Below are 42368 nucleotides of genomic sequence, written 5' to 3' on the forward strand. Positions count from 1 at the left end.
TATCAGACTCTTTCGTGTCCGATTCCCCGTCGGAGCGGGGTTCGCTTTCCAGTTCTTCGCTTTCGCGCTTTCCCTTTCCAGCGATTCCGACTCTATCAGAAGTTCTCCGAGTCGGATTCCCACCCTCCGGGCTGGGCTCCAGGCAGATGAATAACCCGGGCTTCCCGTTCAGGTGGAGCCGTAAACGTACTGGAGCGGGGTGCCTCGAAGCAAATCGAGGCCCCCCGCTCCATGTACCGCGTCGAACCGTCAGACCTCGACCACCACGGGGAGGATCATCGGGCGCCGGCGGTAGGTGTCGGAGACCCACTTGCCGACCGTGCGGCGGACGAGCTGCTGGATCTGGTGCGGCTCCGCCACGCCGTCCGAGCCCGATCTGGCGATGACCTCTTCCACCTTGGGCAGCACGGCCGAGAACGCGGCGTCCTCGATGCCCGAGCCGCGGGCGTGGAAGTGCGGACCGCCGACGACCTTGCCGGTGGTCGAGTCGACCACCACGAAGACCGAGATGATGCCCTCGTCACCCAGGATGCGGCGGTCCTTGAGGGAAGTCTCCGTCACGTCGCCGACCGAGAGGCCGTCGACATAGACGTAACCGGCCTGGACCTTGCCCACGATTCTGGCCTTGCCGTCGACCAGGTCGACGACGACACCGTCCTCCGCGATGACGATGTGGTCCTTGGGCACCCCCGTCAGCGCGCCCAGTTCGGCGTTGGCCCGCAGATGGCGCCATTCGCCGTGGACCGGCATCAGGTTCTTGGGCTTGCAGATGTTGTAGAAGTACAACAGCTCGCCGGCCGAGGCGTGGCCCGAGACATGGACCTTGGCGTTGCCCTTGTGGATGACGTTCGCGCCCCACCGGGTCAGGCCGTTGATCACGCGGTAGACCGCGTTCTCGTTGCCCGGGATCAGGGACGACGCCAGGATCACCGTGTCGCCCTGGACGATCCGGATCTGGTGGTCGCGGTTGGCCATCCGGGAGAGCGCGGCCATCGGCTCGCCCTGGGAGCCCGTACAGACCAGGACCACCTCGTGGTCGGGAAGGTCGTCGAGGGTCTTGACGTCGACGACCAGCCCCGGCGGCACCCTCAGATAGCCCAGGTCACGGGCGATGCCCATGTTGCGGACCATCGAGCGTCCGACGAATGCGACCCTCCGGCCGTATTCGTGCGCGGCGTCGAGGATCTGCTGGATGCGGTGGACGTGGCTGGCGAAGCTCGCCACGATGATCCGCTTCTGGGCGCTCCCGAAGACCTGGCGCAGGACGTTGGAGATGTCCCGCTCCGGCGGGACGAACCCCGGCACCTCGGCGTTGGTGGAGTCCGAGAGCAGCAGGTCGATGCCCTCCTCGCCGAGCTTGGCGAAGGTGGGCAGGTCGGTGAGCCTGCGGTCCAGCGGGAGCTGGTCCATCTTGAAGTCACCGGTGTGGACGACCATGCCCGCGGGGGTGCGGATGGCGACCGCCAGCGCGTCCGGGATGGAGTGGTTGACCGCGACGAACTCGCAGTCGAACGGGCCGATGCGCTCGCGGTGCCCCTCGGTGACCTCAAGGGTGTACGGGCGGATGCGGTGCTCCTGGAGCTTCGCCTCGATCAGCGCGAGGGTCAGCTTGGAACCGATCAACGGGATGTCGGGCTTCAGCCGGAGCAGGTACGGGACGCCACCGATGTGGTCCTCGTGGCCGTGCGTGAGCACGATCCCGTCGATGTCGCCGAGACGGTCCCTGATGGTGCTGAAGTCCGGCAGGATCAGGTCGATGCCGGGCTGCTCCTCCTCCGGGAAGAGGACGCCGCAGTCGACGATGAGCAGACGGCCGTTGTACTCGAAGACCGTCATGTTCCGGCCGATTTCGCCGAGCCCGCCGAGCGGGGTTACGCGCAGGCCGTTCTTGGGCAGCTTCGGCGGGGCGCCGAGCTCAGGATGCGGATGACTCAAAAGACTCTCCTCACCACACGCGCCACGTACCGCTGAGGCACGTGGCGCGCATGACATTCGTGCACTTGCAGTTGTCTGTGTGTACCAACGTGTCGGTCATGGCCAGGACCATCGGTCACTGGTCCCTGCTCACGATCTTGATCTGCTGTCTTCGTGTATTCAGTTGTGAAGTCTGTGGTTAGAGCTGTACCCCGCCCGCGGCCAGATCGATCTTGAGCTGGGCCGTTTCATGGGCCGACAGCTCTACGAGCGGGAGGCGCAGCGGTCCGGCCGGCAGCTTCTGCAGGGTGAGGGCGACCTTGGTGGTGATCACGCCCTGGGTGCGGAACATGCCGGTGAAGACCGGGAGCAGCTTCTGGTGGATCTCCGTGGCCTTCTGGACGTCACCGGTGACGTGCGCGTCGAGGAGGGCGCACAGCTCCGGGGTGACCACGTGGCCGACAACGGAGACGAATCCGACCGCGCCGACGGAGAGCAGCGGCAGGTTGAGCATGTCGTCGCCGGAGTACCAGGCGAGGCCGGACTGGGCGATGGCCCAGCTCGCGCGGCCGAGATCGCCCTTGGCGTCCTTGTTGGCGACGATCCGCGGGTGCTGCGCCAGTCGGACGATGGTCTCGGTGTCGATGGGCACACCGCTGCGGCCGGGGATGTCGTAGAGCATGACCGGCAGGCCGGTGGCGTCGGCGATGGCGGTGAAGTGCCGCAGGAGTCCTTCCTGCGGCGGCTTGTTGTAGTACGGGGTCACGGCGAGGAGGCCGTGCGCTCCGGCGCGTTCGGCCGCGCGGGCCAGCTCCAGGCTGTGCCGGGTGTCGTTGGTTCCGACGCCGGCGACGATGTGGGCCCGGTCTCCTACGGCCTCCAGTACGGCCCGTACGAGCTGGTCTTTCTCCGCATCACTGGTGGTCGGCGACTCACCGGTGGTGCCGTTCAGGACCAGGCCGTCGTTGCCTGCGTCCACCAGATGGACGGCGAGCCGCTGGGCACCGTCGAGGTCGAGTGCGCCGTCAGCCGTGAAGGGCGTGACCATGGCGGTGAGGACCCGCCCGAAGGGGGTCTGCGGAGTGGAGATCGGAGCCATGGGTAACACGCTACTCGCTGCTCAGCTCGCCGTGTCCCCTTGGGGGACGGGACAAGAGGAGCCCGGCACTGCCTGCTCGGGGGTTCAGGCAGTGCCGGGTCCGTTCGATCAGCGTAGATGAACTCCCCGAAACGCCGCAATACGGACACTTCACTCCGTCGACCGTACATCTGTGCCCCGGACGGGCCGCGGACGGGCTCCCGGCGGCTCTCCGGCGGCCGGGGAAAAGCCCCCAGAGCCCGGTCCGCCCCGGGGCTGTACTCGGTTACGGAGCGACGCGGCCGTTCAGGTTGAAAGCCGCGTGGGTGAGCGGCATGAGCGTCGCCCAGTGCTCCTCCATCCGCTCACCGACCATCTCGATCTCCCGCTGCGGGAAGGACGGCACCTTCGCCTGCTCGTGCTGGGTGCGCAGCCCGAGGAAATGCATCAGCGAGCGCGCGTTGCATGTGGCGTACATCGAGGAGAAGAGGCCGACCGGCAGCGCCGCGCGGGCCACCTCGCGGGCCACGCCCGCCGCCAGCATCTCCTGGTAGGCCTCGTACGCCTGGATGTACGAGTTCTCCAGCGTCCGCTGCGTGAGGGCCTGCTGGGCCTCGGTCCCCGCGACGAACTCGTACTTGCCGGGGCGGCCCTGCTGGACGAGCTTGCGGTCCTGTCCCGGGATGTAGAAGACCGGCTGGAGCTCGCGGTAGCGGCCGGATTCCTCGTTGTAGGACCAGCCGACGCGATGGCGCATGAACTCGCGGAAGACGAAGATCGGGGCACAGATGAAGAAGGTCATGGAGTTGTGCTCGAACGGGCTGCCGTGGCGGTCCCGCATGAGGAAGTTGATGAGGCCCTTCGAACGCTCGGGGTCCTTCGTCAGCTCTTCGAGGGAGTGCTCACCTGCGGTGGAGACGCGCGCGGCCCACAGCACGTCGGAGTCGCCTGCGGCGTGCTTCACCAGCTCCACGGTGACATCGCTGCGGAAGCTCGGTTTGGTCTCGGCGGGGGTGTCGCTCACCGGCGGGGTCCTTCCATTCGCATCGCTCGGGCAGCGCCCACTCTACGGCCCGACACTGACAGTGACGGACAGCGCCGGCCGCTCCCGGTGTTCCTCGGCCAATCCGGGGAATTCGGGCACCGAATGGCGCTGTTGTTCGTCCTAAGAAGTAGCAATCGACACAGCAGCGGCGTTACGCAACACGACCGCACAAGACGCAAGGAGGAGTCCCTCCATGTTCCGCCGGCGAGAGGCCGTCCCGTTCCAATTCGTCGCCGAGGCCGACCGCTTCCGCAGTAATGTCACTCCCCCACCCCGGCAGCGCGCCAGTGCCTCGCAGCTCGTGGGCCGTACGCTGATCGGGCTCACCATCGCGGCCGGTTTCACCGGTGCGCTTCTCTTCGGAATGCCGGCGCTGGGCACGGAGCAGTCGTCCGGCCACAGTCAGCAGTCGGAAGCATCACAGGGCCGCTGACACATCCGGCCCCCCTGGGGTGGTCCGGGCGGGGGCGTGATCGATAACCTCACCGGGCACAGCAATCGAGCGTGCTTGTGAGTGAGGATCAGTCGTGCCCCTGCCCTTCCTGACGGCCGACCGGGCGTTTGACGCGACCACCGACGATGTCGCACTGCCCTTCGACGATCATGATCATTGGCGGCGTCCGTACCGCCCGGGCCCTTGGCGGGTGGTGGCCTCGGCGCTGCTCCTGCTGCTGGCCTCGTTCGTTCTGCTCGCCGCGATGATCACCGCCTTCGCCGGCGAGATGCCGGGGGCGATGTTCTGCCTGGGCGTCGCGGCCGTGGCTATCGCCATCGCGCTGCGTATGCTCCGGATCGGGGCGTGGGTGAGCCGCCACGGGGTACGGCGCGTGAGCCTGCTCCGTACGACGACCCTGCCGTGGCGCCAGGCGACGGCCGTCCGTACGGTCCAGCAGCCCGTGCGCTGGCTGGGGCTGCCCCGCACGGTGCAGGGGCAGGCGCTGGTCGTCGTACGCCGTCAGGGTGAACCTCTGGCGCTGCTCACCGACCACAACGCGGACTTCCTGTCCCGTACGGAGGCGTTCGACCGGGCGGCCGACACGGTCGAGGTGTGGGGCGACGAGTACCGCGGCGCCTGAACGAGGACGACGGAGGCGGGGCCCGGCCACCATGGCCGGGCCCCGCCTCCGTCGTGTCGGGCCTGCCGCCCCGTACGGGGCGGCTGACCTGCGCGTACGGGGATCCTGTACGAAGCCGTACGGCGCGGCGTCAGACCTGGACGGGGCGGCCGTCGTGGAGTGCGATGGCCCGCTGCATCGCCTTGCGGGCGCGCGGGGTGTCCCGGGCGTCGTGGTAGGCGATCGCGAGCCGGAACCAGCAGCGCCAGTCGTCCGGGGAGTCCTCCGTCTCGGCGCGGCGCGCCGCGAAGACGGCGTCGGCGGAGTCGCGGTCGATCCGGCCGCCCGGAGTGCGGACCAGTTCGTCGACCGGCAGCCCTCCCTCGGCCTCCAGCTCCGTGGCGAGGAGGTTCGCGCGGTGGACGAACCGCGTGTTCATCCAGAGGAACCAGACACCGATGGCGGGCAGGATCAGCACCGCGACGCCGAAGGTGACGGTGAGCGCCGTGCCGTGCTCGATCAAGAGCACGCCGCGGCTGCCGACCAGGACGAAGTAGACGACCAGGACGGCGGCCGTGACACAGTAGGTGATCTTCGCGCGCACGGGGTCAGCTCAGGTCGAGGAAGTGTTCGAGACCGACCGTGAGCCCCGGGGTGGTGACCACGCGCCGTACGCCGAGCAGGATGCCCGGCATGAAGCTGCTGTGGTGCAGCGAGTCGTGACGGACGGTGAGCGTCTCGCCTTCGCCGCCCAAAATGACCTCCTGGTGCGCGAGAAGGCCGCGCAGCCGTACGGAGTGCACCGGTACGCCGTCGACATCGGCTCCGCGCGCCCCGTCCAGCGCCGTGACCGTCGCGTCGGGCTGCGGAGCGCTGCCGGCCTGGGCCCGGGCGGCGGCAATGAGCTGGGCGGTGCGGGTGGCCGTCCCGGACGGCGCGTCGGCCTTGTTCGGGTGGTGCAGCTCGATGACCTCGACCGACTCGAAGTAGCGGGCGGCCGTCTCGGAGAACTTCATGGTGAGGACCGCGCCGATGGAGAAGTTCGCCGCGATCAGCACGCCCGTGCGCGGGGAGGCGTCGAGCGAGGTGTGGAGCTGCGCGAGCCGTTCGTCGGTCCAGCCGGTGGTGCCGACGACCGCGTGGATGCCGTGGCGGACGCAGAAGTCGAGGTTGCCCATCACCGAGGCCGGGGTGGTCAGCTCGACCACGACCTCGGCGCCGGCCTCCACCAGGTTCTCCAGCCGGTCGCCCCGGCCGAGGGCGGCGACCAGTTCGAGGTCGTCGGCGGCCTCGACGGCCCGTACGGCCTCGGTGCCGATACGGCCCTTGGCGCCCAGAACGGCCACGCGCAGCTTGCTCATTGCTCTGTTTCCTTCACCTTCGGGGGTACGGCCCGGCCGGTGGGCCCGGTCAGGAGACCGCTTCGTCGAGGCGGGCGGCCTGCTTGTCCTTGAGCGGTCCTATGACGGACAGCGAGGGACGCTGTCCCAGTACATCGCGGGCGACCGCGCGTACGTCGTCAGGGGTGACCGCCGCTATCCGTCCCAGCATGTCGTCGACGGACATCTGGGCGCCCCAGCACAGCTCGCTCTTGCCGATGCGGTTCATCAGCGCGCCGGTGTCCTCCAGGCCGAGGACGGTGGCGCCGGAGAGCTGGCCGACGGCGCGTTCGATCTCGTCGTCGGCGAGTCCGTCGGCCGCGACCCGGTCCAGCTCGTCGCGGCAGATCTTCAGGACGTCGTGGACCTGGTTCGGGCGGCAGCCCGCGTAGACCCCGAAGAGCCCGCAGTCCGCGAAGCCCGAGGTGTACGAGTAGACGCTGTAGGCGAGGCCGCGTTTCTCCCGTACCTCCTGGAAGAGCCGGGAACTCATACCGCCGCCGAGCGCCGTGTTCAGTACGCCGAGGGCCCAGCGGCGTTCGTCGGTACGGGACAGGCCCGGCATCCCGAGCACGACATGGGCCTGCTCGGTCCTGCGGTTCAGCAGGTCGACGCGGCCCGCGGCCCGTACGGCGCGGCTGCCGTCACGGGGCGCGACGGGGGCCGCGTCCGTACGGGAGAGGGCACCGGCCCGGTCGAACGCCTTGCGGACCTGGCGTACCACCGTGGCGTGGTCGACGTTGCCGGCGGCGGCGACGACCAGTCGCGTCGGGTCGTAGTGCTTGCTATAGAAGCGGCTGATCCGGTCGCGGTCCAGGGCGTTGACGGTGTCCACGGTGCCGAGGACGGGGCGTCCGAGGGGGCTGTCGCCGAACATGGTCTGCGCGAACAGGTCGTGGACGCAGTCGCCCGGGTCGTCCTCGGTCATCGCGATCTCTTCGAGGATGACCCCGCGCTCGGCGTCGACGTCCGCCGCCTCGATGAGCGAGCCGGTGAGCATGTCGCACACGACATCGATGGCGAGCGGCAGATCCGCGTCGAGCACCCGCGCGTAGTAGCAGGTGAACTCCTTGGCGGTGAACGCGTTCATCTCGCCGCCGACCGCGTCTATCGCGGAGGAGATGTCGAGGGCGCTGCGCCGCTTCGTGCCCTTGAAGAGCAGGTGCTCCAGATAGTGCGTGGCGCCGTTGAGGGCGGGCGTCTCGTCGCGGGAGCCGACCTGTACCCAGATGCCGAAGGTCGCGGAGCGCACCGACGGCAGGGTTTCGGTGACCACGCGCAGGCCGCCAGGGAGGGTCGTACGGCGGACCGTGCCGATCCCGTTCTCGCCCTTGAGCAGGGTTTGGGTACGGGCGACGGCCCGCGCCTCCGAAGAGGTGCGGGCCGTCGTCCTGGAGCTGGATGTCACTTGGAAGCGTCGTCCTTCGCGTCCTCGGACTCGGCGGACTCCTCGCCCTCGATCACGGGGATGAGGGAGAGCTTGCCGCGCTGGTCGATCTCGGCGATCTCGACCTGGACCTTCTGGCCCACCCCGAGGACGTCCTCGACGTTCTCGACGCGCTTGCCGCCCGCGAGCTTGCGGATCTGCGAGATGTGCAGCAGTCCGTCCTTGCCCGGGAGCAGCGACACGAACGCCCCGAAGGTGGTCGTCTTGACGACCGTGCCCAGGTAGCGCTCGCCGACCTCCGGCATGGTCGGGTTGGCGATGCCGTTGATCGTGGCGCGGGCGGCCTCGGCGGCCGGTCCGTCGGCGGCACCGATGTAGATCGTGCCGTCGTCCTCGATCGTGATGTCGGCGCCGGTGTCCTCCTGGATCTGGTTGATCATCTTGCCCTTGGGGCCGATGACCTCGCCGATCTTGTCCACGGGGATCTTGACGGTGATGATCCGCGGGGCGTTCGGGGACATCTCGTCCGGGACGTCGATGGCCTCGTTCATCACGTCGAGGATGTGGAGGCGGGCGTCGCGGGCCTGCTTCAGCGCGGCGGCCAGGACCGAGGCGGGGATGCCGTCGAGCTTGGTGTCGAGCTGGAGCGCGGTGACGAACGTCTTCGTACCGGCGACCTTGAAGTCCATGTCGCCGTAGGCGTCCTCCGCACCGAGGATGTCGGTGAGGGCGACGTAGTGGGTCTTGCCGTCGATCTCCTGGGAGATCAGGCCCATGGCGATACCGGCGACGGGGGCCTTGAGCGGCACACCGGCGTTCAGCAGCGACATGGTGGAGGCGCAGACCGAGCCCATGGACGTCGAGCCGTTGGAGCCCAGCGCCTCGGAGACCTGGCGGATCGCGTACGGGAACTCCTCGCGCGTCGGCAGCACCGGCACGATGGCGCGCTCGGCGAGCGCGCCGTGGCCGATCTCGCGGCGCTTCGGCGAACCGACGCGACCGGTCTCACCGACGGAGTACGGCGGGAAGTTGTAGTTGTGCATGTAGCGCTTGCGCGTCACCGGGGAGAGGGTGTCGAGCTGCTGCTCCATGCGGAGCATGTTGAGGGTGGTGACGCCCAGGATCTGGGTCTCGCCACGCTCGAACAGCGCGGAGCCGTGCACGCGCGGGATGGCCTCGACCTCGGCGGCGAGCGTACGGATGTCCGTGACGCCGCGGCCGTCGATACGGACCTTGTCCTTGATGACGCGCTCGCGGACCAGGGACTTCGTCAGCGCGCGGTAGGCGCCGGAGATCTCCTTCTCGCGGCCCTCGAACTGCGGGAGCAGCTTCTCGGCGGCGAGCTCCTTGACGCGGTCCAGCTCGGCCTCGCGGTCCTGCTTGCCCGCGATGGTGAGCGCCTGGGCCAGCTCGGACCGTACGGCCGCGGTGAGGGCCTCCAGGACGTCGTCCTGGTAGTCGAGGAAGACCGGGAAATCGCCGGTGGGCTTGGCGGCCTTGGCGGCGAGGTCGGCCTGGGCCTTGCAAAGCGCCTTGATGAAGGGCTTCGCGGCTTCCAGACCGGCGGCGACGACCTCTTCGGTGGGCGCGTCGGCGCCGTCCTTGACGAGTTGGATGGTCTTCGTGGTGGCCTCGGCCTCGACCATCATGATCGCGACGTCACCGTCCTCCAGGACCCGGCCGGCGACGACCATGTCGAAGACGGCGTCCTCCAGCTCGGTGTGGGTCGGGAAGGCGACCCACTGGCCCTTGATCAGGGCGACACGGGTGCCGCCGATCGGGCCGGAGAAGGGCAGGCCCGCGAGCTGCGTGGAGCAGGAGGCGGCGTTGATCGCGACCACGTCGTACAGGTGGTCGGGGTTGAGCGCCATGATCGTCTCGACGATCTGGATCTCGTTGCGCAGGCCCTTCTTGAAGGAGGGGCGCAGCGGGCGGTCGATGAGGCGGCAGGTGAGGATCGCGTCCTCGGAGGGCCGGCCCTCACGGCGGAAGAAGGAGCCGGGGATCTTGCCGGCCGCGTACTGCCGCTCCTCGACGTCCACCGTGAGGGGGAAGAAGTCGAGCTGGTCCTTGGGCTTCTTGGAGGCGGTGGTGGCCGACAGCACCATGGTGTCGTCGTCCAGGTACGCCACGGCGGAACCGGCGGCCTGCTTGGCCAGCCGGCCCGTCTCGAAGCGGATGGTGCGGGTGCCGAAGGTTCCGTTGTCGATAACGGCCTCGGCGTAGTGGGTCTCGTTCTCCACTAGTGATTTCTCCTCGTCTTCGTCCGGTGCCCGTGTGGCAGGGGACGTGGCGGCGGAGCGCTCCTTGGTGCGGGCCGGTCTTCGATCGAAGCACCCGGGGCGGCGGCATGGGCCGCGCCTTTCCGGGCGCCACTACCGAGGACCGGCGGCGGTGGAGGTCGCTCCCCCTCTTCAGTTGTGCTCGTGCGTCCAGGTTACTGAGCTTGGCCTCGGGATGGCATTCCGGCCGTCCCGGGCGAGGCGCCCGGCCCTCCCCCGTACGGGGCGCACGGGGGCCGCGGAAGATCACGTACCCGTGAGAGGCCCCGTACATACGGCGAAGGGAGCGGTTCCCTGGACGTGGGAACCGCTCCCTTCACGGCGTCTTACTTGGCGCCGCCGGCCGCACCGCGGCGGATGCCCAGGCGGTCGACCAGCGCACGGAAGCGCTGGATGTCCTTCTTGGCCAGGTACTGGAGCAGGCGGCGGCGCTGCCCGACCAGGATGAGCAGACCACGACGCGAGTGGTGGTCGTGCTTGTGGAGCTTGAGGTGCTCGGTCAGGTCCGAGATCCGGCGCGACAGCATGGCGACCTGGACCTCGGGGGAGCCGGTGTCACCTTCCTTGGTGCCGAACTCGGTCATGATCTGCTTCTTCGTAGCGGCGTCGAGCGACACGCGTACTCCTCGTGAGTCTTCGTGGCCACCGAGTGCCCCAGGTCGAATACTCTGGGGAGCTTCCGTTACTCGGGAGGCGGGAATCCGTTGCGCGCCTACCGCCGAGCCAGGGGCTTCGGCGGTCACGTACACAAACGGCCATCGCCCAGGGTACCAGCCCCCGGGCGAGCTCTTCGCAGGGGTCAGCCGGTGAGCGCGCGGGCCGCGCTGAAGACGTCGAGCACGGCGAGACAGAGCGGTACCAGCGAGAGCAGCACCGCGCCCTCGGCGAGGTCGAGGAGGCGCCCCCAGAACGGGGAGAGGCCCTTGCGCGGGATGATCAGGCCGATCGCGGTGATCAGGGCGGCGCCGGCGGCGACGCTCGCGGTGAGCCAGATCGTACGGATGTCGAGGGGACCGCGGTCGCCGTACACCAGCAGTTCCCTGACGTGGTCGAGGGGCGGGTTCAGCGAGAGCCCCAGGATGAGCAGGGCGATCGCGGAAAGGCCCGCGGTGAGCGCGCAGACGACCTGGGAGGTGTAGCGGAAGAGGCGGGCGCGCAGCAGCGTCGCGAGGCCCGCCGTGAGGGCGAGGAGCTGCGCCCAGACGGTGTCGGAGAAGCCGAGGACGGCCGCTGAGCCGACGACGACCGCCGCGCAGCCGCCGACCAGGCCGAGGAGCATCTCGTGGCCGCGGCGGGCCTGTGCGGCGATCCGCACGGCGTCGACGGGCTCGGCGTCGGGGGCGGCGTTCGGGTCGGGGAGCGCGCCGAACCCGTCGTACGTGCCGTCGGACGCGTCGTTCGCCGCGGCGCGCGGCGAGGCATAGCCGATGGGGAGGCGGGCGAAGCGCGCGGAGAGGCCGGGCAGGAAGGCGACGAGGCCGACGGCGACGGGGACGCACACGGCCGCGGTGTCGGTGGCCGACGCCTCGGTGAGGATCATGACGAAGGTCGCGAGGGTGCCGACGGTCGCCAGGAACGTGGCGGCCACGAAGGGCGCGTCGCCGCTCGGGGTGAGCGCGACCAGGACGACGGACGCGACGAGGACGGTGACGCAGCCGAGCAGGAACTGGAGCCGTCCCGGACCCTGGCCCGGGTCGGGGGCGAGGATGCCGGAGCCGGCGATCAGCAGCAGGGGCAGCGCGCCGAGGCCGAGGGCGACGGCGGTGGCGCGGTCCGCGTACACCCGGGCCCGTACGCCCGCGAAGGCGGTCAGGAGCGCGCCGGCGACGCCCGCGATGATGCCGGGCAGGCCGTGCATGTCGTGGCGTACGGGGTCGGCGAACCACAGGACGAAGCCCATGAGGACGAGGAGCAGTACGCCGCCTATGAGGCCCGCGCCGCGCAGCAGGTCGTCGCTCCACAGGTGGCGGTCGCGGCGTACGGCGGAGGCGACGGCGTCCGAGACGTCGTCGAACACCGCGGGCGGCAGGGATTCGGCGAAGGGGCGGAGGCTGAGGATCTCCCCGTCGAGCACCTGCTGCCCGGCGAGGGTGCGGGCACCGTCGAGGACGGTCCCGTCGCGCCGTACGAGGTGGTAGCCGGTGGGGGTGCCCGCTGTCTGGGTCTGGCCGGTGAGCCGCAGGATCTCCGGATGGACGTCGGCGACGGCGATGTCCTCCGGGAGGGCGACATCGATCCTGCTGTCCGGCGCCACGACAGTGACGCGGCAGAAGCCGGTCGCTGCGGTCGTACTCACGTGTCTGGACCCCCTGATTCGCGGTTGCGCACGGTGCGCGCGCCACCCTACCGGGAGGGGTGCGGTGCGGCTGCACGTAGGATCACCGTCGCGCGGAGCGAAGCCGTCGCCACGGGGGCGCCGGTACGGAATCGCCCGTCCGTCTTGAGGGATTGATACGCCGGTGAGCCAGATCATTGTCAAACGCCCGCCACGGTCCCTTCCGCCGGAAGTGCCCTCGGATGCGCTGGCCTTGGAAGCGCCGCCCGAACTGCCGCGCGGTCAGCAGGAGGGCATGCTGATGCAGGTCCTGCCGGTGCTCGGCATGGGCTCGTCGGTGGTCTTCTTCTTCTCGCCCCAAGCTCCGCCGTTCATGCGGATCATGGGAGTTCTGATGCTGTTCTCGACGGTCGCGATGATCGCCGCGCAGATCGTCAGGTACCGCCGCGGTACGCAGGGGCAAATTGCCGATGTACGGCGCGACTACCTCAAGTACCTGGCGCAGACGCGGCGTACGGTGCGCAGGACGGCGCGGGCGCAGCGTGACGCGCAGCTCTATCTGCACCCCGCTCCCGAGCAGCTCTGGTCGGTGGTGGCCGAGGGGTCGCGGGTGTGGGAACGGCGGGTCGGCGACAAGGACTTCGGCCAGGTGCGGATCGGTCTGGGGGCGCAGCAGCTCGCCACGCCGCTGGTGGCGCCCGACACGGCGCCGGTGGACGAGCTGGAGCCGCTGTGCGCCGGTGCGATGCAGCGGTTCCTGGCGGTGCACGGCTCGTTGGACGGTCTGCCGATGGCGGTGTCGATGCGCGCCTTCTACCACGTGACGGTCTCCGGGGAGCAGGAGTCGGCGCAGGCCACGACGCGTGCGCTGGTCGCCCAGTTGGTGACGCTGCACTCCTGCGAGGACCTGATGGTCGCGGTGGTGGTGTCGCCGGGCGCGGCGGGGCGCTGGGAGTGGACGAAGTGGCTGCCGCACACGCAGGTGCCCGGGCAGATCGACGGGGCCGGTACGAAGCGGCTGTTCGGCGATGACCTCGGGGAGCTGGAGGGGCTGCTGCAGAGCCGGCTGGAGGGGCGTCCGCGGTTCGGCAGGGACGGTTCGCCGGTACTGGACCAGCCGCATGTGCTCGTGGTGCTGGACGGCGGGATGGTGCCGCCCGACTCTCTGTTCGCGGCGGCCGAGGGGCTGCAGGGCGTGACGATCGTCGAGGTGGTGCCCGGGGAGCTGGACGAGCCGCGGGGCGGCCTGTCGGTGGTCGTACGGCCGGGGCGGCTGCGCCTGGAGTCCGGCGGGGGCCTGGCGTACGAGGGGGTGCCCGACGGGATCTCGCTGCCCGCGGCGGAGGCGCTGGCGCGCCAGCTCGCGCCGTTGCGTACGGGCGGGGGCGACGACGACGAACCGCTGCTGGCCAACCTGGACTTCACGGATCTGCTGGGCCTGGGCGACGCGGGGGCCGTGGACGTGGCCCGTACGTGGCGGCCCCGGTCGACGGCGGAGCGGCTGCGGGTGCCGATCGGGGTCGGTGAGGACGGCGGTCCGGTGATGCTGGACCTGAAGGAGGCCGCGCAGGAGGGCATGGGGCCGCACGGGCTCTGTGTCGGCGCGACGGGGTCCGGCAAGTCCGAGCTGCTGCGCACCCTGGTGCTGGGGCTGGCGGTCACGCACTCTTCGGAGACGCTGAACTTCGTTCTCGCTGACTTCAAAGGAGGTGCCACGTTCGCGGGGATGTCGCAGATGCCGCACGTGGCGGCGGTCATCACCAACCTGGCGGACGACTTGACGCTGGTGGACCGCATGGGGGACGCGATCCGCGGTGAGCTGCAGCGCCGTCAGGAGCTGCTGCGGTCGGCCGGCAACTACGCCAACATCCATGACTACGAGAAGGCGCGCGCGGCCGGCGCCGCGCTGGAACCGCTCGCCTCGCTGGTCCTGGTCATCGACGAGTTCTCCGAGCTGTTGACGGCCAAGCCCGACTTCATCGACATGTTCATCCAGATCGGCCGGATCGGCCGTTCGCTCGGTGTCCATCTGCTGCTGGCCTCGCAGCGCCTGGAGGAGGGCAAGCTGCGCGGCCTCGACACGTACCTCTCGTACCGCATCGGTCTGCGCACTTTCTCGGCGGCGGAGTCGCGTACGGCGCTGGGGGTGCCGGACGCGTACCACCTGCCGTCGGTGCCGGGCTCCGGGTATCTGAAGTTCGGTACGGACGAGATGACGCGGTTCAAGGCGGCGTACGTCTCGGGCACGTACCGCGCGGGCGGGCCGGATCTGTCGGTGGGGCAGCTCCCCGTCGAGCGGCGGCCCGTGCTGTTCACCGCGGCGCCGGTGCCGGTGGTGTACGCGGCGCCGGACCCGGCGGCGGCGTTCGTGCCGGCGGCGGAGGACGAGGCGCTGGCGGACACGGTGCTGGACGTCATCGTGCGGCGGCTGGACGGGCAGGGGGTGCCGGCGCATCAGGTGTGGCTGCCGCCGCTGGACGAGGCGCCGACGCTGGACCAGTTGCTGCCGGGTATCGCGGTGACGGAGGCGCGCGGGCTGAACGCGACGGAGTACTCGCGGCCCGGCGGGCTGACCGTGCCGCTCGGACTGATCGACAAGCCCTTCGAGCAGCGCCGTGAGGTGCTCTACCGGGACTTCTCCGGAGCGGCGGGGCACATGCTGATCGTGGGCGGTCCGCAGTCCGGGAAGTCGACACTGATGCGGACGCTGATCTCGTCGTTCGCCCTCACCCACACCCCGCGGGAGGTGCAGTTCTACGCGCTGGACTTCGGCGGGGGCGGGCTCTCCTCGCTGGCGGAGCTGCCGCATGTCGGCGGGGTCGCCTCACGGCTGGACCCCGAGCGGGTGCGGCGCACCGTCGCGGAGGTTCTGGGCGTGCTCAACCGGCGCGAGGAGTTCTTCCGCTCCAACGGCATCGACTCGATCACCACGTACCGGCGCAAGCGCGCCGCGGGCGAGCTGCCAGGTGAGGCATGGGGCGATGTCTTCCTGGTCATCGACGGCTGGGGCGGTTTCCGCAACGACTACGACATGCTGGAGCCGGTCATCTCCGACATCGCCGCGCGCGGTCTCGGTTACGGCGTCCATGTGGTGGTCACGGCCGCGCGCTACATGGAGGTGCGTGCGGCGCTCAAGGACCAGATGCTCGGCCGGCTGGAGCTGCGGCTGGGTGACGTCATGGACTCCGAGTTCGACCGCAAGGTCGCGGCGAACGTCCCGGCTGGGGTGCCGGGCCGCGGCCAGGTGCCGCAGAAGCTGCACTTCATGGGCGGGCTGCCGCGCGTCGACGGGGTGAGCGGCGCCGCGGACCTCTCGGAGGGTACGGCGGCGTTCGTACGGGCGGCGCGGACGCACTGGGCGGGGCAGGCGGCCCCGACGGTGCGGCTGCTGCCGCGCAAGCTGCCCGCCGACCAGTTGCCCAAGGGATTCGAGTTCCCGCGGTCCGGGGTCGCGGTCGCGATCGACGAGACCAATCTGGAGCCGGTGTTCGTCGACTTCGAGACCGACCCGTTCTTCCTGGTCTTCGGCGAGAGCGAGTCCGGCAAGACCAATCTGCTGCGGCTGATCGCGAAGCAGCTCGCCGAGCGGTACACCCCCGACCAGGCGAAGTTCGTGGTCGGCGACTACCGGCGGACGCTGCTGGGGTCGCTGTCGGAGCCGCACCTGCTGGAGTACGCGCCGATGGCCTCGTCCCTGCAGATGCACATGGAGGCGCTGGGCGGCGTCTTCGCCCGCCGCCAGCCCCCGACGGACGTGACGCCGCAGCAGCTCAGGGACCGGAGCTGGTGGAGCGGGCCGCAGATCTTCATCATCGTCGACGACTACGACCTGGTGGCGACCAACTCGGGCAACCCGCTGGCGCCGCTCGCGGAGTACCTGCCCTTCGCCCGGGACACAGGGGTCCGCTTCATCATCGCGCGGAACGCGGCGGGCGCCTCACGGGCCCTGTACGAGCCGTTCATGCAGCGTGTGCTGGAACTGGGCGCCCAGGGCGTGGTCCTGTCGGGAGACCCCTCCGAGGGCGACCTGATCGGCCGCGTACGGGCGACCCCGATGCCGCCGGGCCGCGGCTACTTCGCCTCGCGGCGGCGCGGCAATCCGCTGGTGCAGACGGGGCAACTGCCGGGCATGTGAGGTGCGTGCGCCGGGCGTGTGCGATGCGCGCCCGGCGTGAGCGTGCACGTGAACAGATTTCACAACGGGGAGAGAGATCATGGGATTTGACGAGGAGTGGGGCCGACTGCGGTCGGACGCCGCCGAGAGCCGGTCGACGGGGATGCGGCTGAACAGCGCCGACGCGGGTGGAGCGGCGTCGGGCGACGGAGACGTCGCCTCGACACCCGCGCAGAAGAAGGCCGCGGCGAACGACATCGAGACGGACCTGGAGCCGAGCACCAGGAAGGCCGGCAACTGGGCCGACGACGCCTCGGGCGACGCGGTCAAGGGCTTCGACGGCTGGGACACGGCGAAGGGCCTGAAGACCGTGCAGGAGACGTGGGAGAGCCAGGTGAAGACGCTGATGGGGCGGCTGTCCGCGGAGAAGGGCGCGCTACGGGGCGCGGGCGGGCTCTTCGCCCGTAACGACCTCGACACGCACGGCACCTTCCTGCAGTCCCGGTCGAAGCTGAACGGACTGTAGGACCGCCGACTCGCACCACAACACGTACACGGACACGGGCCGGAACCTGGATCGGCACCGGTTTTCTCACGGGGGAGCAAGAGAGAGCATGCTGACGTACGAAGACGTCATGACGACCGACTTCGAGCTGCTGACCACGGCGGCGGGCAAGTTCGACGGCATGGCGGGTGAATTCAAGAAGGTCGAGGACCGCTACAAGGACAGCGTCCAGTCCGTCACCATGGGCCCGAACTGGCTGGGCGCCAGCGCGACGGCGGCCTACACCAACTTCGCGGCGACCCGCTACGAGTACGCGGCGGCCCAGAAACAGGCCAAGGCGATAGCCGGCCTGCTGCGAGACGCCCACGAGCAGTTCGTTGACCTCAAGAAGCGGGTCGCGTCGGCCCGGGACGACGCCGTCAAGGCCGGCATGAAGGTCTCCGAGTACGGCACGGTCTCGTACGACTACTCGAAGCTCACCGACTCCGAGCGCCGCGCCGTCCAGCACGACCCCGACCTCCGCAGCGTCGAGCAGTCCTGGGCGAAGCACATCGACGACTGCGTCAAGGCGGTCGACGACGCGGACAAGGGCGTCAAGCTGGCTCTCGAAGCGGTGGTCGTGGACTCCGTCGGCGACAAGAACGACGAGACACTCGGCACCGGATTCAACGCCCACGCCAAGGGCGACATCGAGCTGTACGAGGCCGAGAACCAGAAGGAGATCGCCACCCGGATCAACAACGGCGAGAAGGTCTCCCCGGCGGAGTGGACGGAATTCCAGAGGTCGTTCCGCGACAACTCCGACAACAAGGCCTTCAGCCAGACGTTCCTCAACGGTCTGGGCCCCGCGGGCACACTCCAGCTCAGCAACAAGCTCAACGATCTGTCCCACTCCGGCGACCGCGGTCAGCGGTCCGACTTCAAGAACATCACGCAGGGCCTTTCCCGGACGCTGGCCGGCGCGACGCGCGTACCGGAGTTCAAGGGCACGGACAGCAACGGAAAGCCGACCGTCCTCCCGTACGGGACGAAGGAGTACCAGAAAGCCTTCAGCGAGTGGTCGAAGACGTCCGACGCGAAGTTCTACAACGAGTTCCGCGACGGGCTGACCAAGGCCGGAGTCGAGAAGTACGACCTCGACGCGGCCGGGAACAAGATCGCTATCGGAACGGGTCACGGCCAGCAGGTCCGCGGCTACCAGAGCCTGGTCACTCTCATGCAACAGGGCGGCGGCTATTCGCCTCAGTTCCTGGGCGATGTCACGGACGACATGATCGCCGCGGAGAAGAAGGACAAGGACATCTGGGATCTGTACGGAAAGTTCGAGGGCAAGGAGGACGGCTGGTTCGCCAACGACCCCGTCGACGGAGCCCTCAAGGTCATGAGCCGTGATCCGGAGGCTTCCACCGGGTACCTCGACCCGGCCGCGGACGGGAACAAGGACCGACTGGAATACCTGCTGCGTGAGCGGGACTGGGACACGGTCGACACCACGACCTGGAGCGGCAACATCGAGCGGACCGGCAGCGACACCTTCGACGGAGACGTCCGGGCCGGACTGGGACTCGCGCTGGAGTCCGCCACTACGGGGCGTGAGCCCGGCGCGCCGGGTACGGAGTTCGGCCGGCATTCCGAGGCCGAGGCCCGCATCATGCACGACACGATCAACCTCATCGACTACGGCGACGCCGAAGGGAAGGAGGGGAACAACGAGCGGGTCGGCAAGGGGGACGAACTCCTCAAGGGGGAGGAGTACGCCGCTCTCCGTGATCCGCTCGCCCGGGCACTCGCCTCGTACTCCCCCGACATGGTCGACATCATCACCGGTGACGCCCCCGGCGGCAGGACCGGCAAGGGGGACGAACTGGCCGCGGGCGACGCGTCTCAGATCCAGAACAGCCGGAGCAGTCTGCTCCGGCTCATGCGCGGTGTCTCCGAGGTTCCGGACGGCTCCGAGGAGTCCACGAACTTCACCCTTCTCTATCAGGCACAGCAGGGTTACGTGTCCGAGCAGCTCGCGGGGGAGAATCTGTCGGACGACAAGACGCTGGAGAACCGGGCCGGCAAGGCGGGAGAGGTCTTCGGCGCTCTCACGGCGGTCGGCGGCGACCTGGATCTCGGCGAGCGGGACACCGCGAACAGCGAGGCCACCGACAAACGGTTCTACGGCTACCACGTAGGTGGCGGACTCATCACGGGAATCCCGGTCATCGGCGACATGGCGCAGCGGACGGTCGACATCGGACTCAACGAATGGCAGTCCGCCGTTCTCGCCGAACAGGGGCTCCTCGCCCGGGAAAACCTCAGCAACAAGAACGATGTGGCCCAGGACGCCCTCGACGGTTACTTCTCGGCATGGGGCGAGGAGAAGAATCTCGACAGTGCCTCCGTCGGAGCCGCGCAGAGGGAAGCACAGCAGAGCTACAACAGCGGACGGCAGGTTGCCTTCGAAGCTCTGCGGGAACGAAAGTGACCGACGTGACACCCACCCGGAGATGTGCACGATGAAGAAGAAATTCCTCAAACCTCTCGTGATGGCCTGTTCCCTGAGCCTGCTGGCGTTCGGTGGAATGTTCACCTGGTGGAACACCGATCTCTTCGGGGAACAGAACTTCTGTGGAGGAAAAATAGAGTCCTCCGACATCGCCTCCGTACTGGACACCAGGGGAAGGATCTCCCAGACGGCCTCCCAGGGCGGCAGCGCCGACGCTCCGGAATTCCACTGCACGATTCAGCGCACCAGTTTCCTCCTCGGCACTGACGACATGAAGGTCACGTTGAGCACCCGTACGAAGAAGGCGGACTTCCAGTTCCAGACGCGCGCCTGGCCGGACCCCGCCGGCATGTCGTTCTTCACCGGCGGAGCCACCGGTGCGGTCTCGGACACCCGAGGCTGGATCATGCTGCCGGAATCCTGCTGGGACCGGGTGGGGATGCTCTACCGGGGAAACCCTTCGCCCGGAAACGCGCAGAGCGTGACCACCGTGGAAGCTGTTCTGGACCAAGGCGAGGCGGGTCGCGAAGAGTTGGCCGGCATGCTCGCGCGTACGGCTCAGCGCGTGGCCGACGTCGCGGGGTGCTCCGGTGGCGGGAAGGCCATGGCTCCCGGCCTGCGGGACGCGGGGACATGGACGGAGACGGATCCGGGGCACGCCTGTGGTCTGGCCGGGTTCGCGCTCCCCGGTTCCGCTTTCGTCAGCGGGAAGGCGGAGAAGGGCGAGGAGCGCACGGCCGGAGATTCCGCGGAGACCTGGGCGTGCGATGTCCGGTTCAGCGGATCCAGCGAGTCGCAGGCCTCCTTCTCGGTGACTTCCGACGCGGACATCACGAAGGCAACCCTTCGGCAGAAGGATTTTCGTGATCTGCCGAACGGCACAGGCAGGATCAATCCGGACAGCGCGGTACTGAAGTGCGGCGACACCAGCGTCTATTTCGGAATGAACTGGAACGATGAGTACCGGGATCTGAACCTGGACCAAGGGAAAGATCACTACACTGAAAACAATCGGAAGCTTTTCCAGTCGTTCGTCGATGCCGCAGGGAAGAAACACCACTGCCCCGACATCAGCGTCCCCAGGCGTTAGCCGCGTGTCGGACATTCCTGTCGTTACGGTGCACGGGTGTTCCTCGTGTTTTCGACCGAGCTTTGGACAGCCCGCTTCGTGAAAGCACCAAGCTCGTGAACCGTAAGGAAGGTCATGCCCGAACAGCCCCCTCGCTGTATGCGCCGACTCCGCACCACCGGTCTGGTGATCGCTGTCGCCCTGGCCGCGGTCGGCGGGCTCGGCGCATGGCAGCTCCTCGGGAGCGGCGAGAGCCCGACGGCCTGCGACGGCCTCCTCGCGGACCAGCGGGTCCAGGAGGTGCTCGGCGAGGAGAGCCGGTCCGGGATGAGTTGTGCGGGCCTCGGCGAGGCCATCCGGAAGACAACCGTCGCCGATGCGTCGGGCCGGCACACCTCCGGGCAGGCCCTCGCTATGAGAACGGTGCTGTCGGCGCTCGCCAAGGACGTCGAGCGACGCGGGGACCACACGATCGATCCCGCTCTCCGTGGTCCCGTGGCTGACGCGCTGGCGGACTACGCGGGCGACGTCCGTGCCCTTCTCGGCACCGGAGACGCCGTGTACGTGAAGAACGGCGCCCCGTCCGCGGGTGCCTGGCAGGAGAAGGACGGCTATCACATGGCCGTGCCCCGGGACAGTCTGCTCCGGATCGCCCGAGCGGTGTCGGAGGACCCGCTCGCGTACGTCGCCGTGCGCGACGCTCAGACCTTGCGCGCCTCCGAGGCACTGTCGGACGTGGCCGAGGACGCCCGTGGCGTCGACCTGTCCGCTCCCGCGTCGATCAGCGCGCGGGTGCTGGCGACTCTGGACGCCGTGGCAGCGGACGTGCTGCGGGGCCGCGACGGCGAAGACGCGGAGGACTGGCGGAGCACGGTGGTGGCGAAGCTGGAGGACGGACCGGTCCAGCCGCCCTCGTACACGGACGATCCCGTCCGCCACCTCGTGGGGACATGGAGATCCACGGTGCGCTCGGCCAAGACCGAGGAAGCCTTCCCCGCCCTGCGGGACCAAGGTATCCGGCTCGTGGAGATCTGGTCGGTGGCCAGGAAGACGGACGACGGGACGCTGGACGGTCTGGTGCGGACCTGCCGCGCTTCCGCCGACGCTGCCTACAACGCCGCGTTTCGCTCGCTGGGTGAGTGAACTGCCCGTACGCGAAGTCCCCTTTCAGATGCCCCTTCAGATATCCCTTCAGATGCCACTCGAAGAAATACGTGACCGCCGGAGAGGCTGAGCGGTCCTGTTCCAGCTCTTCGCGGCGATGTCGCGATCAACCTCGGATGGGATTGACGTTCCATGCCCGTACGTATGCCGCGCTCCCGACGCGCACAAGGGTCGGCCGCTGTCGTGCTGACTGTTCTCGCGCTCGCCGGCGGGCTGTTCCTCATCTTCAACAGCAACACCTTCGGCCCGGAGAAAGTCTGTCACGGCAGGCTGTCGGCCGACGACGTCCAACGGGCCTTCCCCGGTACGGGGCGGCTGACCAGCGAGGACGCCGGCCAGGATCAAGGGTGCACGGTCGAACGGACGGCCGTCGGACCGGGCGCCGGCGACGTGCGGTTCTCGCTGGAGGTCTCTTCGGAGAACGCCGCCTTCCCCTTCGAACGGGGAACCTGGGCGATGTCCGCAGGCGATGACATCGTCGCCGGGGCCCTGCCCGGTTCGGCGAACGAGCGGGGCGGCTGGCTCCTGCTGCCCTCGTCCTGCACAGCACTCGCCGACTCGGCGGCTCCGGGTGACAGGACGGTGGTCCGGGCTCGCATGTGGAGCGGCACGGCGGAGCCGGCGGCCCTGGCCCGGCTCCTCGCGACGGCCGCCGCCTCGTGGACCGCCGAGTCGGACTGCGACGCGAGGGCCGCGGGCGCGCCGGGCGACGTACGGGCCGCGTCCGCCGCCTCCACGACGGACTCCGACGAGGTCTGCTCACTGCCCGGTTTCCGGCTCGGCAAGGTCACAGGGCCGAAAGGGCAGTCCGTACAGGAGCGGACGTCCGGCGACCTCGACAGCGCGTGGTTCTGCGACCTTTCCTTCACGGAGGACGAGCGGAACGGCCCGTTCACCAGGCTGGCCGTCGTGAAGGACCCGGTTCTGGCCGTGTCGCTGAAAGACCGGCACGTCGAGAAGGCCGTGTGCGGGGGCGAGGAGACGTATTTCCTGCTCGACAACGTCGACTACCCCTGGGATCCGAAGGAGCGCGCGGCGACGGGGTTTCCGTCCGAGAAGGGTCTGAGTGATCTCTTCGTCAAGGCCGCTCACGGGGCTCTCGACTGCGCGTGACGGAACTCCGGCCGCCCCGGGGCTCCCCTCACTCCGTATTGGAAGGTCCACGAGAACAACGGACAGCACCTCGTTCACACTTGAAGCATGGGAGACCCGGCAGGGCCATCGCAGTACGCAGCAGTTCGGGTGGCGCGGCACCTCGGAGGTTTACGAACGAATCGAGGTGACCTGTCCCATTGCCCGGGGGAACACCTGGGCCCGGGTCGGCGTGGACGGTGAGCACATCCCCGCATCGTCGTTCGAGGGCTTCCCGGACGGCAGCCGCCCGTCCCTGTCGTTCATGGAATTCCGGGTGGGCAGCACGCCCGTCGTCCTGAGCAGAAGACGGTGGGCCCTGACGAGGAAGGGCCGTTCGCTGCGTCTGGCCACGGCGGGCATACGTACGACTGCACGGCCGCGCGACGCGGAAAGGGCCCATGTCCTGGCCCGTGAAGGCGTACGTGTAGGTGTCGCCCGGAAGGGGGGCGGGAGCAGGAGGCGGCAGATCGTCGAGGTGACCGGTCCGGCCGAGCCGGTCGATCTCTCCATTGCGATTGTCTTCACCGGCGCCAACTTGGCCAATCTCACGCTGTCAGGAGCCGCCAGATCCACTCCGGCCAGGTTTCTGGACCTCACCTCCTGACGCCCTGGAGCGCAGAGGAGGGGGATGCGCCGTATCCGGCGTGAAGGACGCCGCCGACTACGGATACCTTGGTCTGCAACTCCGTACCGTGACGAAGAAGGGGAGGCCCCTGATGGGTACTCAGCAGGAGAAGGACGAACTGTACGCGCTGGACATCAGTGGCGTGGAGTGGCAGGGCGCTCCCGGCACCAGCCCGGACGAGGAGCGGGTGGAGATCGCCTATCTCCCGGACGGGGCCGTCGCGATGCGGTCGTCGATGGACCATGACACCGTGCTGCGGTACACCGAGGCCGAGTGGCGGGCGTTCGTCCTCGGCGCGCGGGACGGGGAGTTCGACCTGAAGTGAGCCGGGCGGCCTTGTGAGGGCCCGGCAGGGCCCCGTGGGGGCCGCGCAGGGCTTGCGCGGGGCCGGCAGGGGCCGTGAGGTCGGCAGGGGCCCGGTGGACGTCGGCAGGGGCCCCGTGGGGCCGTGGGCGTCGGCAGGAGCCCCGTGGGGCCGGCAAGGGCTCGCGGGGCCGGCAGGGCACCGGTGAGCCGTACGGTGACTGGAGGACGGCCGAGGGGCACGCCCGGTACGGTGCGTGCCCCTCCCCGTGCTTTCGGCCCGTCCGTCCCGGCCTGGGCCGGTCAGTACGCCTCGGTGAAGAACCGCGACGCCTTCACGTCCGTGGCGCGGTACCCGTCCTTGCCGCCCTCGATCAGCTTGGCGACCTTCTCCAACTGATCCCGCATGTGCGTGGCGTTGCCCTTGTACTTGCGCTGGATTCCCTCATACTCACGGTGCGCCTCACCGTCCCACGTGTCGGTGACCACCTTGAGCGCCTGGTCCATTTCCTCCAGGTCCTGGACGATGTTCTTCGAGACCGTCCGGATGCGGTTGGCCATCTCCTGGACGCTCTCGTACCGTACCCGGGTGCCCGGATCTGTGCCGGCCATGTTGTTCTCCTCGATGTGTGGTCGATCGGCCGTATGGCCGCGAGCGGATCGGTCGGGTCAGATGTTGTTGAGACCCGACGTGTTCTGGGAGGCCTCGGTCCTGGCGGCGGCGAACTGGGCCCGGACCTCGTCGTCCTGCTCATTGCTCAGGTTCTTCGTCTGGCCGACGGCGTTCTCCAGAACGGTGAGCAGACGGAGGATCGCGTCGTGATCCTCGTTGATCATCACCTGGGCGGAGACGAAGCCGGAGGCGCCGACACCCGTCCATCCGGCGTTGACCGTCGCGATGATGTCGGCCAGTTCCCTGGCCTGCTTGGAGACCTGCTGCTTGGTCTCCGTGATCTTGTTCTTCGCCTGGACGATCGGGTCGTCTGAAAGTCCGAACCCACCTGCGGGGCTGCTCATCCGGAGTCCTATCTATCGGTTCCCGGCCCGGCACACGCGATCGCCGCCGGGCTTCTTCTCTTCGCGCGCGCCGCCGGAACCGGCCGTGGTGTGTTCCCCGGACGTTGCCGTACGTACGTCGCGCTTGCCCCCGTGTCTCAGAAGAGGGGGAAGCAATGGGTGAGGATGGATTTCCCGTCGGAGGGGGCGGTACGCGTCGCTGCCCGGACGGCGGGAATCTCCTCCGCCGTCCAGCATGTCCCCCGCCATGTCAGGTCCCCCATGACCCCCGTCGACCCCATGGGCCTCATCGCACTCGTGAAGCCACGGTCACTTTAGCCATATCCCCCCTCGGCCCCAACACCGGTTTCGGGAGAGAGATCGACTTCACTCCCCGGAACTCATCACCCATCGCAAAGTGGGGCGCCCTCGTACTGCGGCGCCTCAGGCCCGCTGTCGCGGCCGACGGCGCCGTGCGCCGCGCCGTCGCAGGTCGCGCAGGACCGTGGCCGAGCCGGCGACGACCGCGACGAGCACTCCGCCGATCCCCAGGGCGTACGTGGCGTACCGTTCCGACCGTTCCTGGGCCGTCTCGGAGAGCGCGAGGTGCGCGGGCTCCGGCGCGGGCGCCTTGGGCGGGCCCGGGTCGGGGCGCGGGGACTCGGGCGCGCGGTCGTCCTCGGTCAGCGCACGGAGCGGGTCGACGACGCCCCAGCCGATGAAGTCGTCATGGCCGTTGACGCTGCGTTCGGCGGTCTGCTCGATCTGCGCGACGATCTGGTGCGCCTTCCACCCCGGGTGCTTGGCGCGCAGCAGCGCGGCGACGCCCGCGACGTACGGGGCGGAGAAACTCGTCCCGTTGTCGACGCACTGGCCGTTGCCGGGGACCGTGGAGACGATGTCCACGCCCGGCGCCGCGACCCCGACGAACGCGCCGGACTGGGAGAACGCGGCGCGCTCGTTGTTGCGGTCGGAGGCGGCGACCGCGAGGACGCCCTCGAAGGCGGCCGGGTAGGTGTTCTTGCGCCGCCCGTCGACACCGTCGTTGCCGGCCGAGGCGACGACCACGATCTCCTGGTCGAGCGCGCGGCGTACGGCGCGGCCCAGGGCGGAGTCCTCCGTCAACGGCTTCGTCGTGTCCTGGGAGATGTTGATGATGTCGGCCTTCTCGGTGATCGCGTGGTCGATCGCCTTGGCCATGGTGGTGTCCTGGCCGCTGTTCTTCTCGTCGTTCTGGCGGATCGGGATGATGGTGGCCTCAGGGGCCAGTCCGACGAACCCGGTGCCCTTACGGGGGCGCGCCGCGATGATCCCGGCGACCTTGGTGCCGTGGCCGACCTTGTCGTCCGTACCGTCGCCGTCGGCGCCCTTCTCCATCTTCTTGGCGAGGAACTCGGCTCCCGCGGAGGTGTCGACGGCCTTCCTGAGCTGCCGGTTGGTGTTGTCGACCCCTGTGTCGATGACCGCGACGCGCACGCCCTTGCCCTTGGTGTCCGCCCACAGTTCGTCGAGGATCACGCGCTGGAGCGGCCAGGGGGTGCCCTCGATCTGCTTCTTCATCGGAAACGAGCACTCGCCGCTGCCGTCGATCCCGAGGCCCCAGGACGCCACTGCCGGCCCCTCTCCGGGCGGCTCGGCCGCGTGGGCCGGAGAGAGGGCCGCCAGCCCCGTCAGGGCCGTCACAGCGGCCACCAGGGCGGTTTTCGCGCGCACGTGAGCCGCGCGCGTGTCCGGCACGCGTACGTCGGGCACGCGTACGTGAGGCATGCGTACGTGAGGCATGCGTACGTGAGGCATGCGTACGTCAGGCATCAGGTCCCGGTCCTCCCTCACGAGCCCTGCGGCTGGCGTGCGCTGTTGGTGTCGAGGCGCGGCCCCTTCGACAGGAACTCCGACCAGGCGATCGGGACCAGCGCCGGGGTGACCTTCTCGTAGCCGAGCCGTATCTGTGCGGCGCTGGGCTCGGGGCGGCCGTCCTGCTGCTCCTGCCCCTCCCCCGTGCCGATCTCCGAACGCGCGGCGTCGCTGTCCCCGTTCGCCTGGACCGCGTACCGCAGTCCGGTGTCCGTCACCAGGAAGAGCGAACCGTCGGGGTGGGTCTGCCGCCCCCGCACCTGCGTGTAGAGCAGCCCGCTGCCCGGGGTGACGTAGGTGCTCGTGCCCGCCGCGGTGACATCCGCGGGGTACTCCGTGCCGGCCCAGGTGGAGAGCGTTGCGCGGCCCTTGTCGTCGACGGAGCGGAGCACGCTGCACACGGTGTCGCGGGCGGCCTCACCGCTCTCCGTGTTGACCTGGGTGGTGCGCCGTTCGGGCCAGCGGTTCTCCGCGCCGAAGGGCTCCGTCTCCGGTGTGAGCGACTGCGCGTCCACGGTGTCGGCTTTGCCGCCCATGTCCAGGTCGCCGGTCTGCGGGGAGTTGATCAGCAGCCAGGCGGTGAACTCCGACACCGGCTGAACCTTCCCCTGAAGGACGACGTAGTGCTGCGGCCCCGCGCCGGTCTGCGCGAGCAGCACCTTCCCCACCCGGTCCTGCTCCTCGGTGAGCCCGCCGCCGACCCCCGCGTCCGCGGCGACCTCGCCCGGGATCTCGGGGAAGTCGACGGGGCTGCCGGTGTGCAGTGTGTCCAGCCAGTCGTCGGTGACGGCCTGCGGCTCCCGGCCGCCGACGAGCGCGCGGGTGAGGTTGTCGCTCGGCTTGTCGCGCACCAGATACTTCGTGCCCTCGGCGTCGACCAGGTACCGGTCGCCCTTCTGTCCCTTCACGTACAGCACCTGGGCGCCGGTCAGCCGCTGCCCGCCCTCCGTCCTGGCGAAGTCGCGGTCCGCGAAGAGGAACGCGGCCTTCTGTACGCTGCCGCCCTTGCCCCCGCCCGGCTGCTCACAGACGGCCCACCGCTTGGGTTCGGCCGCCTCCGTGTCGCTGGGCAGCCGGTCGGGCGCGTACGGAATGCCGAGGATGGGGCCGCGCGGTGGCTTGCCCGCGTCCAGGATCTTGTCGGGCACCTGGATGACCGCGAACTCCTTCGGAGTGAGCAGAAGGCGCGCGGAGGCGAGGTTCAGCACGGGGTGGAGGAGGGTCTCCTTCTGCTTCCCCTTGCCGGTGCTCAGTACGACGTAGCGGGTGGTGGAGTCCTTGCCGACGATCACCTTGGTGTCCGGCTCGGCCCAGTCCTTGGGCGCGGTGGGCTTGAACATGCCCCACGCGCCGAACCCCGCCAGGATCACCGCACCGACGATCAGACCGGGGACGACGGCGCGCAAGGGTCTGGGCGCGCCCTCCTCCGCCGCGGTGGCCGAGGGTTGGAGAAATGCGGCCACCGTGCGCTTCTTCGCGAAGGTGTACGCGTTGAGCTCATCCCGCCGTGATGCCATGAGTCCCCATCGGTGAAAAAAGGCTCGGTCGCCCCCGGGGGCAGGGCACGTCGGCATGGCCCCCGGGCCCTGCCTGACTGTCGGACCGGGCCCCTACTATGCCTGTAGACCGGGCGCGGTGGTGGGGCGGGTAGGGTGACCGGGCTGCCAACACCCTGGTCGGCCAGGGTGATCGGGACGAATTGGGGGGTTTCTCCATCATGGCTTCAGCGACGCAGACGCGGCCTGCCGCGACGGCGCCGTCCACCGCCGCCTCCCCAGGCCAGGCGACGCCCGGACTGAAGGCGCGGCCAGGGCATTTCGGACCTTTTCGAATGCAACAGCTGGTACTGATCGAGCTGGCGGCTGCTCTGCTGCTGGTGGCGTGGGTGATCAGTCCTCTGCTGCTGCTCCCGGCCGGTGTGCTCGCCACGCTGCTGGTGCTGCTCGCCCTGGTACGCAGGCACAGGCGCGCGCTGCCCGACTGGCTCGCGACGGCCCTCGCGCTGCGCGCCCGGACGCGCAGGGCCGCCTCCCTGGCGCTTCCCGCCGGTACGGAGCCGGGTCTGGCGCCCGCCGTGGAGTGTGACCCGGCGCTGCGTACGTACGCGTACAGCGACCGTGACCGGCGCCCGGTCGGGATGATCGGCGACGGTACGTTCCTGACGGTGGTGCTCCAGATCGAGTCGGACACCACGGCACTGCGCCCCGACCGCTCTACCAGACCGCTGCCGGTCCGTCTCGTACGGGACGCGCTGGACGTGGACGACGTACGGCTGGAGTCGGCCCAGATCGTGCAGCACACGCAGCCCGCGCCCGCCCCGCATCTGCCGGAGCAGTCGGTGGCGGCCCGCAACTACGCGCCACTGCAGGCCCAGACGGGCTCCCCTGCCGTGCGGATCACGTGGATAGCGCTCAAGCTCGACCCCGAACTCTGCCCCGAAGCGGTGGCGGCGCGGGGCGGCGGCCTGCTGGGCGCCCAGAAGTGTGTGGTGCGCGCGGCGGACCAGCTCTCCAGCCGTCTGGCGGGAGCCGGATTCCGCGCGGCGGTGCTGACCGAGCAGGAGCTGACCGCGGCGATAGCCGTCTCGTCATGCGCCAATCCGCTGGCGATAGCGCAGGCGGGGCGTACGGAGACGCCCGCGCGGCGGACGATGGAGACGGCGCGCACCTGGCGCTGCGACGACCGCAGGCACACCTCGTACTGGGTGGCACGCTGGCCGGAGCTGGGCGGGGGTGGTGCGCCGATGCCTCAGCTCGTCGCCCTGCTCACCTCGATCCCGGCGCTGGCCACGACCTTCAGTCTCACGCTGGGGCGCGAGGAGCGGCAGGGGGTGACGGTCAGCGGACACGTCCGGATCACGGGGCGCAGCGACGAGGAGCTGGTGACCGCCCGTCATGAACTGGAGCGTGCGGCCCGCGGGGTGAAGACCGGGCTGGTGCGTCTGGACCGCGAGCAGGTGCCCGCGATGCTCGCCACTCTTCCACTCGGGGGTACTCGCTGATGTCCGTTCCGACAACGGGGGCCGCGCCCGTACCCGCGCCGGCATCGACTTCCGCTCCGGGCGCGGGTCCGGGTCCGGGTCCGGGTCCGGCGGGGGATTCGGCTTCGATGCCAGCGAGGATGCGCGAGCCGGTCAGCGGCCGGGGGAAGCCGCGGATCGGTTTCGGGCTGCTCGGGCCCCGCCGTGAGCGCCACGCGCTCTCCCTGGACGAGTTGGAGGCGCTCGCGCTGCCGGTCGGGGACGACGGGGTGGTGATCGGCGTGGACGCGGGGAACCGGCCCGCCGTGCTCGGCGTCAACCGGCCGACTCCGTACGACATCACCCTGATCGGCGGCCTGTGGACGGCCCAGGTGCTGGTGCTGCGGGCCGCGGCGACCGGTGCGCGGATCGCGGTGGAGACGGGCCGGGCGCATGTCTGGACCGGGCTCGCGCAGGCGGCTGGTGGGGGGACGCCCTGCATCACGCTGCACGATGTGGGGCGGGTGCCGCCGCAGGGCGCCTCGGCCGGCAGCCCGGTGATCGTGGTGCGGGACTGCGGGATGCGGCCGCCGCGCGGGCGCGTGGTGTCGGCGCCGTGGCAGTCGGTGCTGACGCTGCTGCCGTATCTCAGCCCGGTGGCACCGCGGCTGATGGAGAAGTCGGCGCTCGTCGGCCTCCAGCGGGTGTCGCCGGACGAGGCGGCGCAGATCGGCCGGATCATGAGCCTGCCGCGCGCCGAGGCGGAGGCGCTGTCGACGCTCTCCGACGGGGTCACCCTCTGGTGCACCGCGCGGGACCGGCAGTTCGTGATGACGCAGGCGACGGACGCCGAGACCGGATTGTTGGGCAGCGCGCGCCGGATGGACTGAGGCGGCGCGATACGCGCACGATGCCGCGCGCCCGGTGCGGTTCCGCCCGCCGTCGCGGTGGCCGATGTACCGATTCGGCCACTCTTGCGCGCCCTCGTACCCCGGCGTACCCGCCCCGTACAGCGCCGGAATCCCACGCTCCGCGCCACGAGGCCCACTTGGGGGCAGGAGGCGAGGTGCGGGACGGGCGTTGACGGGGCGGTCCGCCCTGCCGTATCGGCGCCGTTGGCGATTAGGGTGGGTGGGGGCGCGGGAGCAGAGAACCTGCGGGCAGACCGGCCGCGCCGCAAGGGGAAGAGCCGGGCGGACCGGAGTGACGGATTTCGGCCGCCCCCACCCACCACGGCACAAGGGTGCTCGACCACACCAGGAGGCAAAGTGAACGGCGATCGGGACGAGATCCGCGGCGGCTGGAACCGGCCCGCCGCGGACGATCAGTCCGACGCGGAGCCCGAGATGACGGGTGAGTTCACCATCGACTACACCCCGCCCGCCTGGTACACGCAGAACGCGCCGGGGGACACGACCGGTGGTGGTGCGACGAGCGCACCGGCCTTCACGAACTCTCCCCCGCCGCCCGGCGGCGCGCCCGTCGCGGTGCCGGGGCTGCCCGCGGGCAGCGGCTTCGAACCCAACTGGGCGCCGCAGCCTCCTTCCCCGCCCGCGCCGCAGCCCGGGGCCGAGCCTGCCCGCGCCGCGGAACCCGTGGCTCCGGCGGTTGCGGCCTCCGCGTCCGGAGCGCCGGAGCCGTTCGGTGGTGGCGATGTGGAGAGCGGCGCGACGATGCGGTTCTCCCCGACGGCGCTGAAGCGTGAGATGGAGAAGCACGAGGCGGCGAAGGACGGCGCGTCGGCACCGGGGGAGGCCGACACACGGCCGAACGCCGACGCACGGCCGGAGCCTGCCACGGGTGCGGGTACGCGGACTGGTGGGGACGGTGCGGACAGCGCCGCCCCGGCGGACGTGAAGGACGCGAGCGGCGCGCCGAGTACGCCCGGTGACGGGCCGGACGGTGGGGCGACGGACACCGGCGCGGCGGAGAACACGAGCGCCCCGTCCGGAGCGTCCGCCTCTCAAGAGACATCCACCGCCCCGTACGGTGCGAACGGGGCAGTGGCCGACGACGGCGCGACCGACGGGGTCACGGCGCCGGACGTCGCGCCGGGTCCGGCCGAACCGGGCGCGGACAACGGCGCCACGGACGGAGCGACATCGGACGCGGCTCCCGAGCCCGCCCCTGAGCCGGAAGCCCCTTCCAGGGCGCCTGCCGGGGCCGTCTCCGAGACCGCCGACGACGGCATCTCGGACGCGATCCCCGCGTCTCTGAAGGACAACGCCGCCGACGAGCCCTCCGACGCGGTGCCCGCGGCCGAGCCGGCGGACGCCGCGGCCGGTGCGGCCGACGCCGAGGTCGCCGACGCCGTCCCGCAGGACGCGTTCCCGGCCGACCAGCCCCATGACACCCCCCCGGCCCCCGCGCCGGCCCAGCCCTGGGCACCCCAGCCGGGCGCCGGACCGGGCGCCGGACTGCCGCCGCTCCCGCCCGCGTTCCAGCCGGCCGCGCCGACGGCTGCACCGCAGTGGCCCGTATCGGCGCAGTCCGCCGAGCAGTCCGCCTCGCCGCAGAGCCCGCCTCCTGCGGCCCAGGCGCAGGCGCAGCCCCTGGACCAGCCCCAGGCTCAGCCTCCGAGTACGCCTCAGGGGCAGCCTCAGGGCGCGCCCGCGTGGCCCGCGCTGCCCCCCGCCCCGCAGCAGCCGCAGGGGGGCTACGGCTTCCCCCAGCAGGCGATCCCGGCCGGGGGCCCGTCGGCCGCCGCCGCCGTACCGGTGCCGCCCTCTCCCGTACCGCCTGCCCCCGTACCGCCCGCGCCGCAGCCGCCCGCCTCGCTGCCGCCCGTGGCGTCCGCGCCTCCGACGGGCCCCGGGCCGCAGCTTCCGGCCCAGAACGCTCCCGTACCGCCCGCCGGTTACGGCTTCCCCCAGCAGGGGCACCCGGGCCTCCCCGTCCCGGCGACCGGGGCGCATCCGCCCGCGCCGCAGAGCGGTTACGGATTCCCTCAGCAGGGCGGTTACGGATTCCCTCAGCAGCAGGGCGGGCCGGGCTCGGACGCTTCCGTACCGCCGTCCGCACCGGGGCCCCATCCGCCCGCGCCCGCCACGCCGCACCAGCTCCACCAGGCGCTGCCGCAGGCCGCGCCCGGTGCGCCGCCCGTCGATCCCCGTACCGGCGCGGGGTGGCCCTCCGCCGTCGCGCCCGACCACCGCGAACGCTCCGTACCGGGCGCTCCGCTCGGCTACACGGCGGCCGTGGAACTGTCCTCGGACCGGCTGCTACGCAACAACAAGCAGAAGGCCAAGAGCAGCCGGGGCCCGTCCGGCGGCCGCTTCAAGATCGGAGGGAAGGCCGCGGAGGCCGAGCGGCAGCGCAAGCTCGACCTGATCCGTACGCCGGTGCTCTCCTGCTACCGGATCGCGGTCATCAGCCTCAAGGGCGGCGTCGGCAAGACCACGACGACGACCGCGCTGGGTTCGACGCTCGCCTCCGAGCGGCAGGACAAGATCCTGGCGATCGACGCCAACCCCGACGCCGGCACGCTCGGCCGCCGTGTGAGGCGCGAGACCGGGGCGACCATCCGGGACCTGGTGCAGGCTATCCCGCACCTTCACAGCTACATGGACATCCGCCGGTTCACCTCGCAGGCCTCGTCCGGCCTGGAGATCATCGCCAACGACGTGGACCCGGCCGTCTCCACGACGTTCAACGACGAGGACTACCGGCGCGCGATCGACGTCCTCGGCAAGCAGTACCCGATCATCCTCACGGACTCGGGCACCGGCCTGCTCTACAGCGCGATGCGCGGCGTGCTGGACCTCGCCGATCAGCTCATCATCATCTCGACGCCCTCCGTGGACGGTGCGAGCAGTGCGTCGACGACCCTCGACTGGCTCTCCGCGCACGGGTACGCCGATCTCGTACAGCGGTCCCTGACGGTCATCTCCGGGGTCCGCGAGACCGGCAAGATGATCAAGGTGGACGACATCGTGCAGCACTTCGAGACGCGCTGCCGCGGCGTCGTCGTGGTGCCGTTCGACGAGCACCTCTCGGCGGGCGCCGAGGTGGACCTCGACATGATGCGCCCCAAGACGCGCGAGGCGTACTTCAACCTTTCGGCGCTGGTCGCCGAGGACTTCGTACGGGCGCAGCAGGCGCAGGGGCTGTGGACGGCGGACGGCCAGCCGCCGCCGCACCTCGCGCCGCCGATGCCGGGCTACCAGGGCCAGCCGGCCCAGGGGCAGGCAACGGCGCCGTACGGACAGCCGCCGCAGGGCCCGCCGTACGGGCAGCCGACGCACGGTCAGGCGCCGTACGGGGCGCCGGTCCAGGGCCAGCCGCACTCGGGCCAGCCGGTCCAGGGCCAGCCGTATCCGCCTCAGCAGTACCCGCAGCCGCCGGTGCCGCAGCAGGCGCAGCCCCCGTACCCTCCTCAGCAGCAGCCTCCGGCATACCCGTACCCGCCGCAGCAGCCGTACGCCGGGCCGCAGCCCGGTCCGGGTGTCCAGCAGGGGTGGCAGCAGTCCCCGCCCTCCCAGGCGCAGTCCCCCGCAGGCCCGGCGGGGCCGCCGCAGCCCCAGCCCGGGCAGTCGGCCGATCCGGACTCGTACGGTCTGCGCCCCCCGCACGCCGCGCCGCACGCCGCGCCCGCGGACCCGCCGGAGGAACCCGAACGGCGGCGCCCCGTACCGCCGGCCTGGTGGTCCCAGCAGCAGCCCCCAGGGGCACCGCCAGCGTCTCAGCAGTAGGGCGTCAGAGGTAGAGACCAATGAGGGGCCGCACCGTCTTCACGGTGCGGCCCCTCAGCGCATTCCCGCAGACCACACGGGGTTTGGGCGGCCGTTGACGCGGCAGGGAAGCGCTGATAAACCTTCGCTTCACCAGTTGACGAACCAGCATCAACCCGGCTTCTCCGTGCGAGCGACAACACGAGGTCACCGTCCCATGGTCGAAAGAGTTCCGCCGCGTACGCCGCGGCAGGCCGCGCCCCGGCCCGTGCACCGGCCCGAACCCCGCCCCGTACGGCAGCGCAGCCGTCCCCGCCTCCGTCATCTCCTGGCCTCCGTCGCCGCCTCCGCTGCGCTGGTCGCCGGATCGGTGGTCCCGCTCGGCCCGCTTCTCCCGGCGCCGCAGCAGGCCCGGGCCGCCGACGGCAAGAACGTGCTCACCGTCGCGGTCAGCCAGAGCATCGACTCGCTCAGCCCGTTCCTGGCGCAGCGGCTGACCAGTACCAGCATCTTGCGGCTGGCCAACGAATACCTCGTCAACTATGACCCGAAGGACGCGCACCCGATCCCCGGCTTCGCGACCGCGTGGAAGTCGTCCGCCGACAAGTTGACGTGGACGTTCACCATCCGTGGGGACTCGAAGTGGTCCGACGGGAAGAAGGCGACGGCCGAGGACGCCGCCTGGACGTTCAACAAGATGATGACGGACCCGAACGCCGCCACGGCCAACGGCAACTTCACCGCCAACTTCGATCAGGTCACCGCGCCCGATCCCGCCACGCTGGTCGTCAAGCTGAAGAAGCCCCAGGCGACCATGACGGCGCTCGACGTGCCGATCGTGCCGAAGCACATCTGGGAGAAGGTCGGTGACTTCTCGAAGTTCAACAACGACAAGACGTTCCCGATCGTCGGAAACGGTCCGTTCGTCATCACGGACTACAAGGTCGACCAGTACGTCAGGCTCAAGCCCAACAAGGACTTCTGGCGTGGCGCCCCCAAGTTCGACGAACTGGTGTTCAAGTACTACAAGGACGGGGACGCGGCCGTCGCGGCGCTCCAGAAGGGCGAGGTGTCCTTCGCCTCCAACCTGACCCCGGCCCAGGCCACGGCGCTCAGGAGCGCCAAGGACATCAAGGTGAACAACGCCCCGGGGCGGCGCTTCTACGCGCTCGCCACCAACCCGGGCGCACGGTCGAAGGACGGGAAGGAGTTCGGCAACGGGAACGCCGCGCTGCTCGACCCGGCGGTGCGCAAGGCGCTCTTCCAGGCCGTGGACCGCGGCACGATCATCGACAAGGTCTTCCAGGGGTACGCGGTCGAGGGCCAGGGGTACATCCCGCCGCGCTTCGCGTCGTACTTCTGGCAGCCCTCGGACAGCCAGAAGATCGCGTACGACCCGGCCGCGGCGGCGAAGACGCTCGACGACGCCGGCTACCGGAAGAACGGCGACGGCAAGCGTCTGGGCAAGGACGGCAAGCCGCTGAACTTCCGGATCCTCTGCCATGCCACAGACCCGAACGACAAGTCGATCGGCAAATACCTCCAGGAGTGGTGGGGCACGCTCGGCATCGGGCTGAAGGTCGAGTGCCTCGACAATGTCTCCGACCCCTGGCTGGCCGGTGACTACGACCTCGCCTTCGACGGCTGGTCCGTCAACCCCGACCCCGACTTCGTCCTCTCCATCCACACCTGCGGGTCGCTGCCCGCCACGCCGAAGGACAGCGGCGCGACGGACAACTTCATCTGTGACAAGAAGTTCGACGAGCTGTACGCGCGGCAGTCGGCGGAGTACGACACCGCCAAGCGGGCGGATCTCGTCAAGCAGATGGAGTCACGGCTGTACGACACCGGGTACATGAACGTCATGGCGTATCCGAACGCGGTCGAGGCGTACCGCACCGACCAGATCAAGTCGATCACGACGATGCCGGAGACCGCCGGGAACATCTGGGGCCAGGACGGCTACTGGAGCTGGTGGTCCGCGACGCCCGCCGACGCCGGCGACGGCTCGGGAGGCTCCTCCTCGACCGGTGTGCTGATCGGGATCGGCGCCGTGGTGGTGGTCGCGGCGGCGCTCGGGGGCTTCTTCGTACTGCGGCGCCGGTCCACCGCGGAAGACCGTGAATAGCCCATGAGCGCCGCGAGCACGCCCGGTACGGTGCGCGACGCCGCGGGGGGCGGCCCGGTGGGGACCGGGCCGTCCGGCCCCGCCGCCAGCGCCGCGTCGGGCACCAGGACCGCGTATCCGCTCTATATGGCGGGGAAGCTGGGCGGGGCGCTCGTGTCGCTCTTCGCCGTCCTCGTCACCAGCTTTTTCCTCTTCCGGGTCCTCCCCGGCGACCCGGTCAAGGCGATGACCCACGGGGTTCCGACGTCCGCCGAGCAGTTGGCGACGCTGCGCCGCCAGTTCGGTCTGGATCTGCCGCTGTGGCAGCAGTTCACCGACTACTGTGCCAAGGCGCTCAGCGGTGATCTGGGCACCTCGTACCAGTTCCACGCGCCGGTGGGCGAGCTGATCGTCCAGAAGCTGCCCGCGACGCTGCTGCTCACGGGCGTCGCCGTGGTGATCTACTCGGCGCTCGGTCTCTGGCTCGGTACGCGCTCCGCGTGGCGCAACGGCAGCCTCGGCGACCGGCTCAACACCGGCGTGGCGCTCACCCTGTGGTCCGTACCCGCCTTCTGGCTCGGACTGCTGCTGATCATCTTCTTCTCGGTGGGTATAGGGCCGATCCCCGGCATGTTCCCCACTGGGGGGATGGAGTCGGGCGACACGACCGGCTTCGCGTACGTCGTGGACGTGGCACATCACATGGTGCTGCCAGTGGCCACGCTGGTCGCGGTGGGCTACGCGCAGACACTGCTCGTCATGCGGTCCTCCCTGCTGGACGAGATGGGCAGCGACTATCTGGCGACGGCGCGCGCGAAGGGCCTGCGGGACGACCTGGTACGCCGCCGGCACGCGGTGCCCAACGCCATGCTGCCCACCGTCACGATGGTCTTCATCAACCTGGGTCATGTGGCGGCCGGTTCGATCCTCGTCGAGACGGTGTTCTCCTGGCCAGGGCTGGGCGGGCTGTTCTACTCGGCGCTGAGCGTGCCGGACCTGCCCCTCGTCCAGGGGCTGTTCGTCGTCTTCGCCGGGGCGATGATCCTGATGAACCTCCTCGCCGACCTGCTGTATCCGCTGCTCGATCCCCGGGTGGGCCGATGACTCTGGAGAAGACCCCGCCGACGCCGCCCGTCCCGCCCGGGTCGGCCTCGTCGTCCGATGCCGGGCCCTCGGGTGCGGAGCCGTCGAGTGCCGCACCGTCGGATACGCCGCCGTCCGCCGCAGCGCTCGCCTGGGCGCGGCGGCGCGGCTCGGCGGCCCGCTTCTGGGCGCAGTACCGCACGCACCGTGCGGGGCTCTTCGGCCTCGCGGGGCTCGCCCTCATCGCGCTGCTCGCCCTTGGTGCGCCGTTGCTCGTCGGCAGCGACGTGGCGAGTGTGACGGATGCGCCGGGAACGGCCCTGGAGAAGCCCAGCGGCGCGTTCCCGCTCGGTACGGACCAGTTCGGCCGGTCACTGCTGGGGCTGCTGATCTGGGGGGCGCGGGTCTCGCTGACGGTCGGCCTGCTGGCCGCGGCGCTCTCGGTGGCCATCGGCACACTGATCGGTGTCGTGGCCGGGCACTACGGCGGCTGGTTCGCCACCGTGGTCATGCGGATCACGGACTGGTTCCTGGTCATGCCGACCCTGGTGCTGGCCATCGTGCTGGCGACGGTCATGTCCCGGTCCGTCTGGACGGTGATCCTGGCGATCGGAGTCACGAGCTGGCCGACGACGGCGCGGCTGGTCCGGGCGCAGACGATCGCCGTCGAGTCCCGCCCGTACATCGAACGGGCTCGCGCCCTCGGCGGCGGACACCGCCACGTCATGACGCGCCACGTGCTGCCCAATGTGATGCCCCTGGTCCTCGCCCAGACGACGCTGGGCATCTCCAGCGCCATCCTGACGGAGGCGACGCTCGCCTTCCTCGGCCTCGGCGACCCGATCATCATCTCGTGGGGCGGCATGCTCCAGGACGCGCGCGAGGCGGGCGCGGTGTCGTCCGGGCACTGGTGGTACCTGGCGCCGCCCGGTATCGCGATCGCGTTCGTCGCGCTCGCCTTCACACTCTGCGGCCGTGCCGTCGAGGCCGTGCTCAACCCGAAGCTGGGGGTTCCCCGTTGACCAACACGACCGGCGTGACCCCGCAGGAGGGCGCGGGAGGCGCCGTCAGCCTGCTGGAGGTCAGGAACCTCCGGGTGACGTACGGCACGGGGCCCACCGCCGTGCCCGCCGTACGGGGCGTCGACCTGACCGTCGAGTCCGGCAGCAAGCTGGGCATCGCGGGCGAGTCCGGATGCGGCAAGTCCACGCTGGCCCTGGCGCTGCTCCGGCTGCTGCCGCCCGCGGCGAAGCTCTCGGGGGAGATCCTGCTCGACGGTGAGGACGTCCTCACCATGAAGTGGGGCCGGCTGCGCGCCGTACGGTGGGCGGGCGCGTCGATCGTCTTCCAGGGCGCGATGCACTCGCTCAACGCGGTGCACCGGATCGGCGACCAGATCGCCGAACCGTTGCTGCTGCACGGGCGCGCCACCCCTGGCGCCGCGCGGGCACGCGCCGCCGAGCTGCTGGAGCAGGTGGGGCTCTCCACGGCCCGCGCCGACGCGTATCCGCACGAGCTGTCCGGCGGCCAGCGCCAACGCGTCATGATCGCGATGGCGCTCGCCTGCGATCCGCGCCTGATCGTCGCGGACGAGCCGACCACGGCGCTCGACGTGATGATCCAGGCGCAGATCCTGCGGCTGATCGAACAACTGGTCGCCGAGAAGAACATCAGCCTGCTGATGATCAGTCACGACCTGGCCGTGCTGGCGGACACCTGCGACCGGCTCGCCGTGATGTACGCGGGCCGGATCGTCGAGGAGGGCCCCGCACGGGGCGTGTACGACGCGGCGGAGCACCCCTACGGTCGCGCCCTCTCGGCCGCCTTCCCCCGGATCGGGGACCTCGCGTCGCGCCGTGCGCCGCGCGGGCTGCCCGGCGACCCGCCGGATCCGGCGGCGCTGCCGTCCGGCTGTACGTTCCATCCGCGCTGCCCCGTCGCGCTGGACTCCTGCGCCCGCGACGACCAGGAACTGCGCGACGTGGGCCCCGGGCGGAGCGCGGCGTGCGTACGGGCGGGCGCGCCGATCGCGGCAGACATGGCGGGCACGGCGGGCACCGTGGAGCCGTCGCCGTGACGGCGGGCGCCGTACGCCGCGCCGCGCCGCGGCGACGTCCACGATCGACGTGGCCGTCACCGTGCGGCCGGCCCACCGTACGCGTCGCGCCGTACGCCGCGTACGGCCCGCTGAGCACCGCCCTGTACCGCGCGCCGTACGGGGCGGGTACGGGGTCGCCTACGGAGCACGTATCACCGCGGCGTACGGCGTGCGACGGAACGTATCTGCACCGCCTCGCCCGGACGACCCGTCGCGCGCCATCCCCTTCGTACACACCACGCGCCGCGCACCACCGCCGTACGGTCCGGCGACGCGCCCCTGTGGTCCGTGCGGCCTCCGGACGGCCATTCCTCAGGAGCCAGCCATGACGACCTCCCCCGCACCCTCCCCGCACCCCGCACCGACGGCGCTGCTCTCCGCCGCCGGGCTGAGCGTGACCTTTCAGGGGCGGCGTGGCGCCGCGCCCGCCCGCGCCGTCGACGGGGTAGACCTCGACATCGCCCCCGGGGAGATCGTCGCCCTGGTCGGCGAGTCGGGCTGCGGGAAGACCACCCTGGCGCGTTCGCTGCTCGGTCTGGTGCCGCCCACGGCGGGCGGGGTCGCCTTCGCCGGGGAGCCGCTGGGGTACGGTTCGCGTGCCCTCAAGGCGTACCGCAGACGCGTCCAGCTCGTGCTCCAGGACCCGAGCGGTTCGCTCAACCCGCGCCACACCGTGTACGACGCGGTCGCCGAGGGCCTGCGGATCCACGGCTACCCGGGCGACGAGCGCGCCGCCGTCGCGGAGGCGCTGGCCCGCGCGGGGCTTCGGCCGCCCGAGCGCTTCTTCCTTCGCTACCCGCACGAGCTGTCGGGCGGGCAGCGCCAGCGCGTCGTCATCGCGGGCGCGCTGGTCCTGAAGCCCGAGATGATCGTGGCGGACGAGCCGGTGGCGTCCCTGGACGCCTCCGTACGGGGCGAGATCCTGGCACTGCTGCTTTCACTGCGCGACGAACTCGGGCTCTCCGCGCTGGTGGTGACGCACGATCTGGGGCTCGCCTGGAACATCGCGGACCGGGTGGCCGTGATGTATCTCGGCCGGATCGTGGAGACGGGCCCCGTCGAGGACGTCCTGACGGCGCCTCAGCACCCGTACACGCAGGCACTGCTCTCGGTGCTGCCGGAGTCGGACGGCGCCCCGGTCGTCCTCATGGGCGAGCCGCCGGACCCGTCCCGGATCCCGGAGGGCTGCCGCTTCCACGCGCGGTGCCAGGTGCTCGCGTCGGGCGCGGCGGAGCGCGCGGGTGTCGCGGACCGCTGCCGTACGGCGCCGCTGCCGGTACTGACGGGCGGTTCCGGGGCGCAGGTGGCCTGCCATGTCGCGACGGCGGGGCGGGCGGCGGACTGACGGCCCCCGGCCGGGCGCGCCACGGGGCCGCGGTAGGGGGCGCGATACGGGGTGACGTCACGGGGCGCGCCGCCGCGCCGTACGGGGCGTCAGCACAGGGCGCGGTACAGGGCGGCATCACGCACCACGGCGCGCGCGGTACAGGGCAGCGTCACGCCCCGTACGGAGCCCCCGGCGGGACCGGCTCCGTACCTCCCTACGAAGCGTCGTACGCCTCCGTCAGGGCCCTCGCGCGCTTCACGTCATCGCCCATGGCGTCGAGCAGCGCCTCGATGGACTCGAACTTCTGCATCCCGCGCACGTAGGAGAGGAAGTCAACCATGACGTGGAGCCCGTACAGGTCCAGCCCCACCCGGTCGATCGCATACGCCTCGACACTCCGGTCGACGCCCTCGAACTGCGGGTTCGTGCCCACGGAGATCGCCGCGGGCATCCGCTCGCCGTTGGCCGTGAGCCATCCCGCGTAGACGCCGTCGGCGGGGATCGCCGTGTGCGGCAGGGTCTCCACATTGGCCGTCGGGAAGCCGAGTTCGCGGCCGCGCTGCGCGCCGCGCACCACCACGCCCTCGACACGGTGCGGCCGGCCCAGGATCTCCGCCGCGCCCTCGACGTCCCCCTCGGCGACGAGGCGGCGGGTCAGCGTGGAGGAGAAGGGTTCGCCGCCGCCCGCCGCACCGCTCACGTACAGGTCGACGACCTCGACCTCATAGTCGTACGAAGCGCCCAGGTCCGCGAGGACGGCGACGTTGCCCGCCGCCTTGTGGCCGAAGCGGAAGTTCGGCCCCTCGATGACGGCGCGGGCGTGCAACTTGTCGACGAGCACCTTCACGATGAAGTCGGCGGGCGAGAGTTTCGAGAACTCCAGTGTGAACGGCAGGATCAGCAGCGCGTCCACGCCCAGCTCCGCCATCAGCTCCGCGCGCCGGTGGTGCGGGGCGAGCAGGGGCGGGTGGCTGCCGGGGCGCACGACCTCGCTGGGGTGCGGGTCGAAGGTCACCACGACCGACGGGACGCCCAGCTCCCGCGCCCGCTCGACGGCCCGTCCGATGATGAGCTGATGCCCGCGGTGCACGCCGTCGTAGGAGCCGATGGTGACGACGCTGCGCCCCCAGTCCTGGGGGATGTCCTCCAAGCCACGCCAGCGCTGCACTGAGACCGCTCCTCGCCCGAACCCATGTACGTCATTTCCAGTTACGCAATGCTAAGAGTGCCATGCCCCGCGCTCGCGCCCCCCAATGCCCCCGCGGTGCACTCCGCACGCCCCGCTGAAGGGGCCGAAGGGGCCGTCCGTGGGACAGGGATCCTTCTCGGAGGGGGCCGTGGGGCGGGCGGGCGAGCCGGCCCCCCCCACCGCGCGGGTGCCCCGGGCCGGCCACCCGGCGGACCCCGAGGGATCACCCGCAGACGGCGAGGCTCTTCGCCGTGCCGGGCTG

32 protein-coding genes are annotated in these 42368 nt (G+C 70.5%); 18 read left to right on the plus strand and 14 right to left on the minus strand.

What is annotated here, in order from left to right:
* Positions 1-249 precede the first annotated feature (249 nt).
* The 3 genes from ACIQ7D_RS25525 to thyX all read right to left on the minus strand — a co-directional run bounded on the left by ACIQ7D_RS25525 (position 250) and on the right by thyX (position 4016).
* A complete protein-coding gene (locus ACIQ7D_RS25525; protein ID WP_403941199.1) occupies positions 250-1935 on the minus strand; it encodes a ribonuclease J in 1686 nt (561 codons plus the stop codon).
* Positions 1936-2113: 178 nt separating this feature from the next.
* Entirely contained in the window at positions 2114-3013 is a 900-nt protein-coding gene (dapA, locus tag ACIQ7D_RS25530; RefSeq protein WP_403941201.1) for a 4-hydroxy-tetrahydrodipicolinate synthase, read from the minus strand.
* 265 nt (positions 3014-3278) lie between these two features.
* A complete protein-coding gene (gene thyX, locus ACIQ7D_RS25535) occupies positions 3279-4016 on the minus strand; it encodes an FAD-dependent thymidylate synthase (protein WP_403941202.1) in 738 nt (245 codons plus the stop codon).
* Positions 4017-4230: 214 nt separating this feature from the next.
* Here thyX and ACIQ7D_RS25540 point away from each other — a divergent pair, with 214 nt between their 5' ends.
* Complete coding sequence (locus tag ACIQ7D_RS25540) at positions 4231-4470, plus strand: hypothetical protein (protein ID WP_403941204.1); 240 nt, start codon at positions 4231-4233, stop codon at positions 4468-4470.
* A gap of 94 nt (positions 4471-4564) precedes the next feature.
* Positions 4565-5113: a hypothetical protein gene (locus ACIQ7D_RS25545; RefSeq protein WP_403941206.1), complete on the plus strand. Its 549-nt coding sequence runs from the start codon at positions 4565-4567 to the stop codon at positions 5111-5113.
* A gap of 130 nt (positions 5114-5243) precedes the next feature.
* On the opposite strand, the gene ACIQ7D_RS25550 is transcribed toward ACIQ7D_RS25545, so the two are convergent.
* From ACIQ7D_RS25550 to eccD, 6 genes are all read right to left on the minus strand, one after another.
* The gene (locus tag ACIQ7D_RS25550) at positions 5244-5696 is read right to left on the minus strand and encodes a hypothetical protein (RefSeq protein WP_403941208.1); all 453 of its coding nucleotides are present in this window, start codon (positions 5694-5696) and stop codon (positions 5244-5246) included.
* Positions 5697-5700: 4 nt separating this feature from the next.
* Positions 5701-6453, minus strand: coding sequence for a 4-hydroxy-tetrahydrodipicolinate reductase (dapB, locus tag ACIQ7D_RS25555; RefSeq protein ID WP_403941210.1), 753 nt, complete (start codon positions 6451-6453; stop codon positions 5701-5703).
* Between the two features lie 49 nt (positions 6454-6502).
* Positions 6503-7879 (minus strand): M16 family metallopeptidase, encoded by a 1377-nt coding sequence (locus ACIQ7D_RS25560; RefSeq protein WP_403941212.1) that lies wholly within the window; start codon positions 7877-7879, stop codon positions 6503-6505.
* Positions 7876-10101, minus strand: coding sequence for a polyribonucleotide nucleotidyltransferase (locus ACIQ7D_RS25565; protein WP_403941214.1), 2226 nt, complete (start codon positions 10099-10101; stop codon positions 7876-7878). The genes ACIQ7D_RS25560 and ACIQ7D_RS25565 overlap by 4 nt, the downstream gene beginning before the upstream one ends.
* A 365-nt stretch (positions 10102-10466) precedes the next feature.
* Entirely contained in the window at positions 10467-10757 is a 291-nt protein-coding gene (gene rpsO / locus ACIQ7D_RS25570) for a 30S ribosomal protein S15 (protein WP_319685150.1), read from the minus strand.
* Positions 10758-10939: 182 nt separating this feature from the next.
* Entirely contained in the window at positions 10940-12436 is a 1497-nt protein-coding gene (gene eccD, locus ACIQ7D_RS25575) for a type VII secretion integral membrane protein EccD (RefSeq protein WP_403941216.1), read from the minus strand.
* 163 nt (positions 12437-12599) lie between these two features.
* Here eccD and eccCa point away from each other — a divergent pair, with 163 nt between their 5' ends.
* From eccCa to ACIQ7D_RS25615, 8 genes are all read left to right on the plus strand, one after another.
* Positions 12600-16550 carry a type VII secretion protein EccCa gene (gene eccCa / locus ACIQ7D_RS25580; protein ID WP_403941218.1) on the plus strand — a complete coding sequence of 1317 codons (3951 nt, stop codon included), beginning with the start codon at positions 12600-12602 and terminating at the stop codon, positions 16548-16550.
* Positions 16551-16629: 79 nt separating this feature from the next.
* Positions 16630-17055 (plus strand): hypothetical protein, encoded by a 426-nt coding sequence (locus ACIQ7D_RS25585; RefSeq protein WP_403941220.1) that lies wholly within the window; start codon positions 16630-16632, stop codon positions 17053-17055.
* 88 nt (positions 17056-17143) lie between these two features.
* A complete protein-coding gene (locus ACIQ7D_RS25590) occupies positions 17144-19507 on the plus strand; it encodes a hypothetical protein (RefSeq protein ID WP_403941222.1) in 2364 nt (787 codons plus the stop codon).
* 31 nt (positions 19508-19538) lie between these two features.
* Positions 19539-20618 (plus strand): hypothetical protein, encoded by a 1080-nt coding sequence (locus ACIQ7D_RS25595; protein ID WP_403941224.1) that lies wholly within the window; start codon positions 19539-19541, stop codon positions 20616-20618.
* Positions 20619-20732: 114 nt separating this feature from the next.
* Positions 20733-21740 (plus strand): hypothetical protein, encoded by a 1008-nt coding sequence (locus tag ACIQ7D_RS25600; protein ID WP_403941226.1) that lies wholly within the window; start codon positions 20733-20735, stop codon positions 21738-21740.
* Positions 21741-21944: 204 nt separating this feature from the next.
* Positions 21945-22874, plus strand: coding sequence for a hypothetical protein (locus tag ACIQ7D_RS25605; RefSeq protein ID WP_403941228.1), 930 nt, complete (start codon positions 21945-21947; stop codon positions 22872-22874).
* Between the two features lie 166 nt (positions 22875-23040).
* Positions 23041-23499 (plus strand): hypothetical protein, encoded by a 459-nt coding sequence (locus ACIQ7D_RS25610; RefSeq protein ID WP_403941230.1) that lies wholly within the window; start codon positions 23041-23043, stop codon positions 23497-23499.
* Positions 23500-23611: 112 nt separating this feature from the next.
* Positions 23612-23845 (plus strand): DUF397 domain-containing protein, encoded by a 234-nt coding sequence (locus tag ACIQ7D_RS25615; protein ID WP_403941232.1) that lies wholly within the window; start codon positions 23612-23614, stop codon positions 23843-23845.
* A 281-nt stretch (positions 23846-24126) separates the two neighbouring features.
* Here ACIQ7D_RS25615 and ACIQ7D_RS25620 read toward each other — a convergent pair whose 3' ends face one another.
* From ACIQ7D_RS25620 to eccB, 4 genes are all read right to left on the minus strand, one after another.
* On the minus strand, positions 24127-24435 hold the full coding sequence (locus ACIQ7D_RS25620) for a WXG100 family type VII secretion target (protein WP_403941234.1): 309 nt from the start codon (positions 24433-24435) through the stop codon (positions 24127-24129).
* A 57-nt stretch (positions 24436-24492) separates the two neighbouring features.
* Positions 24493-24840 (minus strand): WXG100 family type VII secretion target, encoded by a 348-nt coding sequence (locus ACIQ7D_RS25625; protein WP_403941236.1) that lies wholly within the window; start codon positions 24838-24840, stop codon positions 24493-24495.
* A 423-nt stretch (positions 24841-25263) separates the two neighbouring features.
* Positions 25264-26511: a type VII secretion-associated serine protease mycosin gene (gene mycP, locus ACIQ7D_RS25630; protein WP_403941238.1), complete on the minus strand. Its 1248-nt coding sequence runs from the start codon at positions 26509-26511 to the stop codon at positions 25264-25266.
* Between the two features lie 137 nt (positions 26512-26648).
* Positions 26649-28190 carry a type VII secretion protein EccB gene (gene eccB, locus ACIQ7D_RS25635; RefSeq protein WP_403941240.1) on the minus strand — a complete coding sequence of 514 codons (1542 nt, stop codon included), beginning with the start codon at positions 28188-28190 and terminating at the stop codon, positions 26649-26651.
* A gap of 200 nt (positions 28191-28390) precedes the next feature.
* Between eccB and eccE the strand changes: the two genes are divergently transcribed.
* The 8 genes from eccE to ACIQ7D_RS25675 all read left to right on the plus strand — a co-directional run bounded on the left by eccE (position 28391) and on the right by ACIQ7D_RS25675 (position 40935).
* Positions 28391-29674 (plus strand): type VII secretion protein EccE, encoded by a 1284-nt coding sequence (eccE, locus tag ACIQ7D_RS25640; protein WP_403941242.1) that lies wholly within the window; start codon positions 28391-28393, stop codon positions 29672-29674.
* Positions 29675-29781: 107 nt separating this feature from the next.
* Positions 29782-30522 carry a hypothetical protein gene (locus ACIQ7D_RS25645; protein ID WP_403941244.1) on the plus strand — a complete coding sequence of 247 codons (741 nt, stop codon included), beginning with the start codon at positions 29782-29784 and terminating at the stop codon, positions 30520-30522.
* 378 nt (positions 30523-30900) lie between these two features.
* Positions 30901-34323: an SCO5717 family growth-regulating ATPase gene (locus ACIQ7D_RS25650; RefSeq protein WP_403941246.1), complete on the plus strand. Its 3423-nt coding sequence runs from the start codon at positions 30901-30903 to the stop codon at positions 34321-34323.
* A 196-nt stretch (positions 34324-34519) separates the two neighbouring features.
* The gene (locus ACIQ7D_RS25655) at positions 34520-36430 is read left to right on the plus strand and encodes an ABC transporter substrate-binding protein (protein ID WP_403941248.1); all 1911 of its coding nucleotides are present in this window, start codon (positions 34520-34522) and stop codon (positions 36428-36430) included.
* Between the two features lie 3 nt (positions 36431-36433).
* On the plus strand, positions 36434-37513 hold the full coding sequence (locus ACIQ7D_RS25660) for an ABC transporter permease (RefSeq protein WP_403941250.1): 1080 nt from the start codon (positions 36434-36436) through the stop codon (positions 37511-37513).
* On the plus strand, positions 37510-38514 hold the full coding sequence (locus ACIQ7D_RS25665; RefSeq protein WP_403941252.1) for an ABC transporter permease: 1005 nt from the start codon (positions 37510-37512) through the stop codon (positions 38512-38514). Before ACIQ7D_RS25660 ends, ACIQ7D_RS25665 begins: the two co-directional genes overlap by 4 nt.
* Positions 38511-39569 carry an ABC transporter ATP-binding protein gene (locus ACIQ7D_RS25670; RefSeq protein ID WP_403941254.1) on the plus strand — a complete coding sequence of 353 codons (1059 nt, stop codon included), beginning with the start codon at positions 38511-38513 and terminating at the stop codon, positions 39567-39569. Before ACIQ7D_RS25665 ends, ACIQ7D_RS25670 begins: the two co-directional genes overlap by 4 nt.
* Positions 39570-39915: 346 nt before the next feature.
* A complete protein-coding gene (locus ACIQ7D_RS25675; RefSeq protein ID WP_403941256.1) occupies positions 39916-40935 on the plus strand; it encodes an ABC transporter ATP-binding protein in 1020 nt (339 codons plus the stop codon).
* A gap of 196 nt (positions 40936-41131) precedes the next feature.
* On the opposite strand, the gene ACIQ7D_RS25680 is transcribed toward ACIQ7D_RS25675, so the two are convergent.
* Complete coding sequence (locus ACIQ7D_RS25680; protein ID WP_403941258.1) at positions 41132-42085, minus strand: bifunctional riboflavin kinase/FAD synthetase; 954 nt, start codon at positions 42083-42085, stop codon at positions 41132-41134.
* Positions 42086-42368: the final 283 nt, after the last annotated feature.

Origin of the sequence: Streptomyces sp. NPDC096310 (genome assembly GCF_044763125.1) — a bacterium.
Taxonomy (GTDB): Bacteria; Actinomycetota; Actinomycetes; order Streptomycetales; family Streptomycetaceae; genus Streptomyces.

Coding starts and splice junctions, on each gene's coding strand:
- dapB (WP_403941210.1), bottom strand. CDS start 6,453: ATGAGCAAGCTGCGCGTGGCCGTTCTGGGCGCCAAGGGCCGTATCGGC.
- ACIQ7D_RS25615 (WP_403941232.1), top strand. CDS start 23,612: ATGGGTACTCAGCAGGAGAAGGACGAACTGTACGCGCTGGACATCAGT.
- ACIQ7D_RS25655 (WP_403941248.1), top strand. CDS start 34,520: ATGGTCGAAAGAGTTCCGCCGCGTACGCCGCGGCAGGCCGCGCCCCGG.
- ACIQ7D_RS25590 (WP_403941222.1), top strand. CDS start 17,144: ATGCTGACGTACGAAGACGTCATGACGACCGACTTCGAGCTGCTGACC.
- ACIQ7D_RS25645 (WP_403941244.1), top strand. CDS start 29,782: ATGCCAGCGAGGATGCGCGAGCCGGTCAGCGGCCGGGGGAAGCCGCGG.
- ACIQ7D_RS25660 (WP_403941250.1), top strand. CDS start 36,434: ATGAGCGCCGCGAGCACGCCCGGTACGGTGCGCGACGCCGCGGGGGGC.
- ACIQ7D_RS25540 (WP_403941204.1), top strand. CDS start 4,231: ATGTTCCGCCGGCGAGAGGCCGTCCCGTTCCAATTCGTCGCCGAGGCC.
- eccB (WP_403941240.1), bottom strand. CDS start 28,190: ATGGCATCACGGCGGGATGAGCTCAACGCGTACACCTTCGCGAAGAAG.
- ACIQ7D_RS25595 (WP_403941224.1), top strand. CDS start 19,539: ATGAAGAAGAAATTCCTCAAACCTCTCGTGATGGCCTGTTCCCTGAGC.
- ACIQ7D_RS25585 (WP_403941220.1), top strand. CDS start 16,630: ATGGGATTTGACGAGGAGTGGGGCCGACTGCGGTCGGACGCCGCCGAG.
- ACIQ7D_RS25625 (WP_403941236.1), bottom strand. CDS start 24,840: ATGAGCAGCCCCGCAGGTGGGTTCGGACTTTCAGACGACCCGATCGTC.
- ACIQ7D_RS25665 (WP_403941252.1), top strand. CDS start 37,510: ATGACTCTGGAGAAGACCCCGCCGACGCCGCCCGTCCCGCCCGGGTCG.
- eccE (WP_403941242.1), top strand. CDS start 28,391: ATGGCTTCAGCGACGCAGACGCGGCCTGCCGCGACGGCGCCGTCCACC.
- ACIQ7D_RS25620 (WP_403941234.1), bottom strand. CDS start 24,435: ATGGCCGGCACAGATCCGGGCACCCGGGTACGGTACGAGAGCGTCCAG.
- ACIQ7D_RS25600 (WP_403941226.1), top strand. CDS start 20,733: ATGCCCGAACAGCCCCCTCGCTGTATGCGCCGACTCCGCACCACCGGT.
- ACIQ7D_RS25675 (WP_403941256.1), top strand. CDS start 39,916: ATGACGACCTCCCCCGCACCCTCCCCGCACCCCGCACCGACGGCGCTG.
- dapA (WP_403941201.1), bottom strand. CDS start 3,013: ATGGCTCCGATCTCCACTCCGCAGACCCCCTTCGGGCGGGTCCTCACC.